53 protein-coding genes and 1 rRNA gene (1 of these 54 cut by a window edge) are annotated in these 55,504 nt (G+C 71.4%); 37 read left to right on the forward strand and 17 right to left on the reverse strand.

Annotated features, from left to right (window positions below; genetic code table 11):
* The 9 genes from rrf to ACIP2X_RS30960 form a co-directional block, all read left to right on the forward strand.
* Positions 1-92 (forward strand): 5S ribosomal RNA (rrf, locus tag ACIP2X_RS30920); the annotation flags it as partial.
* Between the two features lie 59 nt (positions 93-151).
* Positions 152-814 (forward strand): HAD family hydrolase, encoded by a 663-nt coding sequence (locus ACIP2X_RS30925; RefSeq protein ID WP_401679266.1) that lies wholly within the window; start codon positions 152-154, stop codon positions 812-814.
* 60 nt (positions 815-874) lie between these two features.
* On the forward strand, positions 875-2,098 hold the full coding sequence (locus tag ACIP2X_RS30930) for an MFS transporter (RefSeq protein ID WP_401679269.1): 1,224 nt from the start codon (positions 875-877) through the stop codon (positions 2,096-2,098).
* Positions 2,049-3,224 carry an acetoin utilization protein AcuC gene (locus ACIP2X_RS30935; protein ID WP_401679272.1) on the forward strand — a complete coding sequence of 392 codons (1,176 nt, stop codon included), beginning with the start codon at positions 2,049-2,051 and terminating at the stop codon, positions 3,222-3,224. The genes ACIP2X_RS30930 and ACIP2X_RS30935 overlap by 50 nt, the downstream gene beginning before the upstream one ends.
* An 85-nt stretch (positions 3,225-3,309) precedes the next feature.
* Positions 3,310-4,137: a phosphatase gene (locus ACIP2X_RS30940; protein WP_401679275.1), complete on the forward strand. Its 828-nt coding sequence runs from the start codon at positions 3,310-3,312 to the stop codon at positions 4,135-4,137.
* Between the two features lie 134 nt (positions 4,138-4,271).
* Complete coding sequence (locus tag ACIP2X_RS30945; protein WP_189702413.1) at positions 4,272-4,487, forward strand: helix-turn-helix domain-containing protein; 216 nt, start codon at positions 4,272-4,274, stop codon at positions 4,485-4,487.
* Positions 4,488-4,641: 154 nt separating this feature from the next.
* A complete protein-coding gene (locus ACIP2X_RS30950) occupies positions 4,642-4,740 on the forward strand; it encodes a 30S ribosomal protein bS22 (protein WP_003948845.1) in 99 nt (32 codons plus the stop codon).
* Positions 4,741-5,020: 280 nt separating this feature from the next.
* Positions 5,021-6,082, forward strand: a complete 1,062-nt coding sequence (locus ACIP2X_RS30955; RefSeq protein ID WP_401679279.1) for an NAD-dependent epimerase/dehydratase family protein — start codon at positions 5,021-5,023, stop codon at positions 6,080-6,082.
* 14 nt (positions 6,083-6,096) lie between these two features.
* Positions 6,097-7,185 (forward strand): lysophospholipid acyltransferase family protein, encoded by a 1,089-nt coding sequence (locus tag ACIP2X_RS30960; RefSeq protein ID WP_401679281.1) that lies wholly within the window; start codon positions 6,097-6,099, stop codon positions 7,183-7,185.
* A gap of 96 nt (positions 7,186-7,281) precedes the next feature.
* On the opposite strand, the gene ACIP2X_RS30965 is transcribed toward ACIP2X_RS30960, so the two are convergent.
* The 3 genes from ACIP2X_RS30965 to ACIP2X_RS30975 all read right to left on the reverse strand — a co-directional run bounded on the left by ACIP2X_RS30965 (position 7,282) and on the right by ACIP2X_RS30975 (position 10,879).
* Positions 7,282-8,514 carry a DUF5667 domain-containing protein gene (locus ACIP2X_RS30965; RefSeq protein ID WP_401679284.1) on the reverse strand — a complete coding sequence of 411 codons (1,233 nt, stop codon included), beginning with the start codon at positions 8,512-8,514 and terminating at the stop codon, positions 7,282-7,284.
* Between the two features lie 246 nt (positions 8,515-8,760).
* On the reverse strand, positions 8,761-9,531 hold the full coding sequence (locus tag ACIP2X_RS30970; protein WP_401679287.1) for an ECF subfamily RNA polymerase sigma factor, BldN family: 771 nt from the start codon (positions 9,529-9,531) through the stop codon (positions 8,761-8,763).
* A 427-nt stretch (positions 9,532-9,958) separates the two neighbouring features.
* Positions 9,959-10,879, reverse strand: coding sequence for an HAD family hydrolase (locus ACIP2X_RS30975; RefSeq protein WP_401679290.1), 921 nt, complete (start codon positions 10,877-10,879; stop codon positions 9,959-9,961).
* Between the two features lie 106 nt (positions 10,880-10,985).
* Here ACIP2X_RS30975 and ACIP2X_RS30980 point away from each other — a divergent pair, with 106 nt between their 5' ends.
* The 6 genes from ACIP2X_RS30980 (at position 10,986) to hemB (ending at position 17,989) form a co-directional block, all read left to right on the forward strand.
* Positions 10,986-11,294, forward strand: a complete 309-nt coding sequence (locus tag ACIP2X_RS30980) for a glutaredoxin family protein (protein ID WP_401679293.1) — start codon at positions 10,986-10,988, stop codon at positions 11,292-11,294.
* Between the two features lie 290 nt (positions 11,295-11,584).
* Positions 11,585-12,352 (forward strand): redox-sensing transcriptional repressor Rex, encoded by a 768-nt coding sequence (locus tag ACIP2X_RS30985; protein WP_401679296.1) that lies wholly within the window; start codon positions 11,585-11,587, stop codon positions 12,350-12,352.
* Positions 12,349-14,076 carry a glutamyl-tRNA reductase gene (locus ACIP2X_RS30990; protein ID WP_401679299.1) on the forward strand — a complete coding sequence of 576 codons (1,728 nt, stop codon included), beginning with the start codon at positions 12,349-12,351 and terminating at the stop codon, positions 14,074-14,076. Before ACIP2X_RS30985 ends, ACIP2X_RS30990 begins: the two co-directional genes overlap by 4 nt.
* On the forward strand, positions 14,073-15,032 hold the full coding sequence (gene hemC, locus ACIP2X_RS30995) for a hydroxymethylbilane synthase (RefSeq protein WP_401679302.1): 960 nt from the start codon (positions 14,073-14,075) through the stop codon (positions 15,030-15,032). The genes ACIP2X_RS30990 and hemC overlap by 4 nt, the downstream gene beginning before the upstream one ends.
* Positions 15,029-16,732, forward strand: a complete 1,704-nt coding sequence (locus ACIP2X_RS31000; protein ID WP_401679305.1) for a uroporphyrinogen-III synthase — start codon at positions 15,029-15,031, stop codon at positions 16,730-16,732. Before hemC ends, ACIP2X_RS31000 begins: the two co-directional genes overlap by 4 nt.
* A gap of 258 nt (positions 16,733-16,990) precedes the next feature.
* Complete coding sequence (gene hemB / locus ACIP2X_RS31005) at positions 16,991-17,989, forward strand: porphobilinogen synthase (protein WP_401679308.1); 999 nt, start codon at positions 16,991-16,993, stop codon at positions 17,987-17,989.
* On the opposite strand, the gene ACIP2X_RS31010 is transcribed toward hemB, so the two are convergent.
* A complete protein-coding gene (locus ACIP2X_RS31010) occupies positions 17,986-18,663 on the reverse strand; it encodes a DUF4232 domain-containing protein (protein WP_401679311.1) in 678 nt (225 codons plus the stop codon). The two genes, hemB and ACIP2X_RS31010, sit on opposite strands and share 4 nt — an antisense overlap.
* A gap of 213 nt (positions 18,664-18,876) precedes the next feature.
* On the opposite strand from ACIP2X_RS31010, the gene ACIP2X_RS31015 reads away from it, so the two are divergent.
* On the forward strand, positions 18,877-20,115 hold the full coding sequence (locus ACIP2X_RS31015) for a helix-turn-helix domain-containing protein (protein WP_401679314.1): 1,239 nt from the start codon (positions 18,877-18,879) through the stop codon (positions 20,113-20,115).
* Positions 20,116-20,134: 19 nt separating this feature from the next.
* Here the strand turns inward: ACIP2X_RS31015 and ACIP2X_RS31020 are convergent, their stop codons facing one another.
* From ACIP2X_RS31020 to argS, 4 genes are all read right to left on the reverse strand, one after another.
* A complete protein-coding gene (locus ACIP2X_RS31020; RefSeq protein ID WP_401679316.1) occupies positions 20,135-21,610 on the reverse strand; it encodes a glutamate--cysteine ligase in 1,476 nt (491 codons plus the stop codon).
* A gap of 62 nt (positions 21,611-21,672) precedes the next feature.
* Positions 21,673-21,927 carry an EF-hand domain-containing protein gene (locus ACIP2X_RS31025; RefSeq protein WP_401679319.1) on the reverse strand — a complete coding sequence of 85 codons (255 nt, stop codon included), beginning with the start codon at positions 21,925-21,927 and terminating at the stop codon, positions 21,673-21,675.
* Positions 21,928-21,958: 31 nt separating this feature from the next.
* Complete coding sequence (locus tag ACIP2X_RS31030; protein WP_401679322.1) at positions 21,959-22,708, reverse strand: DUF4253 domain-containing protein; 750 nt, start codon at positions 22,706-22,708, stop codon at positions 21,959-21,961.
* 209 nt (positions 22,709-22,917) lie between these two features.
* Positions 22,918-24,687 (reverse strand): arginine--tRNA ligase, encoded by a 1,770-nt coding sequence (gene argS / locus ACIP2X_RS31035; RefSeq protein ID WP_401679324.1) that lies wholly within the window; start codon positions 24,685-24,687, stop codon positions 22,918-22,920.
* A gap of 195 nt (positions 24,688-24,882) precedes the next feature.
* Here argS and lysS point away from each other — a divergent pair, with 195 nt between their 5' ends.
* Positions 24,883-26,625 carry a lysine--tRNA ligase gene (gene lysS, locus ACIP2X_RS31040; protein ID WP_401679327.1) on the forward strand — a complete coding sequence of 581 codons (1,743 nt, stop codon included), beginning with the start codon at positions 24,883-24,885 and terminating at the stop codon, positions 26,623-26,625.
* A gap of 81 nt (positions 26,626-26,706) precedes the next feature.
* Here lysS and ACIP2X_RS31045 read toward each other — a convergent pair whose 3' ends face one another.
* The 3 genes from ACIP2X_RS31045 to ACIP2X_RS31055 all read right to left on the reverse strand — a co-directional run bounded on the left by ACIP2X_RS31045 (position 26,707) and on the right by ACIP2X_RS31055 (position 30,052).
* A complete protein-coding gene (locus tag ACIP2X_RS31045; protein ID WP_401679330.1) occupies positions 26,707-28,014 on the reverse strand; it encodes a DUF2637 domain-containing protein in 1,308 nt (435 codons plus the stop codon).
* A 166-nt stretch (positions 28,015-28,180) separates the two neighbouring features.
* Positions 28,181-29,053 carry a DUF3558 family protein gene (locus ACIP2X_RS31050; RefSeq protein ID WP_401679333.1) on the reverse strand — a complete coding sequence of 291 codons (873 nt, stop codon included), beginning with the start codon at positions 29,051-29,053 and terminating at the stop codon, positions 28,181-28,183.
* Positions 29,054-29,161: 108 nt separating this feature from the next.
* On the reverse strand, positions 29,162-30,052 hold the full coding sequence (locus ACIP2X_RS31055; protein ID WP_401679336.1) for a DUF3558 domain-containing protein: 891 nt from the start codon (positions 30,050-30,052) through the stop codon (positions 29,162-29,164).
* A gap of 168 nt (positions 30,053-30,220) precedes the next feature.
* Here ACIP2X_RS31055 and ACIP2X_RS31060 point away from each other — a divergent pair, with 168 nt between their 5' ends.
* Complete coding sequence (locus ACIP2X_RS31060; protein WP_401679339.1) at positions 30,221-31,414, forward strand: RtcB family protein; 1,194 nt, start codon at positions 30,221-30,223, stop codon at positions 31,412-31,414.
* A gap of 7 nt (positions 31,415-31,421) precedes the next feature.
* On the opposite strand, the gene ACIP2X_RS31065 is transcribed toward ACIP2X_RS31060, so the two are convergent.
* The 3 genes from ACIP2X_RS31065 to ACIP2X_RS31075 form a co-directional block, all read right to left on the reverse strand.
* Complete coding sequence (locus ACIP2X_RS31065) at positions 31,422-32,180, reverse strand: SDR family NAD(P)-dependent oxidoreductase (RefSeq protein ID WP_401679342.1); 759 nt, start codon at positions 32,178-32,180, stop codon at positions 31,422-31,424.
* 296 nt (positions 32,181-32,476) lie between these two features.
* Positions 32,477-32,812, reverse strand: a complete 336-nt coding sequence (locus tag ACIP2X_RS31070; protein WP_401679345.1) for a YnfA family protein — start codon at positions 32,810-32,812, stop codon at positions 32,477-32,479.
* A gap of 37 nt (positions 32,813-32,849) precedes the next feature.
* Complete coding sequence (locus tag ACIP2X_RS31075) at positions 32,850-33,686, reverse strand: DUF6597 domain-containing transcriptional factor (protein ID WP_401679347.1); 837 nt, start codon at positions 33,684-33,686, stop codon at positions 32,850-32,852.
* 62 nt (positions 33,687-33,748) lie between these two features.
* Between ACIP2X_RS31075 and ACIP2X_RS31080 the strand changes: the two genes are divergently transcribed.
* The 5 genes from ACIP2X_RS31080 (at position 33,749) to ACIP2X_RS31100 (ending at position 38,607) form a co-directional block, all read left to right on the forward strand.
* Complete coding sequence (locus tag ACIP2X_RS31080; RefSeq protein WP_401679350.1) at positions 33,749-34,369, forward strand: TIGR03086 family metal-binding protein; 621 nt, start codon at positions 33,749-33,751, stop codon at positions 34,367-34,369.
* 91 nt (positions 34,370-34,460) lie between these two features.
* Positions 34,461-35,570: an LLM class flavin-dependent oxidoreductase gene (locus tag ACIP2X_RS31085; RefSeq protein WP_401679353.1), complete on the forward strand. Its 1,110-nt coding sequence runs from the start codon at positions 34,461-34,463 to the stop codon at positions 35,568-35,570.
* On the forward strand, positions 35,567-36,208 hold the full coding sequence (locus ACIP2X_RS31090; RefSeq protein ID WP_401679356.1) for an FMN reductase: 642 nt from the start codon (positions 35,567-35,569) through the stop codon (positions 36,206-36,208). Before ACIP2X_RS31085 ends, ACIP2X_RS31090 begins: the two co-directional genes overlap by 4 nt.
* Positions 36,209-36,342: 134 nt before the next feature.
* The gene (locus tag ACIP2X_RS31095; RefSeq protein ID WP_401679359.1) at positions 36,343-37,056 is read left to right on the forward strand and encodes a response regulator transcription factor; all 714 of its coding nucleotides are present in this window, start codon (positions 36,343-36,345) and stop codon (positions 37,054-37,056) included.
* 183 nt (positions 37,057-37,239) lie between these two features.
* Positions 37,240-38,607 carry an ATP-binding protein gene (locus ACIP2X_RS31100; protein ID WP_401680217.1) on the forward strand — a complete coding sequence of 456 codons (1,368 nt, stop codon included), beginning with the start codon at positions 37,240-37,242 and terminating at the stop codon, positions 38,605-38,607.
* A gap of 37 nt (positions 38,608-38,644) precedes the next feature.
* Here ACIP2X_RS31100 and ACIP2X_RS31105 read toward each other — a convergent pair whose 3' ends face one another.
* Complete coding sequence (locus ACIP2X_RS31105; protein ID WP_401679362.1) at positions 38,645-39,295, reverse strand: hypothetical protein; 651 nt, start codon at positions 39,293-39,295, stop codon at positions 38,645-38,647.
* Positions 39,296-39,698: 403 nt separating this feature from the next.
* On the opposite strand from ACIP2X_RS31105, the gene ACIP2X_RS31110 reads away from it, so the two are divergent.
* From ACIP2X_RS31110 to ACIP2X_RS31125, 4 genes are all read left to right on the forward strand, one after another.
* Complete coding sequence (locus tag ACIP2X_RS31110; RefSeq protein WP_401679365.1) at positions 39,699-39,989, forward strand: hypothetical protein; 291 nt, start codon at positions 39,699-39,701, stop codon at positions 39,987-39,989.
* 77 nt (positions 39,990-40,066) lie between these two features.
* The gene (locus tag ACIP2X_RS31115) at positions 40,067-42,619 is read left to right on the forward strand and encodes a trypsin-like serine protease (protein ID WP_401679368.1); all 2,553 of its coding nucleotides are present in this window, start codon (positions 40,067-40,069) and stop codon (positions 42,617-42,619) included.
* A gap of 98 nt (positions 42,620-42,717) precedes the next feature.
* Positions 42,718-43,776, forward strand: coding sequence for a permease (locus tag ACIP2X_RS31120; protein ID WP_401679371.1), 1,059 nt, complete (start codon positions 42,718-42,720; stop codon positions 43,774-43,776).
* Positions 43,773-44,546, forward strand: a complete 774-nt coding sequence (locus ACIP2X_RS31125; protein ID WP_401679374.1) for a TIGR03943 family putative permease subunit — start codon at positions 43,773-43,775, stop codon at positions 44,544-44,546. The genes ACIP2X_RS31120 and ACIP2X_RS31125 overlap by 4 nt, the downstream gene beginning before the upstream one ends.
* Positions 44,547-44,555: 9 nt before the next feature.
* Here ACIP2X_RS31125 and ACIP2X_RS31130 read toward each other — a convergent pair whose 3' ends face one another.
* Complete coding sequence (locus tag ACIP2X_RS31130) at positions 44,556-45,170, reverse strand: hypothetical protein (RefSeq protein WP_401679377.1); 615 nt, start codon at positions 45,168-45,170, stop codon at positions 44,556-44,558.
* 281 nt (positions 45,171-45,451) lie between these two features.
* On the opposite strand from ACIP2X_RS31130, the gene hemL reads away from it, so the two are divergent.
* The 10 genes from hemL to ACIP2X_RS31180 all read left to right on the forward strand — a co-directional run bounded on the left by hemL (position 45,452) and on the right by ACIP2X_RS31180 (position 55,219).
* Positions 45,452-46,768 carry a glutamate-1-semialdehyde 2,1-aminomutase gene (gene hemL / locus ACIP2X_RS31135; RefSeq protein ID WP_401679380.1) on the forward strand — a complete coding sequence of 439 codons (1,317 nt, stop codon included), beginning with the start codon at positions 45,452-45,454 and terminating at the stop codon, positions 46,766-46,768.
* The gene (locus ACIP2X_RS31140) at positions 46,765-47,445 is read left to right on the forward strand and encodes a histidine phosphatase family protein (protein ID WP_401679383.1); all 681 of its coding nucleotides are present in this window, start codon (positions 46,765-46,767) and stop codon (positions 47,443-47,445) included. Before hemL ends, ACIP2X_RS31140 begins: the two co-directional genes overlap by 4 nt.
* Before the next feature lie 119 nt (positions 47,446-47,564).
* Positions 47,565-48,869 (forward strand): hypothetical protein, encoded by a 1,305-nt coding sequence (locus ACIP2X_RS31145; RefSeq protein WP_401679386.1) that lies wholly within the window; start codon positions 47,565-47,567, stop codon positions 48,867-48,869.
* 66 nt (positions 48,870-48,935) lie between these two features.
* Positions 48,936-49,541: a TlpA family protein disulfide reductase gene (locus tag ACIP2X_RS31150; protein WP_401679389.1), complete on the forward strand. Its 606-nt coding sequence runs from the start codon at positions 48,936-48,938 to the stop codon at positions 49,539-49,541.
* Between the two features lies 1 nt (position 49,542).
* Entirely contained in the window at positions 49,543-50,313 is a 771-nt protein-coding gene (locus ACIP2X_RS31155) for a cytochrome c biogenesis CcdA family protein (protein WP_401679392.1), read from the forward strand.
* Positions 50,314-50,316: 3 nt separating this feature from the next.
* Complete coding sequence (locus tag ACIP2X_RS31160) at positions 50,317-52,089, forward strand: cytochrome c biogenesis protein ResB (protein WP_401679395.1); 1,773 nt, start codon at positions 50,317-50,319, stop codon at positions 52,087-52,089.
* A complete protein-coding gene (gene ccsB, locus ACIP2X_RS31165; RefSeq protein ID WP_401679398.1) occupies positions 52,086-53,195 on the forward strand; it encodes a c-type cytochrome biogenesis protein CcsB in 1,110 nt (369 codons plus the stop codon). Before ACIP2X_RS31160 ends, ccsB begins: the two co-directional genes overlap by 4 nt.
* An 82-nt stretch (positions 53,196-53,277) precedes the next feature.
* The gene (locus ACIP2X_RS31170; protein WP_401680220.1) at positions 53,278-53,883 is read left to right on the forward strand and encodes an RNA polymerase sigma factor; all 606 of its coding nucleotides are present in this window, start codon (positions 53,278-53,280) and stop codon (positions 53,881-53,883) included.
* Positions 53,880-54,779, forward strand: a complete 900-nt coding sequence (locus tag ACIP2X_RS31175) for a CU044_5270 family protein (protein WP_401679400.1) — start codon at positions 53,880-53,882, stop codon at positions 54,777-54,779. Before ACIP2X_RS31170 ends, ACIP2X_RS31175 begins: the two co-directional genes overlap by 4 nt.
* Before the next feature lie 38 nt (positions 54,780-54,817).
* Complete coding sequence (locus ACIP2X_RS31180; protein WP_401679403.1) at positions 54,818-55,219, forward strand: SRPBCC domain-containing protein; 402 nt, start codon at positions 54,818-54,820, stop codon at positions 55,217-55,219.
* 20 nt (positions 55,220-55,239) lie between these two features.
* Here ACIP2X_RS31180 and ACIP2X_RS31185 read toward each other — a convergent pair whose 3' ends face one another.
* A protein-coding gene (locus ACIP2X_RS31185) for an isopenicillin N synthase family dioxygenase (RefSeq protein WP_401679406.1) crosses the window boundary here: on the reverse strand, positions 55,240-55,504 show its 3' portion. It continues 710 nt past the right edge of the window; only the last 265 of its 975 coding nucleotides appear in the window; its start codon lies off the right edge, out of view; the stop codon is at positions 55,240-55,242.

Here is a 55,504-nt window from a genome sequence, read left to right on the forward strand (position 1 = left end):
CGCCCGGTTACATTCCGAACCCGGAAGCTAAGCCTTTCAGCGCCGATGGTACTGCAGGGGGGACCCTGTGGGAGAGTAGGACGCCGCCGAACAATTTTTGGGAAAGCCCCGCATCTTCGGATGCGGGGCTTTCTGCGTTTAGGGTTCAGTTATGCGCTATGACTTGGTGATCTTCGACAACGACGGCGTGCTCGTCGACAGTGAGCCGCTCTCCAACCGGCTGCTCGCCGCGTACCTCACCGAGCTCGGGCATCCGACCTCCTACGAGGACTCCCTGCGTGACTACATGGGCGCGGCCATGCACCGCGTCCACGACATGATCGCGGAGCGGACCGGACAGCGGTTGCCGCGGGACTTCGACGACGTCTTTCACGGTCGGGTCTTCGCCGCGTTCGAGCGGGAGTTGAAGGCGGTGCCCGGCGCGGTGGACGTCCTCGGGAAGCTGGCCGCGGAGGGTGTGCCGTACTGCGTGGCCTCGTCGGGGAGTCATGAGCGGATTCGGGTGGGGCATCGGGCGGCCGGGCTGGAGCGGTGGTTCGACGAGGGGCGGATCTTCAGTTCCGAGGATGTCGGGCGGGGGAAGCCGGCGCCCGATCTGTTCCTGCACGCGGCCGAGCGGATGGGGGTCCCGCCCGAGCGGTGCGTGGTCGTCGAGGACAGTCGGCTGGGGGTGCAGGCGGCGGTCGCGGCCGGGATGGACGTCTACGGGTTCACGGCCATGACGCCGGCGGCCAGACTGAGTGGGGCCACTGGACTCTTCGGTGACATGGGGGAGTTGCCTGAGCTGCTCATCCGACGTGCAGGGGGAAGCTGAGGGAAATTCATCTTTGGCTGGATATACCCAGCGGTACGCCGGGGCCCTACGCTCGCCGCCATGACTCGTGAGCTGCGGCGCGGTAGAGCCTCGTTGGCGTTCGGCTTCTTCGCCCAGGGCGTCGCCTTTGCTCTGCTGGTGACGCGTATCCCGGCGATCCAGGACCGGTACGGGGTCTCCGACGCGTTGCTGCCGGCGTTCCTGGCCGCGGTGCCCGTGCTGGCGGGGGTCGGGAGCGTGGCGACCGAGCGGCTGGTGAAGCGGGTGCCGCCCAGCTCGGTGTTGCGGTGGTCCCAGCCCGTGGTGCTGCTGGCGCTGCTCGGCGTGGGCGCCGGGGAGCGGATGGTGGAGCTGGCGGTGGCGCTCGCCGCGTTCGGCCTGGCCGTGGGGGCTCTGGATGCCTCGATGAACATGCTCGGGGTGAGCCTGCAACTGTCGTACGGGCGCAGCATCATGCTCGGGTTCCACGCCGCGTACAGCCTCGGGGGGATCGTGGGGGCCTCGCTGGCGTGGGTGGGGGCGCACGAAGAGCTGGCGCTGGTGGTGTCGTATCTGCCGGCGGTGGGGGTGCTGCTGCCGGCCGCGTTGCTGGGGAGCCGGTGGTACGTCGACGGCGGTCGCGGCAAGGCGGTTGGGGGGGAGGGCGCGGGTTCCGGCGAGGCGGGGGGTGTCGTCTTCCGGGCGTTGCTGCCGTTGTGCCTGGTGATGACCTTCGCCTACATCGGGGACGCGACCGTCTCCAACTGGAGCGCGAAGTACTTGCAGGACGTGCTGGGGAGCTCGGAGCAGATGGCGACGGTTCCGTACAACGTCTACATGGTCACCACGCTGGTGGGGCGGGCCCTGGGGGACTTCGGGGTGCGGCGGTTCGGTGCCGTCGGGGTGGTCCGGGGTGGGGCGGTGGTCGCCGCGGCGGGGTTCGCGGTGGTGGCGGGGGCTCCCGGGGCGTGGGTCGGGATGGTCGGGTTCACGTTGCTGGGGCTGGGGTTGTGCGTGCTGGTTCCGCAGACGTTCGCGGCGGGCGGCAGGTTGTTCCCGGGGGCTTCGGACGCGGCCGTGGCGCGGCTCAATGTCTTCAACTATGTGGGGTTTTTGATCGGTTCGCCGTTGGTGGGGGCGTTGGGGGACGCCTGGAGCTACCGGGGGGCGATGCTCGTACCGATGGTGTTGGTGCTGGTGACACTCGTGTACGCCCGGTCGTTCGCCGCTCAACCGGACCGATACGGTGGCGGGCATGAGCGGCCGCGCACAGCTGATGTGGGACGAGGCAGTAACGGGCTATGACTTCGGGCCGGACCATCCGATGGATCCGGTCCGGCTGTCGCTGACCCGGAGACTGGTCGAGGCGTTCGGGCTCGATCGCCGGATCGAGGTCGTCGCGGCGAAGGCGGCGGGGGAGTCGACGTTGCGGCTGGTCCACCGCGAGGACTACGTCGCGGCGGTGAAGGCGGCGTCGGAGGATCCGCGGTCGGCCGACCAGTCGTACGGGCTGGGGACCCTGGACGATCCGGCGTTCGCCGGGATGCACGAGGTGTCGGCGCTCATCGCCGGGCAGTCGGTGGGCGCGGCGGAGGCGGTGTGGCGGGGGGACGCCCTGCACGCGGTGAACTTCGCGGGCGGACTGCACCACGCGATGCCGGCGGCGGCGTCGGGGTTCTGCATCTACAACGACGCCTCGCTGGCCATCGCCCGGCTGCTGGAGCTGGGGGCGGAACGGGTCGTCTACGTGGACGTCGACGTGCATCACGGGGACGGGGTGCAGGCCGCGTTCTGGGAGGATCCGCGGGTCCTGACGATCTCGCTGCACGAGCATCCCCGGACCCTGTTTCCGCAGACCGGATGGCCGGAGGAGACGGGAGCGGACGGGGCCGCGGCGGGGACGGCGGTGAACGTGGCGTTGCCGGCCGGGACGGGGGACGCCGGGTGGCTGCGGGCCTTCCACGCGGTGGTGCCGGAGCTGGTCGCGCAGTTCCGGCCGCAGGTGCTGGTGACGCAGCACGGGGCCGATACGCATTTCGAGGATCCGCTGGCGCATCTCGCGGTGTCGCTGGACGCTCAGCGGGCCGTCCAGGTCGCCTGCCATGAGCTGGCGCACGAGTACGCCGAGGGGCGCTGGGTGGCCCTGGGCGGGGGTGGCTACGCGGTGGTGGACGTGGTGCCCCGGTCCTGGACCCATCTGGTGGCGATCGCCGCCGGGCGGGAGGTGGCGCCCGAGACGGTGGTTCCCGAGGAGTGGCGGCAGGAGGTCTTCGCCCGCACCCGGCAGTTGGCGCCGGGGCGGATGACCGACGGGCGGTGGCCCGTGGAGTGGGGGGACTGGGAGGCCGGGTACGACCCTGCCGATCGCCTGGACCAGGCCGTGCTGGCCACGCGGCGGGCGGTTTTCCCGTTGCGCGGGTTGCTGGCGTAGGAACGGTGTGGCGCCGTTACTCCGACCGAGCCCCGTATCCCCGTTCCGGCCCCCGGCCGCCACTTCCATCGGCCACCATCCTCCCATGCCGACCCCCACGATCCCCCGGTCCGATCTCCGCGCGTACCTTCTCGCCGTTCGGCTGGCCGGGGCCGTGGCGACCTCCCGGGAAGTGAGCCTGCGGAGCTACCGGGGATTCGCGGCGCGCGATCCCCGGTTGTTGATCGGGATCGATCCTGAATGGGCCTGGACCGAGCGGGATTTGATCGGACTGATGGCGCAGAGGTGTGGGGTATCCGCTGATCCTCGGTGCGTTTCCGGCCAGGATGTGATTGACCCGGAACTGACCCTCGCCGCTCTGGAGGCGTTCTCCGATCGGCTCGCCGCCGTCGCGCAGCGTGGTGCTCCCGTGTTGTTCGGGACCGGTCATCCGCACCGATTGCTCGGTTTCTACGGCGCTCTCGCGGACGCGATGTCGGCGGCGGGATGTGCCGTCCTCACTCCCGCGAAGGGTCGCTCTGTCGACATAACGACTAGGTTCGGCGTACGCACGCACCGCCTCGATTACGTACGGGGCGTCGCGATGGTGCGGGCACCCGGCGCGCCCGGTCCCGGTTGTGCGACCGGCGCACACACCCATTCCCCCCTGCCGGTTCGTACCGTTCTGGGTGCCGTCGCCGAGGCCGGCGGGACCCTTCCCGAGCTGGTCGTCGGGGACCACGGATGGGTCTGCGGCGCAGGTCAGCTGGGGTTCGAGGCCATCGGCCTGGCCGATACGGACGACCCGGCCCCGTTCGTCGGCGAGGCCGAAGGGCGCGTGGCCGTCGTCGTGCCGGTCGATGACGCTGTGCGGTCCGATTACTACCGGCCGCTTACCCGCTACGTACTCAATCGGGCGTGTCTGTCACAGTAGGCCGCCGATAGGTGCACCTCTTCCCCACTCGCATCACCCGCCCCTAGTCTGGGGAGTGAGCACGCAGCGACGAAGAGTCACCGGAAGGGGAAGCCGGTGGCCGTCGAGTCGAGTGCGGAAGGTTCAGGTGTGTCATGGCTGCAGCTGGAGATCAGAGGCCTCTGAGTGAGGTTCAGTTCCTTACCGTGGCGGAGGTCGCCGCGGTGATGCGAGTGTCGAAGATGACCGTGTACCGCTTGGTGCACAGCGGTCATCTGCCCGCGATCAGGGTGGGGCGGTCCTTCCGCGTCCCCGAGAACGCGGTTCACGAGTACCTCCGCGACAGCTATGTGGGGGTGGAAACCGCCTGACGACGACTCGGGGAGATCGGCTCAGGGCACTTTCCGATCTCCCCGAGCACCTCGATTACGACCTCAGCGCTCGGGCGGGTAGGCTAGCCCCTCGTAGGTCGTGTGGGCCCATGGCGCCCAAACACCGAGTGATGAGAAGTGAGCGAGGGTAGTCGTGGGCTCTGTTATCAAGAAGCGGCGCAAGCGGATGGCCAAGAAGAAGCACCGCAAGCTGCTCAAGCGCACGCGCGTTCAGCGTCGTAACAAGAAGTAGCCGCTGAGAAAGCAACACCAGCGGTAGATCGACGCACCGCAACGCCGCGAAAGCGTGGCTGTGGCCCCCCACCCCGTCCGGTGGGGGGCCACACGCATGTCCCGGGCGAACGAGCCCCGCGCGTAGGCCCGCCCGGCGGGCGCGAGAGCCTGTTCGTACGACGGTGATTTCCCGTCACGTGGTGCAGTGGGCGGTCATCACAGCGCAACAACCAACCGCTAGGTTGGCCGCAGACGGGGAACTCGACAGCGGTACGAGGGCTGGAAGGAAGGCGCGGATCGTGGGCAAGGTCGTGCTCGTGACCGGAGTGGCCCGTCAGCTGGGGGGCCGGTTCGTACGACGGATCCAGCGGGACCCCGAAGTGGAGCGGGTCGTCGCCGTGGACGCGGTACCGCCCGAGCACCATCTGGGCGGCGCGGACTTCATCCGGGCCGACATCCGCCAGCCCACCATCGCGCGCGTGCTGGCCGAGACCGCCGCCGACACGGTCGTCCACATGGACGTCACCGCGACCGCCCTGGGCAGCGGCAACCGGGCCACGGTCAAGGAGACCAACGTCATCGGCACCATGCAGCTGCTCGGCGCGTGCCAGAAGTCCCCGACCGTACGGCGGCTGGTGGTGAAGTCCAGCACCAACGTCTACGGCTCCGCGCCCCGCGACCCGGCCGTCTTCAGCGAGACGACCCCGCCCAAGTCGCTGCCCAGCGGCGGCTTCGCCAAGGACACGGTGGAGGTCGAGGGGTACGTGCGCGGGTTCGCGCGCCGCCGGCCGGACGTCGCGGTGTGCGTGCTGCGGCTCGCCAACATCCTCGGCCCCGGCGCGGAATCGCCGCTCGCCTCGTACTTCTCGCTGCCCGTCCTGCCGACCGTCCTCGGCTACGACCCCCGGCTGCAGTTCGTGCACGAGGACGACGTGATCGAGGTGCTGCGGATCGCCTCGCACGAGCCGCGCCGCGGCACCCTCAACAGCGGCACGTTCAACATCGCCGGCGACGGCGTCCTGCTGCTCTCCCAGTGCTCCCGGCGGCTCGGCCGCCCCACGATGCCGCTGCTGCTGCCCGCCGTCACGTGGGCCGGCTCTCTGGTGCGTACCCTGGGCATGACGGACTTCTCACCGGAGCAGATCCGACTGCTGACCCATGGCCGGGTGGTGGACACGACCCAGATGCGCGAGACGCTGGGATTCCAGCCCAAGTACACCACTGCGGAAACGTTTGCGGACTTCGCGGGCAGCCGCGGGCCCGGACTCCTGCCGCCCGAGGCCCTCGCGGGGGCCGTCGACCGGATCGCCGCGCTGCCCGTCGCGGGCGGCGGTCGGCCCACGACTCAGAGCGCCAACTGAGGAGCGCATCAACGATGGCGGACGCCAAGGTCATTCCGTTCGACGACGACCGGTCCCGTGGGAGCGCCGTGCAGCGGCCGCCGCGACGTGGCCGGAGCGGGGGCAGCCGGCGGCCCGGCGGGGAGTCCGCACGGGTCCGTGAGACGGGCGAGGTGGGCGAGGTCCAGCCCCTGCCCGGCGTGGCACCCGCGCGGGACGATGTCCCCGTGCCCCACGAGGAACAGCGCCCGGACGAGCCGGGCGAGCAGCGGTCCGCGGACGAGGGAGGCCTCGAGCGGCGCGTCGCCGCCGGTCTGGCCTTCCTGCGCCGCCGTCTGACCGGCGACTACGAGGTCGACGACTTCGGCTACGACGCCGAACTGACCGACCAGGTCCTGATGTCGCTGCTGCGCCCGGTGTACGAGAAGTACTTCCGGGTCGAGGTGAAGGGCATCGAGAACATCCCGTCCGAGGGCGGCGCCCTGATCGTCGCCAACCACTCCGGCACGGTTCCGCTGGACGGCCTGATGATGCAGGTCGCCGTGCACGACCATCATCCGGCCGGCCGCCATCTGCGGCTGCTCGCCGCCGACCTGGTCTTCGTCCTCCCCGTCGTCAACGAACTCGCCCGCAAGCTGGGTCACACCCTGGCCTGCGCGGAGGACGCCGAGCGGCTCCTCGGGCAGGGCGAGCTCGTCGGCGTGATGCCGGAGGGCTTCAAGGGCATCGGCAAGCCGTTCGGCGAGCGCTACAAGCTCCAGCGGTTCGGCCGGGGCGGCTTCGTCTCGACCGCGCTGCGCCAGGGCACCCCGATCGTCCCGTGCTCGATCGTGGGCGCGGAGGAGATCTACCCGATGCTCGGCAATGCCAAGACCCTCGCGCGGCTCCTGGGCTTCCCGTACTTCCCGCTGACGCCCACCTTCCCGTGGCTGGGCCCGCTCGGCGCGATCCCCCTGCCCACCAAGTGGACGATCCAGTTCGGCGAGCCGATCCCCACGGACGGCTATCCGCCGGAGGCGGCCGAGGACCCGATGCTGATGTTCAACCTGACCGACCAGGTCAGGGAACAGATCCAGCACACCCTGTACAAGCTGCTGGTACAGCGCCGCTCGGTCTTCTTCTGACTTCTTCTGACTTCTCCGACTTCTTCCGGCCGTTCTGACCGTACGACGAAGGGGCGCCCCTCAGGAGGGGCGCCCCTTCGTCGTACGACGCGGAGATTACTCGGCGTCCTCGGCGTCGAGGCCGAGCCCGGGCAGCAGGCCCGGGAGCAACGGCGGCACCGTGACGTCGGGCGCGGTCGTCGGCGGCCTGGTCTGCGACGGGGAGGCGCTGCCGGCGTCCTTCGGCGGGTCGAGCAGCCCGCCGGTGTTGCCACCGAGCAGTCCGTCGGACTCCTCATCGGTCTCGGCGGACCGGCTGGGGCCCTCGCTGCCGGTGTCGCCGGCGTCCGTGGAGCCGCTGCCGCTGCTGGGTGGTGTCGAGCCGCGCCCGGACTCGGTGGCACCCGTGGCGGGCCCGCTGCCGGGGCCGCGCCTCTTGCTGTCCTCGCTGCTGCCCCCCTGGACAGGGGGCTGCGGCAGCAGGGACTGCAGCGGGGCGACTTCCTGGTCTATGGCGTCGAAGACCGACGACACCTGCTCACTGACGTCCCCGAGCTGCACCGGAAGCCGCTCGCGCAGGGCGCCCCACGCGTCCCGATGCGAGTCGGAGAACGCGGAGAGGGCCTGGATGGGGCCCAGCGACTCCGGGTCGCGCTCGTACGCCGCGGTGAGCAGCCGGTGGCCCTCGGAGGCGTCGTGCGTCATCCCGGACAGGGCGCGGCGGATCTCACCGAGCGACTCGTGGTCGAGAGGTCCGCTGCGGCCGCGCTCCATCAGGCGGCGGGCCTCGCTCAGCCGGGTGGAGGCGTGGTCGAGGTACACCTGCCCGCGTTCGTCCTCGCCGTCGGCCAGGCCGAGCTTGAAGTCCTCGATGCCGCGCTTCAGCCCGTACAGCGAGTCCCCGGGCAGGGCCTCGCCGCTGGCGGCGGCGACTCCGCCGAAGGCGCCGGCGGCGACGCCCACGCTGAGGCCCCCGGCCGTGAGGCCCTTGGCCAGGCGGGTACGTGGACGGAACTTGCCCAGCGGAGTGGCCCTGTGGGCCCCGCGGCCCCGCACGGTGCGCTGCTCGGGCAGCGCGGGATCGGAGATCCCGCCGCCCTGGAGCATCGCTTCGAACTGAGCCACCAGTTGCGCCCGCTGGACCACCTTGACCTCGGGATCCAGCTCCGGCTTCGGCAATGCGCCAAGACCGACCGTGAGGGCCAACAATCGGCCCTGTTCGGTCGGTTGTTCCGTAGCAGCCGGGGCCGATTCCTCGGACTGCTCGGCCGCCGTGCCCCGATCGGACTGCTCCTCCAGGGCCTGGGCGAAGGCGTTCGCCCGCCGGTGCGCCGATACGTTCGCGATCACTGGCGGCACCTCCTCTCGTCATGACGGTCGACTCCCCAGGGGGTCCTGAGGGTTGCACGCCCCGGCCACAACCACACGATCGAGGGATCGGAGTCGGCCAGGGAGTGACCACAGGGAGCCTGCATCCCGCACAACGAGCGGCGCGGCACTTGGGTTACGGACGGAGGAGGAACGGGCGGCGAAGTCAACAGTCTTTCACCGAGGGTGAGTTGGGGATCGCGGAGCGTGTGCGTTCGGTGGTGGGGCTCAGCGGGCGTCTTCGGGGAGCAGGCGGGCGAGGGTGCGCACGGCGCGGTACTGCAGCGTCTTGATGGCGCCCTCGTTCTTGCCCATCACGCGGGCCGTCTCGGCGACCGACAGACCCTGGAGGAAGCGGAGCGTCACGCACTCCTGCTGCTGAGGGTTGAGTCGGCGCACCGCGTCCAGCAGTGCGGCGTTGGAGAGGGACTCCAGTACCGAGTCCTCGGGCGAGCGTTCGACCTCGTTGGCGTCGAGCATCTCGCCGGTGGTCACTTCCAGCCGGAACCGACTGGACTTGAAGTGGTCGGCGACCAGATTCCGCGCGATCGTGACCAGCCAGGCGCCGAAGTCACGGCCCTGCCAGGTGAACGTGCCGATCCTGCGCAGGGCGCGCAGAAAGGTCTCGCTCGTCAGGTCCTCGGCGGTCGCCTTGCCGCCCACCCGGTAGTAGATGTAGCGGTACACGGTGTCGCTGTATTGGTCGTAGAGCCGGCCGAACGCGTCGGCCTCGCCGGCCTGGGCGCGCTCCACGAGGTCCATCATCCGGGCGCTGTCGCTGTCGGCGGCCGGACGCCGTGCGGTGGCCGCACCGGCGGCGCGGCCTCGTCTGCCGACCGCGGCGCTGCCGTCGGCCAGTGCGTAGCACGGGCCGACCGGCGCGGCGGTGGTGAATGCGGGGACGGCGTACGCGGTGGGGACGAAGCCGCGCAACAGGTCCAGGACCGTTGCGCGCAGCGTAGCCAGGCCCGAGGCGTCAACCCCGACGTGTGGGTACACGGGACTCCCAGAGGCAGAGCTTCCATCACGTGCAGTGCGGGACCTTTCACTCGTCGTAGCGACGAGAGGGGTACCGGATTGCGTCTGAGGAGAATAACGCTTCGTACAGGCACTGCTACGCCCAGTTGCTCAAATCATCGATTACGTCGCTTCTGTAACCGATTGACGGCTGATCAAGTGCCGGAGAGTGACCGCTTGTTGATCGAATGGGCTCAACTTCGGGGTCGGTACGGGGCGTGTTGTGGCCGGGTGCAGGATGGAGGACTGGGTGTGGCGTCGCGTGGGTACAGGGACTGGATTGCCCGGCGTTTCGAATGTGCCCGCCGTTGCTCCTGTGGCCGCCTCGTCCCGCCTGGCGGCGCGACGAGGCGCCGCCCGTGCCCGCTCAGGTGCGACGGGTACGTCGGTGAGGGGCGATCCGGGTCCGCTAGCGCCGGCGGCGGTGCAGGGCGATCGCCGCGGCGGTGCCGCCCGCGACGGCGCCCACCCCGGCGGCGGCCGGGATGCCGACCTTCGCCGCCTTGCGCCCGGTGCGGTAGTCCCGCAGCCGCCAGTCCTTCTCCCGGGCGTGCTTGCGCAGCTTGCTGTCGGGATTGATGGCGTAGGGGTGCCCCACCAGGGAGAGCATCGGGATGTCGTTGTGGGAGTCGCTGTACGCCGCGCAGCGCGTCAGGTCCAGTTCCTCCGCCGCGGCCAGTGCCCGCACCGCCTCGGCCTTGGCCGGGCCGTGCAGCGGCTCGCCGACGAGCTTGCCCGTGTAGACGCCGCTCACGGACTCCGCCACGGTTCCGAGCGCTCCCGTCAGTCCCAGGCGGCGCGCGATGACCTGCGCGATCTCCACCGGGGCGGCCGTCACCAGCCACACCTTCTGCCCGGCGTCCAGATGTGCCTGCGCCAGCGCCCGGGTCCCCGGCCAGATCCGCACGGCCATGTACTCGTCGTAGATCTCCTCGCCGATCGACTGGAGCTCGGCGACCCGATGCCCCTTCACGATCGACAGGGCCGACTCGCGCACGTCCTGCATGTGGTCCGGGTCCTCGAACCCGGCCAGCCGGAACCACGCCTGCTGCCACGCGAACTTCGCGAGGTCGCGGGTCTCGAAGAACTTCCGCTTGTACAGCCCGCGCCCGTAGTGGAACAGCGCGGCACCCTGCATCACGGTGTTGTCGAGGTCGAAGAAGGCGGCGGCCCGGTCGTCGCCGTGCACGGGGAACACCGGCTCGCCACCGCCGGCGACGACGGAGGTGTCCTGTGTCTTGCGCGCGGCTTCCGCCGCGGCCTCGCCTGCCAACACGCTCCGCGCCGTGGCGGAGCGCCTACGGGGAGTGAGCCATCCGAGAGCGGCCATGGCGTGAGCATAGCCATTTTGTTCGGAGGTTCCGGAGTCGAGAGGTTGGGACACCGTGAACTCTCCGCGTCCGGGCCGTTAAACAACGACCCCGCGTGGCGCGACAATGGCGGGCATGAGCCCGATTTTCCGCCGCAAGCCCGCCACCTCGGGCGAAGCACCCGCCGCCGCGCGCCGGGAGCGCCTGGTGACCCTCGTCCGCAAGCCCGGCTGCCATCTGTGTGATGACGCACAGATCGTGATCGAGAAGGTCTGTGCCGACCTCGGTGTGTCGTGGGAGCGGAAGGACATCACGCAGGACGAGGAACTCCACGACAAGTACTGGGAACAGATCCCCGTCGTCCTGGTGGACGGCGAGCAGCACACGTTCTGGCGCGTGGACGAGGACCGCCTCCGCAAGGCGCTCGCGGGGTGACCGGCGAGTAGCCCCTCGACTGACTCCCGAGTAGCCGACGGCGGGACCGGGTGCCCGGTCTGCCTTAGGATCGATGGCGACCTGGTCTCGGGGGCGGGAACTTTTCAGGAGAGTGTTCGCTTGTGGCCCCCCTCTCGCCCCCTCACGGAGCGCGCGTGACCCCGGTCACGTTGGCCGGGCAAATCGGACACCATCTTTGTGCACGCGTTCACAAAGACATAGCCTGCATTCGACGGGGCGGTCCGGGGACGTATGACCGCCCGAAGCCCCGCTCTACCCGCAGGAGCACCGTGGCAACTGGCCGAACTCACCGACCGGCGACCCGTAGCCGAGGGATTCCCGAGGCCACCGTCGCCCGTCTTCCGCTGTACCTACGAGCCCTCACCGCACTGTCGGAGCGCTCGGTACCCACGGTCTCGTCCGAGGAACTGGCGGCCGCGGCCGGGGTCAACTCCGCGAAGCTCCGTAAGGACTTCTCCTACCTCGGCTCGTACGGCACCCGTGGTGTCGGGTACGACGTCGAGTATCTCGTCTACCAGATCTCCCGTGAACTCGGCCTCACCCAGGACTGGCCGGTCGTGATCGTCGGTATCGGCAACCTGGGCGCCGCCCTCGCCAACTACGGCGGGTTCGCCTCCCGTGGGTTCCGGGTCGCCGCCCTCATCGACGCCGACCCCGCGCTCACCGGACGCGCCGTCGCCGGGATCCCGGTCCAGCACACCGACGACCTGGAAAAGATCATCCAGGACAACGGCGTGTCGATCGGCGTGATCGCGACCCCCGCGGGCGCCGCCCAGCAGGTGTGCGAGCGGCTCGTCGCCGCCGGCGTCACCTCCATCCTGAACTTCGCGCCGACCGTGCTGTCGGTGCCGGACGGCGTCGACGTACGCAAGGTGGACCTCTCCATCGAGCTGCAGATCCTCGCCTTCCACGAGCAGCGCAAGGCCGGCGAGGAGGCCGCGGCGGCGTCCGACGCCGCTGTTCCGGCCGCCGTCGCGCGCAAGCAGTCCGCCGACAAGGGACCCGACGGGGACGTACCCGCCGTGATGCCGGCATGAGTCTGCTCGTCGTCGGACTGAGTCACCGCAGTGCTCCGGTGAGCGTGCTGGAGCGGGCCGCGCTGACCACGGACGCCCAGGCCAAGCTGGTGCAGGACACGGTCGCCGCCGAACCGGCCACCGAGGCCTCGGTGCTCGCCACCTGCAACCGGATCGAGCTGTACGCCGACGTGGACAAGTTCCACGCCGGTGTCGCCGAGCTGTCCACCCTGCTCGCCCAGCACAGCGGGGTCGGCCTGGACGAGCTCACTCCGTACCTGTACGTGCACTACGAGGACCGGGCCGTCCACCACCTGTTCTCGGTGGCGTGCGGGCTGGACTCGATGGTCGTCGGCGAGGGGCAGATCCTCGGCCAGATCAAGGACTCGCTGGCCCGCGCGCAGGACCTGCACACCGCCGGACGGCTGCTGAACGACCTGTTCCAGCAGGCGCTGCGGGTCGGCAAGCGCGCCCACACCGAGACCGGCATCGACCGGGCCGGGCAGTCCCTGGTCACCTTCGGCCTGGAGCAGCTGACCTCCGGCGCGCCCGTGGAGAAGTGGGCGCGGGGCAAGCGGGCACTGGTGATCGGCGCCGGATCGATGTCCTCGCTGGCCGCGGCGACGCTGGCGCGGGCCGGGGTCGGCGAGGTCGTCGTCGCGAACCGCACCCTCGACCGGGCCGAGCGGCTCGCGCAGATCCTGAACCAGGCCGACGACACGGACGTGGTGGCCCGGGCGGTACCGATGGACGCGGTGCGGGACGAGCTGACACGTGCCGACATCGCGGTCTCCTGCACCGGCGCCACCGGACTGGTGCTGCAGGCGGAGGAGATCGCGGCCGCCGTCGAGGGCCGCACCGGCCGCCCCGCGCACGTCGAAGAGCGTGCGCAGGGCGCCGCCGGGTCCCCCGCGACGCCGCGGACGGACGTATCGCAGACGCCGCTGCCGCCCGCCTCGGTGGGCACCGACGAGAACTGCCCCCTCGACCTGACCGCGCCCGGCTTCTCCGTGATGGGGGAGGCCGCTGTGGCCGGCATGGACGCGGCGACGCTGGAGCAGCACGCCGCGTGGGCCGCCGGCAGCGCCGTCGAGCGGCGGGAGGCGGCGCGCCGCAGCCCCGAGGTGACGCCCGAGCTGATCACCGCGCTGGCCGCGACCGTGGCCACCGCCGGACGGATCCCCGAGCGCCGCAAGCCCGAGCCGGTCGCCGAGGTGCCGCGCCCCGAGCCGGCCCTCTTCCTGCTCGACCTCGCGATGCCGCGGGACATCGACGCGGCCGTGCACCGGCTGGCCGGCGTGCGGCTCGTCGACATCGAGTCGCTGGCCGAGGCGTCCGCGGACGCCCCGATGGCGGCCGACGTCGACCAGGTCCGCCACATCGTCTCCGACGAGGTGGCGGCGTTCGGGGCCGCCCTGCGGGCCGCGCACATCACGCCGACCGTGGTCGCGCTGCGGACGATGGCCGCCGACGTCGTGGCCGGTGAGATCGCCCGGCTGGACGGGCGCCTGCCCGGCCTGGACGACAAGCAGCGCGGCGAGATCCGGCAGGCCGTGCACCGGGTCGTCGACAAGCTGCTGCACGCGCCGACCGTACGGGTGAAGCAACTCGCCGCCGAGCCCGGCGGTGCCGGGTACGCGGACGCGCTGCGGACCCTGTTCGACCTCGACCCCGAGACGGTGGCCTCCGTCTCCCGCGCCGAGGAAAGCATGGAGAAGACCGAACAGAACCGAGGGCCGGCATGACGGAGAAGGCACTGAGGCTGGGGACGAGGCGGAGCAAGCTCGCCATGGCCCAGTCCGGGCAGGTGGCGGAAGCCGTGAGCCAGGTGACCGGACGGCCTGTCGAGCTCGTCGAGATCACCACGTACGGCGACGTCTCGCGCGAGCACCTCGCGCAGATCGGCGGCACGGGTGTCTTCGTGACCGCGCTGCGCGACGCGCTGCTGCGCGGCGACGTCGACTTCGCCGTGCACTCGCTGAAGGACCTGCCGACCACGCAGCCCGAGGACCTGGCGCTGGCCGCCGTCCCGCTGCGTGAGGACCCGCGGGACGTGATCGTCGCCCGGGACGCGCTGAAGTTCACCGACCTGCCGCGCGGGGCCCGCATCGGTACCGGTTCGCCGCGCCGGATGGCGCAGCTGAACGCGTTCGCGCGCGGGCACGGCCTGGACATCGAGACGGTGCCGATCCGCGGCAACGTCGACACCCGGATCGGGTACGTCCACAAGGGCGAGCTCGACGCCGTCGTCCTGGCCGCCGCCGGACTGCAGCGGATCGGCCGGATCGACGAGGTGACCGACTTCCTGTCGGTCGACACGGTTCTGCCCGCCCCCGGCCAGGGGGCCCTGGCGATCGAGTGCGCCGCGGACAACGCGGACCTGATCGCCGTGCTCGGTGAGCTCGACGACCCGTTCACCCGGGTCGCCGTGACCGCCGAGCGGTCCCTGCTCGCCGCCCTGGAGGCCGGTTGCAGCGCCCCCGTGGGCGCGCTCGCCGACCTGCTGGCCGACGGGCAGATTGTCAAGGAAATGCGCCTGCGGGGCGTCGTCGGCACGACCGACGGCTCCCGTACGGTGCAGCTGTCCACCACCGGTCCCGTGCCCGATACGCACGACCGGGCAGTGGCACTCGGCCGCGAACTCGCCGCCGAGATGCTCGCCCAGGGCGCGGCCGGTCTTATGGGGGAGCGAGCACAGTGAGCCCCACCACCCTTCCCGCCGCCGGTCCGGAACACGGGCACGTCACCTTTCTCGGTGCCGGACCCGGGGATCCGGGACTGCTGACTCTGCGCGCCGTCGAGGCGCTGGCGCGTGCGGACGTACTGGTCGCCGAGCACGAGGTGCTCGACGTGGTGCGTACGCACGCCCGGCCGGGCGTCACCGTCGTGAACACGGAGCCGGGTCCTTCGTCGGACCTCAATCCGGGCTCAGGCACGCCTCAGCTGACGGTTGTTGACGGTACGTCAGCAACCGTCGTCCCCGCGGTGCGGGATGCCGCACATCTTGTCATGGAGGCCGCGCGGGGCGGCAGGCGGGTCGTCCGTGCGGTGTCCGGGGACCCGGGACTTGATACGTACGCCGCCGAGGAAATGCTCGCCTGCGCCGCGGCGGGTGTTCCGTTCGAGGTCGTGCCCGGTGTCGCGGCCGCGGTCGGGGTGCCGGCGTACGCCGGTGTGCCGTTGCGGGACGCGCAGGGGGCGGACGTCCGGTTCGTCGACGCCCGGACGGCGTCGGACCGGTGCTGGACCGAGGTCGGGGCGTCGGACGGGACCGTGGTCGTGTCGACCACGCTCGACTCCGTGGCGGCCGCCGCCGGTGAGCTGGTGTCGGCGGGGCGCAAGCCGGATACGCCGATGACCGTGACGGTCGCGGGGACCACGACGCGGCAGCGGACGTGGAGCGCGACGCTCGGGACGATCGCGCAGACGCTGAAGCAGGCGAAGGTGCTGCCCTCGCCGGAGGGCGGGCGGCCCGTGATAGCCGTGGTCGGGGAGCGTTCCGCCGCGGCTCAGCGTGAGCAGTTGTCGTGGTTCGAGTCCAAGCCGCTGTTCGGCTGGAAGGTGCTCGTGCCGCGTACCAAGGAGCAGGCGGCCTCGCTCTCCGACCAGCTGCGGTCGTACGGGGCCGTGCCGCACGAGGTGCCGACGATCGCCGTCGAGCCGCCGCGGACGCCTCAGCAGATGGAGCGGGCGGTCAAGGGGCTGGTGACCGGGCGGTACGAGTGGATCGCCTTCACCTCGGTGAACGCGGTCAAGGCCGTGCGGGAGAAGTTCGAGGAGTACGGGCTCGACGCCCGGGCCTTCGCGGGGATCAAGGTCGCCGCGGTGGGGGAGCAGACGGCGAAGGCGCTCGTCGCGTTCGGTGTGAAGCCGGATCTGGTGCCGAGCGGGGAGCAGTCGGCGGCGGGGTTGCTGGAGGACTGGCCGCCGTACGACCCCGTCTTCGACCCGATCGACCGGGTCTTCCTGCCGCGGGCCGACATCGCCACGGAGACGCTGGTCGCCGGGCTGATCGAGCTCGGGTGGGAGGTCGACGACGTCACGGCGTACCGGACCGTGCGGGCGTCGCCGCCGCCGGCGGAGACGCGGGAGGCGATCAAGGGGGGTGGGTTCGACGCCGTGCTCTTCACGTCGTCGAGCACGGTGCGGAACCTGGTGGGTATCGCCGGGAAGCCGCACAACGTGACCGTGATCGCCTGTATTGGTCCCGCCACGGCCAAGACCGCCGAGGAGCACGGGCTTCGGGTGGACGTCATGGCTCCGGAGCCGTCCGTGCACAAGCTGGCGGAGGCGCTGGCCGACTTCGGGATGCGGCGGCGGGCCGCGGCGCTGGAGGCGGGGGATCCGGTGACTCGGCCCAGTGAGCGGAGGCCGGGGGCTCGGCGCCGGCGTACGACCTAGGGCTCAGTGTGGTGGTGTTCGGGCGCGTCGCCGTTGGGGTGGCGCGCCCGTGGCATGCCTGCGGCGCCTGTGCTCGTCCGGTGGGGGGTTGCCGGCGCGCGGGGGGTGCTCGTCTCGTCGGGGGCGGGTCGGGGGGTGTCCGTCCTCGGAACGGCGCGGAATCGGTCACTCCCGCCGTGCGCGGGTGCGGCTTCAACGGGCTTTGCGCCGACGTAGCGTCGGCAAATGCCCGGTGTGGGCGGGCGTAGCGTAGAGCGCATGACGACGTACGGTTCCTTTCCCGGTGCGCGGCCGCGGCGGCTGCGGACCACTCCCGTCATGCGGCGCATGGTCGCCGAGACCCGGTTGCATCCGGCCGACTTCATCCTGCCCGCGTTCGTGCGGGAGGGCGTGAGCGAACCGGTGGCCATCGCCTCCATGCCCGGGGTCGTGCAGCACACCCGGGACAGCCTGAAGAAGGCCGCTGCCGAGGCCGTGGCTGCCGGGATCTCCGGGATCATGCTGTTCGGGGTGCCGGAGGACGCGAAGAAGGACGCGGTCGGGACGCCGGGGACGGATCCCGACGGGATTCTCCAGGTGGCTCTGCGCGATGTGCGGGCCGAGGTGGGGGACGAGCTGCTCGTCATGTCCGATCTGTGTCTCGACGAGACCACCGATCACGGGCACTGCGGTGTGCTGGACGAGTTCGGGCGCGTGGACAACGACGCCACCCTGGAGCGGTACGCCGAGATGGCCCGGGTCCAGGCCGACGCCGGGGCCCATGTGGTGGGCCCGAGCGGGATGATGGACGGGCAGATCGGGGTCGTCCGGGACGCGCTGGACCAGATCGGGCGCGAGGACGTGGCCGTGCTGGCGTACACCGCCAAGTACGCCTCCGCGTTCTACGGGCCGTTCCGGGAGGCCGTCGCCTCGTCGTTGCAGGGGGACCGGAAGACGTATCAGCAGGATCCCGCCAACGTCCGGGAGTCGATGCGCGAGCTCGCTCTCGATCTGGAGGAGGGGGCCGACATGGTGATGGTGAAGCCTGCCGGGCCCTATCTGGACGTGCTGGCGCGGGTCGCGGACGCGGTGGACGTGCCGGTCGCCGCGTATCAGATCTCCGGTGAGTACGCGATGGTCGAGGCCGCCGCCGAGAAGGGCTGGATCGACCGGGACCGGGCGATCCTGGAGACGCTGACCGGTATCAAGCGGGCCGGGGCGCGGAACATCCTCACCTACTGGGCCACCGAGGTGGCCCAGAAGCTGAGCCGGGACTAGGAGAGAGCGTCCTCCTGTGTGGACTGCCAGTAGGTGACCCGCAGGGAGCTGTCGTAGTAGACGCCCTCGGCCGGCAGGGCGGGCGTCGCGGAGGCGCCGCCGGAGCTGTTCGGGGTCCTGCCCTGGAAGGCGATCGTGAGGCGCTCGGCGGTGGTGCCGCCGTCGCCGCTGCCGTCTGCGGCCGACAGGAGGACTCCGGCGTAGCCGGACGCTCCGGGGGCCAGGGTCGGGACGGCCTGCGGCTTGGTGCCCGCGATCGGCTGGGGGACCCACTGCATCTCGTCGAAGCGGAGCACCGGGTAGTACATCAGCGTGCACGGCTTCGAGCCGGTGTTGGTGACCGTCAGCAGCATGTGGTTCAGCGGGCGCGGGACCGGCTGGGCGGTGACCTCGGTGTTGGCGCCGTTGCAGATGGCCATGCGCGGGGCGGACGCCTGGGAGGTGTGCGTGGAGTCGCTCGTGCGGCGGGGCTGCTGCGGGGCCGCCTCGGCGTCCTGTGCCGGGTCCGAGGACGGGTGCGCGGTGGCGGGCGCCGGTGTGGTGGACGTCGGGGTCGGCCGGGGGGCGCTGCCCTCGTCCCGGGTGCCCGTGCCGTTGTCGCATGCCGTGAGGGCGAGGGTCGTCAGGGCGATACCGGTGGCGGCGAGCAGGCGGGTGCGGCGGAAGGTGCGCATGGCTGGTTCCTTGTCCGTGTGAGCTGGTCTACGGCCGCCGCTCGACCGTCTGCCGGGAGCGGCGTGCTTGGATGACCAGAGCTTGGGTCGTGATCCGTCCCGGCCGCCACAGCCGGCGGGCGATCAGGGACGGTGGAACGGCCGCAAGGGGTCTGACCTGGTGGAACGGCCGTTGCCTGGAACGCGGGAACGGGATACGGGGGTGGCGGGACGGTGTCGGAAGGCACGGCTGCGGGCGAGTTCGCGGAGCTTCTGCGGGGGTTGAAGGACCGTTCGGGGCTGAGTTACGGAGTGCTCGCCAAGCGGCTCCACGTGAGCACGTCGACGCTGCACCGGTACTGCAACGGGGAGGCCGTTCCGGCGGACTACGCGCCCGTGGAGCGGCTGGCCCGGGTGTGCAAGGCCTCGCCCGAGGAACTGGTCGAACTGCACCGGCGGTGGGTGCTGGCCGATGCGCGGCGGGGGCGGCAGGGGAGCGGGGTCGCGGGGGCGGTCGCTCCTGAGGCGCCCGACGAGGACGGTGCCGAGGTGCGTGATCGGGGCGCGGGCGGGGTGACGCGTCGGCCGCGGCGGCGTGCCGTGCTGCTCGGCGCCGCCGCGGTCGCCGCCGTGCTCGGTGCCGTCGTGCTCGCCGTGACCGTGTCCTCCGGCGGGGGCTCGGGCGACGGGGGGCGGCCCGGTCCCGTGGGGGCCGCCGCGCCGCACGACGTCTCCGAGCCGCCTGCCAGGTCGTCGCCGACCACGTCCGCGTCCGCGTCGGCGTCCGCCTCGCCCGACGCCGAGCCCGCGGCGCCCACCTCTCCCGCTCCGGGCTCGTCGGGGCCGAGTACCGGCGCGCAGGAGGCGGACGCCGAGCCGCCGCTGAACGTGACGGTACGGCCGTACACCTGGGAGGACCCCTGCTCGCAGCATTATCTGATCGATCGGCCGGCCGGGGAGGTCGGGCCGCCGCCGGTGGAGCAGGACGCGCCCGCCTGGGTGTCGGCGTACGGCGCGGTCTCCGCGGGGGAGCAGCTGGTGACGCTGACCGTGCAGGGCAGCGGGGCGCGGACGGTGGTGCTGGACGGGATGAAGGTCCGGGTGGTCGGCAAGGACACGCCGCTCGCCTGGAACGACTACACGATGGGCGTGGGCTGCGGTGGTGACGTGCCGACGCGGCCGTTCACCGTCGCCCTCGACGGGGCGCGGCCCGAGGTGGTGGCCGGGGCCGGGCAGCGGGACTTCCCGCTCAAGGTGAGCGAGTCGGACCCGGAGGTGCTGCGGGTGACGGCCGACGCCTCGGCGTACGACGTGCGCTGGTATCTGGAGCTGACCTGGACCAGCGGGGACCGGCACGGCACGCTGGTCGTCGACGACGGGGGCAGGCCGTTCCGTACGAGCGGCAACAACGGGCGCCCGGGATTCCAGTTCCCGCCGGGGGCCGAGAAGTGGGATCCGGCCGTGACCGGCTAGGGCTTGTCGCGACGTGGCGTCAGTCGACCGGCCAGGTGTGGGCCGGGGCGTTGAGGTGCATGTAGTCGATGTAGAGCTGCGTCATCCGGCGCAGAGCCTCGTGCCGGCCGGAGGCGGCGGACGCCACCTGGTGGAACATCTCCTTCTGCCAGAGGGCGCCGTTGCGGGCGGTGACGCACCGCTGCTCGATGATGCCGAGCAGGGGCTCGCGCCAGGCGTCGTCCATGCCGGAGAGCTCCAGACCCCGGTGGGCGAGGGGGAGCAGCCGCCGCAGGACGAGTTCGGACACCGGGACCTCGCCCATCCCGGGCCAGTACAGCCGGGCGTCGATGCCGTGGCGGGCCGCGGTGTGCAGGTTCTCCTCGGCCGCCGCGAAGGACATCCGGGACCACACGGGCCTCTCCTCCTCCACCAGGGCGCGGGTCAGGCCGTAGTAGAAGGCGCCGTTGGCGAGGGTGTCCGCGACGGTCGGGCCGGCGGGCAGCACCCGGTTCTCCACCCGCACGTGGGGCTTGTCGTGGGCGATGGCGTAGACGGGACGGTTCCAGCGGTAGACGGTGCCGTTGTGCAGGGTGAGTTCGCCGAGCTCGGGGATGTCGCCCTGCTCCAGCGTCTCCAGGGGGTCCTGGTCGTCGCACAGGGGCAGCAGGGCGGGGAAGTAGCGCAGGTTCTCCTCGAAGAGGTCGAAGACGCTGTTGATCCACCGCTCGCCGAACCACACCCGGGGGCGCACCCCCTGCACCTTGATCTCCTGCGGACGCGTATCGGTCGCCTGTTCGAACAGGGGGATACGGGTCTCGTGCCACAGCTCCTTGCCGAACAGGAACGGTGCGTTGGCCGCCAGCGCGACCTGGATCCCGGAGACGGCCTGCGCGGCGTTCCAGTAGGCGGGGAACTCCTCCGGCGAGACCTGGAGGTGGAACTGGGTGCTCGTGCACGCGGCTTCCGGCGTGATCGTGTCGGCGTACGTCCGCAGCCGGTCGACGCCGTCCACCTCGATGCGCAGGTCCTCGCCGCGGGCCGCGAAGACCTGGTCGTTGAGCAGCCGGTAGCGGGGGTTCTCCGAGAGCGCGCGCTCACCGACGTGCTCCTGCTGGAGGGTGGGCAGGATGCCGATCATGATCAGATGCGCGCCGACCGACCTGGCGCGTTCGTCGGCGTGGTTGAGCGCGGCACGGACCTCGGACTCCCAGGAGTCCGGGCCGCCCTCGGTCAGCCGGCGGGGCGGGACGTTGATCTCCAGATTGAACCGACCCAGCTCCGTGGACCACGCCGGGTCCGCGATCGCCTCCAGTACGTCGCTGTTGCGCATCGCCGGCTCGGCGTCGTCGTCCACCAGATTCAGCTCGATCTCCAGACCGACCTGTGGACGCTCCGACTCGAACCGTGCCTCGCGCAGCATCGACGCGAAGGCCTCGAGGCACTGCTGCACCTTGATCCGGTACCGGCGGCGGTCCTCACGGGTGAAGACGACCGCCGGGACGTCACGTCCCATCGGGCCTCCCGAGTTCCCTCGGTCACCTGCTGACTCCAGCGTCGCACCAGGGACGACAGATGTCAGCGCCAGCCGAATCGGCGGTCCACGACCGTGGAGAACTCCTCCAGGGTGAGGACGGCGTCGCCGTTCTGGTCCGCCGCGTCGAACAGCGCGGAGGAGGCGTCGGCGTCCTGCACGCCCCAGAACGGCAGCAGGCCCGAGGCGGCCAGCGTCGGGCCCTTGGTGCGCAGGGCGGTGATGACCTCCTCGCGGGTCAGGATGCCGTTCCCGTCCAGGTCGAGTGCCTCGAACAGCTTTCTGGCCTTGTCGCTCATCGTGTCGCCCCGTTCTCGTGCCGGATGTGGGTCAGTCCCACCAGAAGGACCAGATTTCCCGGCCGACGAGTTGCTCGGCGTAGGCGTCCGATGTGGGGAAGCCGGACTGGTCGACGTTGTCCGGGCAGAAGGCGTAGTGCTCGGCCGCCACCGCCCGCGCCGCGTCGGCGGTGGTGGGCGGCGTCGCGACGGAGACGATCAGCTGGTCGAAGGTGAGCGCGACGACGCGGACGCCGAAGCGGTCCTCCCAGGAGCGGAGCACCGCGCAGAGGCGGGCGACGTCCCCCTCGTGGTTGACGGGGCCCGACCAGCCGATGGCCGCCGCGATGTCCGCGCTGCGGCGCGCCGGGACCAGGGCGAGGCGGGGTTCCTTGAGCCAGGTCCCGTCCGTCAGGAGGTGCGCGGCGAGCTCCGCGGCCACCGCGTCGGGGTCGGCGTCGGTGGCTTCGGGCACGGACGCGAGGCCCGGCCAGTCGTCGTCCGCCAGGTCCTCCCAGTACTCGGCCAGCACCTCCTCCGGGTCGTGATCCCCGGGGTACGAGGTCTCGCCGGGCATCAGCTCCCAGCCCTCGGGACCGCCCTGGGAGCCGAAGTCCAGGAGCAGCGGGACGAGCCCCGCCGCGCGGGCCTCGCCCAGCGCCGCCCAGCCGGCCGGGGTCGCGGCCGTGTCCGCGTGCCAGAGGAGGGTGCCGATCACCTTGCCGGGCGGCAGGCCGAGACCGAGGGTACGGCCGGTGGGGTCGGCGGCGAGCTTCGGCAGGGCGTTGGGGAGGGTGGCCATCGGTCAGCGGGCCGCTCGGGGCGACGTGAACCACGCAAGCGCTCGGGTGCTCATTGCTCTCCTGGCGGCGATCCGGGAGGGGGCCCACGGAATCCGGAGTGGTCAGGGACTGGTCTGCGCCCGCAGCATCGCACAGGTGTGCGCCCTGGCGCCGCGTGTTCGGAGCGAACGACGGCGGCACCAGGGGTGCCGCCGTCGCAGGACCGGTCTCAGAGGCGCTCGGGCGTCCTGATGCCCAGGAGGGCCATGCCCTGGTGGAGGGTCCGGGCCGTGAGGTCGCAGAGGAACAGGCGGTTCTCGGCGACGTCCTTCGGAGGCTCCGGCTTGATCACCGGGCACTTGTCGTAGAACGACGTGAACAGCGACGCCAGTTGGTAGAGGTACGCCGTCATCTTGTGCGGGGCGTACTCCGTGGCCGACTCCGCCACCGCCTCCGCGAACGCGTCCAGGTGCAGGCCCAGGGCGCGCTCCGCCTCGTGGAGGCCGAGTTCCGGATGGGGCTGCGGACGGGTCTCGCCGGCCTTGCGCAGGATCGACTGGATACGGGCGTACGCGTACTGGAGGTAGACCGAGGTGTCGCCGTTCAGCGAGACCATCTGGTCCAGGTCGAACTTGTAGTCGCGGCTGGCGGAGGTCGACAGGTCGGCGTACTTCACCGCGCCGATGCCCACCTGGGCGCCGCGCTCGGCGATCTCCTCCTCGGAGAGCTGGTGCTGGGTGTCCTTCTCCCGCACCACCGCCGTGGCGCGGTCGATCGCCTCGTCCAGCAGGTCGACCAGGCGGACCGTCTCGCCCTCACGGGTCTTGAAGGGCTTGCCGTCCTTGCCGAGGACCGTGCCGAAGGCCAGCTGGTACGCCTTGACGTCCTCGTCGTTCAGCCAGCCGGCCTTGCGGGCCGTCTCGAAGACCATCTTGAAGTGCAGGGACTGCCGGGCGTCCACGACGTACAGCAGGCTGTTCGCCTTCAGGTTGAAGACGCGGTCGCGGATCGCGGAGAGGTCGGTCGCCGCGTAGCCGTAGCCGCCGTCCGACTTCTGCACGATCAGCGGGACCGGCTGGCCGTCCGGGCCCTTGATGTCGTCGAAGAAGACGCACAGGGCGCCCTCGGAGCGGACCGCGACGCCCGACTCCTCCAGCAGGCGGCAGGTCTCCGCGAGCATGTCGTTGTAGCCGGACTCGCCGACGATGTCCGGGTCGCGGACCTCCATGTCCAGCTTCTCGAAGACCGAGAAGAAGTAGATCTTCGACTCGTCGACGAACTTCTGCCACATGGCGAGCGTGTGCGGGTCTCCGGCCTGGAGGTCGACGACCCGGCGGCGCGCCCGCGTCTTGAACTCCTCGTCGGAGTCGAAGAGCCTGCGGGCGGACTTGTAGAGGCGGTCGAGATTGGACATCGCCTCCTCGCCGCTCACCTCGGAGGCCTCGTGGTCCAGCTCGTGCGGGTGCTCGTCGAGGTACTGGATGAGCATGCCGAACTGGGTGCCCCAGTCGCCGATGTGGTGCCTGCGGACGACGTTCTCGCCGGTGAACTCCAGGAGCTGGACGACCGCGTCACCGATCACCGCGGAGCGCAGGTGCCCGACGTGCATCTCCTTGGCCACGTTCGGCTGGGCGTAGTCGATGACCGTCGTACCGGGCGTGTCCGCGTAGGGGACGCCGAGGCGCTCCGTGTCCGCGTACCGCGCGGCCAGGATCCGCGTGATCGCCCTGTCGGCGATCGTGATGTTGAGGAAGCCGGGCCCGGACACCTCGATGTCTGCGATGACGTCGCCGGTGGTGATCCCTGCGACCACCTGGCCGGCCAGCTCGCGCGGGTTGGCCTTGGCCTTCTTGGCGAGCGCCAGGATCCCGTTGGCCTGGAAGTCGGCCCTGTCGCTGCGTCGGAGCAGGGGATCCGCGACCGCCTCCGGCAGGGCGGCGGTCAGAGCGGAGGCGAGCTGCTGTTCGACGGAGGCGCTGAGGGACGTGACCGAGGCCATGGAGTGGGTGCCGTTCTCCTCGTGGGTTCAGATAGACACGGTCAGTATCCCATGGGGGGTGAAGCGGTTTTCCGGCCGCGGAGCGGTGCGGGCCGATCGCGCGGTTCCCCGCGCCCCTTGAGGGGCGGCCGCGCCACCTAGACTGGGTGCGCAGCCGCTTGACCGTAGCGGCTTGCCCGACGCAGAAAGAAGGACGTGCCGATCGTGGCTCAGAGCACCGAGACCACCGACTGGGTCTCTCGTTTCGCGGACGAGGTCATCGAGGAGTCGGAGCGTCGGGCCCCGGGCAAACCCGTCGTCGTCGCGTCCGGGCTCTCGCCCTCCGGCCCCATCCACCTGGGGAACCTGCGGGAGGTCATGACCCCGCACCTGGTGGCCGACGAGATCCGGCGGCGGGGGCTGGAGGTCCGGCACCTCATCTCGTGGGACGACTACGACCGGTACCGGAAGGTGCCCGCCGGTGTCCCCGGCGTCGACGAGTCCTGGCACGAGCACATCGGCAAGCCGCTGACCTCCGTGCCGGCGCCCGCCGGCTCCTCGCACGCGAACTGGGCCGAGCACTTCAAGGCGGCCATGGTCGAGGCGCTGGGCGAGCTGGGCGTCGCGTTCGACGGCATCAGCCAGACCGAGCAGTACACCTCCGGGGTGTACCGCGAGCAGATCCTGCACGCCATGCGGCACCGCGGTGACATCGACGCCGTGCTGGCGCAGTACCGGACCAAGGCCAAGGGCGGGAAGAAGCCCCAGCAGAAGCCCGCCGACGAGGCCGAGATCGAGGCCGCGGAGGGGTCCGGGGCGGCCGGCGAGGACGACGGCAGCTCCGGCACGGCCGGGTACTTCCCGTACAAGCCCTACTGCGGCAACTGCGAGAAGGACCTCACCACCGTCACCTCCTACGACGACAACACCACCGAGCTGACGTACGCCTGCACGGCCTGCGGTTTCTCCGAGACCGTCCGGCTGAACGAGTTCAACCGCGGCAAGCTGGTCTGGAAGGTCGACTGGCCGATGCGGTGGGCCTTCGAGGGCGTGATCTTCGAGCCCAGCGGGGTCGACCACTCCTCCCCCGGCTCCAGCTTCCAGGTGGGCGGCCAGATCGTCGGGATCTTCGGCGGCAAGCAGCCGATCGGCCCCATGTACGCCTTCGTCGGGATCTCCGGGATGGCGAAGATGTCGTCCTCCCGGGGCGGGGTGCCCACCCCGGCGGACGCGCTGAAGATCATGGAGCCGCAGCTGCTGCGCTGGCTGTACGCCCGGCGCAGGCCCAACCAGTCCTTCAAGATCGCCTTCGACCAGGAGATCCAGCGGCTCTACGACGAGTGGGACAAGCTCGACGCCAAGGTCGCCGAGGGCGGCGCGCTGCCGGCCGATGTCGCCGCGCACTCCCGCGCGGTGCGCACCGCCGCCGGTGAGCTGCCCGCGACGCCGCGGCCGATGCCGTACCGGACCCTCGCATCCGTCGCCGACATCACCGCCGGGCACGCCGACCAGGCGCTGCGCATCCTCAGCGAGCTGGAGCCCGACAAGCCGCTCGGCTCGCTCGACGAGGTGCGGCCGCGGTACGACAAGGCCGAGGCGTGGATCAACACGCAGGTCCCCGCCGACCAGCGGACCATCGTGCGCGAGGAGCCCGACGCCGAGCTGCTGAAGTCGCTCGACGAGCCCTCCCGCCAGTCGGTACGGCTGTTGCTCGACGGACTGGCGGAGCACTGGTCGCTGGACGGGCTGACCCACCTGGTCTACGGGGTGCCCAAGGTCCAGGCCGGGTTCTCCGCCGACGCCACGCCGAAGGAGCTCCCGGCGGAGATCAAGGCCGCCCAGCGGACGTTCTTCGCGCTCCTCTACCACCTGCTGGTGGGCCGGGACACCGGGCCGCGGCTGCCCACGCTGCTGCTGGCGGTGGGCCAGGAGCGGGTGCGGCACCTGCTCGGCGAGTAACGGCGCATCGCACGACGAGGGGGCGCCCGGTGAGAACCGGGCGCCCCCTCTCGTATGCGTGTCAGGCGATTCGTACGCGTGTCAGGCGATGTGGTCTTCCTGCAGCTCCGCGGTGTGGCGGTTGGTGAAGCGGTTGACCATGCGCTCGGCCTCACGCTGCGGGAGCGTGGTGCCGTAGGTGGCCTCCACGTCGTCCCGGAACTGGCCGGAGGTCGGGTAGCTGCCGTCGATCGACTTCTTGAAGACCAGGTAGTAGTCCTCCTCGGTCAGGTCGGGAGGCGGGGTGCCGCCCCCCTCGCCCAGTTCGCGGGTGCGACCCGGGCCGACCGGGATCGGGAAGGTGCCGGTGTCCTCGGGGGACGGCTCGGTGGCCGGCGGGGGCTCCTCGAAGTGCTGCTGGTACTGCTCGGCCCGCTGCTGCTCCTCGTACCACTGGGCGTACGCGGCCTCCGGGTCGTACGTGGGGTCGTAGCCGCCGTGGTACTCGATCGTCTGGGGATCGCGGGCCTGGAGCCAGGGGTTCTGGTCCGGCGCGGCCACGAGGTCCGGCTGCTCCGCGTGCGGGTGGCCCTCGCCCTCGGGACGCCGACCGCCGGCGGGCGCCACCTCGGCCGGCCCGGCGGCACGACCGGCCGCTGCCTCGGCGTCGTGGGCCGCGTCCGCCGCCTCGGCCGTCGGGCCCGCCGCCGTCAGCTGCCGAACCGGCGCCGGGGGTATGAGGGCCGGCTCGATGCCCGCCGCCGCCAGGCCCGCCGGGGCCGTGTCGGCGAGAGGGACGCCGTACTTGGCCAGGCGCAGCGGCATCAGGGCCTCCACCGGGGCCTTGCGGCGCCAGGCGCGGCCGTAGCGGGAGCGCAGGCGGGCCTGGTAGACGAGGCGCTCCTGCTCCAGCTTGATCACCTGGTCGTAGGAGCGGAGCTCCCACAGCTTCATCCGGCGCCAGAGCAGGAAGGTCGGCACCGGGGAGAGCACCCAGCGGGTGAGGCGGACGCCCTCCATGTGCTTGTCGGCCGTGATGTCCGCGATCCGGCCGATGGCGTGCCGGGCCGCCTCCACCGAGACCACGAACAGGATCGGGATGACGCCGTGCATGCCGACGCCCAGCGGGTCCGGCCAGGCCGCCGCGCCGTTGAAGGCGATCGTCGCCGCCGTCAGCAGCCAGGCCGTCTGGCGCAGCAGCGGGAAGGGGATGCGGATCCAGGTGAGGAGCAGGTCCAGGGCCAGCAGGACGCAGATACCCGCGTCGATGCCGATGGGGAAGACGTAACTGAAGTCCCCGAAGCCCTTCTTCAGGGCGAGGGTGCGTACGGCTGCGTACGACCCCGCGAAACCGATGCCCGCGATGATCACGGCACCGAAGACGACCACGCCGATGAGAACGCGGTGCATCCGTGTCAGCTGTAGTGGCGCGGCCACCCGTATTCCCCTCCCACTGCGTGTTGTTGCGCGCCCAACAGGGTGGCACATGCGTCCGGGGAACGGGTGGCCGGACCGTGTACGTCAGCCCATCCGTGACTCTTCCGGTGGCTGCCGGTGATCCTCCGGACCTTCCGGATCAGCTCTTCTTCGCCGCAGATGTGGCCGAAGTGCCGCTCTTCGAGGGCGACTTGGATGACGACGCGGCCGACTTGGACGGGGACTCGGACGGCGACTTGGGGCTGTCCGGGGCCTTTGAGGCGTCCGTCCCGTTCGCCTTCGTGACCGCGGCCACCGCCTCCTTGGCCGCCTTCTGCGCCGCCTTCATCAGATCACCGGCAACGGGCGTCTTCTCGCCGGCCAGGCCCGCGCCGTTGTAGTCGACGGTGACGACGACGTTCTCGACGCGCGCCACCACCGTCTGCTGCTTGAAGGCGCCTTCCTTCTTCTTCAGGTCGTAGCGCACGGCCGCGGCCTCGTCGCCGGTGCCCTCGACCTGCTCGGTCTTCGTGTTCCTGGCGCCCTCGACCGACCGGGCGTCGACGACCTGCTTGTCGTAGTACTCCCGCGCCCGCTGCTCGCCCGCGCCGCGTGCGGCGTCGGACTCGAAGCGCAGCAGCGAGACGTTCAGCCAGCGGAACTGGGAGCCCTTGACGCCGTTGTTGTCGAGACTGTCCCAGGAGCAGCCGGCCCGGACCGACACATCGTCCGAATTGCCTTCCTTGCCGGACTTGCCCGCCTCCGGGACGAGATCCTCCAGCGTCTTCTTCGTCAGCACCGAGCAGGGCTCGGGCAGCTTCCCGTACGCCGCCGCCTCCACGGTGGGCGAGGGACTCGCGGAGGCGCCCGCCGGGCTCTCGGACGCCTGCTTGGCGTCGCCTCCGGAGCCGGAGTCCGAGGAGCAGCCGGCGGCGATCAGCATCACGGGGACGGCCGCCGCGCCGACGAGGGCGCGGGAAACGCGGCGGGGTCGCTGCTGGGGCTGGTCGGCTCGCTGTGCTCGTCGCTGCATGGTTCCTTCACTCGTGACGCTCGGGTAACGGGTCCGAGGGGTCACGGTACGCGGTGAGGAAAGTGTGCGGACTCGGTTCGGTCGCTTCACGCGGGGCGCGAAGAAGCGCTACTCGGCGAGCGAGTCGGCCAGCTGCGCCGCCAGTTTCCGGGCCCTGTCCTGCATTTCCTTGCTGTCCGGGGCGACTCCGACGGTCGCCGGCTGCTCCTCGTACGCGATGGTCACGATGACGTTCGACGTGCGGAACGCCACAGTCACCGTGCGCTGCTTGGCCGTCGAACCGGAGCTGCTGAGCTCGTCGTCGAGGAAGGCCTCGTCGGCGAGGTCGTCGAGGACGCGGGGCTGGAGGGCGGTCGGGGTGGCGGTCGGGCTCGACGTGCCTCCCGGGGTTCCGGAGGCAGTGCCCGAGGGGGTGCCGGACGGGGTGCCCGACGGGGCGCCGGCGGCGCTCGGGGCGCCGCTCCCGGAAGGGGTGCCCGTCCCCGACGGCGACTGCGTGCCCGAAGGGGACTGCGTGCCCGTGGGGGAGAGCGTCTCCGTCGCCGTGGGCTCGGGCAGGTCCGCCGCCTCGCGGCCGGCCGCGAACAGCTCCCGCGCCTGGTCGTCGTCGCTGACCGCGTTGTCGTACGACACCACCCGCTCGAAGTCGACGAAGAGATGGTTCGTCGCCGAGGCGGACTCGACCTTCCAACGACAGCCGACCTTGCGGTCGTTGTCGTAGGTGAGGGTGGGCTCGCCCTCGTAGGCCTGCTCGCGCTGCTCCTCGTCGGCGAGTTCCCGGATGCCGGGGAGGAGGGAGTCGAGGGTGTCCGCGCGGAGCGCGCCGCAGGGTTCGGGGAGGTTGCGGTAACGGCCGGGCTCGGCGGCCGCCGTCGCCGCGCCCGCGTTGTCGGAGTTGGAGCTGTCCGTGGTGTCGCCGCCGTCGGAACCGCCGGTGCAGCCGGCCAGCAGGGCCGCGAGGACCGCGGCGACGCCGGTTACGTACGCCTTCCGCTGCACGGTCAGGCTCCTCTCGCTGGTTAATCGCTTGCCGTCGCCGGTCTCCCCCTGGAGACAATGTGTATCGCACGCACTGCCGTGAACGCCGGTCCGTTGTCCTTTACGTCGACCTTGGCGCCGGTTTTGCGTTTCATGGCTTTTCAAATCTTCCGGGGGAATGAGGGCGATATGTCGTACGTCGAGATGCCGGGCGCGAAGGTACCCATCCGTCTGTGGACCGACCCCGCCACGGTCGAGGAGGGGGCGCTCCAGCAGCTGCGGAACGTGGCGACCCTGCCCTGGATCGAGGGGCTCGCGGTCATGCCGGACGTGCACTACGGCAAAGGCGCGACGGTCGGCTCGGTGATCGCGATGCGCGGCGCCGTCTGCCCGGCCGCGGTCGGCGTCGACATCGGCTGCGGGATGTCGGCGGTGCGGACCTCCCTGACGGCGGGCGACCTGCCCGGGGACCTGTCGCGGCTGCGGTCGAAGATCGAGGCGGCGATCCCGGTGGGCCGGGGCATGCACGACAGCCCCGTCGACCCGGGACGCTTCCACGGGCTCGCCACCGGCGGGTGGGACGACTTCTGGGGGCGCTTCGGGGGTGTGGCCGAGGCGGTGAAGTTCCGCGAGGAGCGGGCCGTCAAGCAGATGGGGACGCTGGGTGGAGGAAACCACTTTGTCGAAGTCTGCGTGGATTCGACCGGTTCGGTGTGGCTGATGCTGCACTCCGGTTCGCGCAACATCGGCAAGGAACTCGCCGAGCACCACATCGGCGTCGCGCAGCAGCTCCCGCACAACCAGGGCCTGGTCGACCGCGACCTCGCCGTCTTCGTCGCGGACACCCCGCAGATGGCGGCGTACCGCAACGACCTGTTCTGGGCGCAGGAGTACGCCAAGTACAACCGCACGCTCATGATGGCGCTCCTGAAGGACGTGGTCCGCAAGGAGTTCAAGAAGGCGAGGCCGACGTTCGAGCGGGAGATCTCCTGCCACCACAACTACGTGGCGGAGGAGCGGTACGAGGGCATGGACCTGCTCGTGACCCGCAAGGGCGCGATCCGTGCCGGGTCCGGGGAGTACGGGATCATCCCGGGCTCGATGGGCACGGGCTCGTACATCGTGAAGGGCCTCGGCAACGACAAGTCCTTCAACTCGGCCTCGCACGGTGCCGGCCGGCGGATGAGCCGCAGCGCCGCCAAGCGGCGCTTCTCCACCAAGGACCTGGAGGAGCAGACGCGGGGCGTGGAGTGCCGCAAGGACTCCGGCGTGGTGGACGAGATCCCCGGTGCCTACAAGCCGATCGAGCAGGTCATCGACCAGCAGCGGGACCTGGTGGAGGTCGTCGCCAAGCTGAAGCAGGTCGTCTGCGTGAAGGGCTGAGCCGGGCTCAGCTCTCCCGGTACAGCTTGGTGTTGGAGGCCTGGGAGCGGGGGCGGACGACCAGGAGGTCGATGTTGACGTGGCTGGGGCGGGTGACCGCCCAGCCGATGGTGTCGGCCACGTCGTCGGCGGTCAGGGGGTCGGGGACGCCCTCGTAGACCTTGGCCGCGCGCTCCTCGTCGCCGCCGAAGCGGGTCAGGGCGAACTCCTCGGTCCTGACCAGGCCGGGGGCGACCTCGATGACCCGGACGGGCTCGCCGAGGATCTCCAGGCGGAGGGTCTCGGCGAGTACGTGGGCGCCGTGCTTGGCGGCGACGTAGCCGGCGCCGCCCTCGTAGGTGCCGTGGCCGGCGGTCGAGGAGACGACGACCACGGTGCCGTCGCCGCTCGCGATCAGCTGGGGGAGCAGGGCCTGGGTGAGGTTGAGGGTGCCGAGGACGTTCGTCTCGTACATCTGCCGCCAGTCCGCCGGGTCGCCGGTGGCCACCGGGTCCAGGCCCAGTGCTCCGCCCGCGTTGTTGACCAGCACGGCGATCGTCTTGAAGGCGGTCGCGAACTCGTCGACCGCCGCGCGGTCCGTGACGTCCAGGGCGTATGCGGTGGCCTTGCCGCCGGTCGCGACGATCTCCTCGGCCAGCGCTTCGATGCGGGGCTTGCGGCGGGCGGTGAGGACGACCCGGTAGCCCTCGCTCGCCAGTCTGCGGGCGGTTGCGGCGCCGATTCCGCTGCTCGCGCCGGTGACCACTGCGATGCGGGACGGGGCCATGGGGGGTCTCCTCGGCGGGGTGGGTGTGGTGCGGGTGGTTCGTTGTTCGGGGTCAAGGATATGGGTCGTGGGGGGTTGCGGATGGGGGTGGCTGCGGGTGGTGGGGGTGTTCGCGCAGTTCCCCGCGCCCCTGGGGGGTGGGGGGTTCCGGATGGGGGGTGGCTGCGGGTGGTGGGGGGTGTTCGCGCAGTTCCCCGCGCCCCTGGGGCCGCTCCCGGCGTCCCTGGGGCCGCTCCCCGCGCCCCTGGCCGCACCCCGTGCCCCTGGGCAGGTCCCCGCGTCCCTGGGGGTGGGGGTCAGGTTTCTCGGGGGGTCCACATGATTACTGCCATGCCGGTGAGGCAGATCAGGGCGCCGGTGATGTCCCAGCGGTCGGGGCGGTAGCCGTCCGCGACCATGCCCCAGGCGATCGAACCGGCGACGAAGATGCCGCCGTACGCGGCGAGGATGCGGCCGAAGTGGGCGTCCGGCTGGAAGGTGGCGACGAAGCCGTAGGCGCCGAGGGCGAGGACGCCGCCCGTGATCCAGAGCCAGCCGCGCTGTTCGCGCCAGCCCTGCCAGACCAGCCAGGCGCCGCCGATCTCGAAGAGGGCGGCGACGAGGAAGAGGGCGGCGGAGCGCAGCACGAGCATGGGGGCAGCCTCGCACGCCGGGACGGGGTGACGAGCTTCAAGGCGCCGGCGCCCTCGCCGTCCGCGCGCTCGCCGCGTACGCCGTCGGTGTCGTGCCCACCGTGCTGGTGAAGTCCCGTACCAGGTGCGCCTGGTCGGCGTAGCCGAGGTCGGCGGCGAGGCCGGCCCAGTCGACGTCGTGCCGGGTGCCGGCGAGTTCCAGGGCCTCGTGGATGCGGTAGCGGAGGATGACCCACTTCGGGCCCACTCCGACGTGTCCCGAGAAGAGCCGTTGCAGCGCGCGTACGGACATGCCGTGCGCGCGGGCGAAGTCCTGGACCCGGCGCACGGTGCGGTCGGCGCGGATGGCCTCGACGAGGTCCATGGCGAGGTCGGCCTGGGGGTCCGGTTCCGGGGTGAGGGCGAGGAGGAAGGTGTCGAGGGCGGCCCGCCGGCCCTCGTCATGCGGAGACGACAGGATCGAGGCGGCGGTGCCGGGACCGGCGGCCGCGAAGACCTCCTCGGCGGTCAGTGTGCGGCCGGTCCAGCGGGACGCCGGTGCGCCGGGCGCGTAGGGGCGGAAGCCGCCGGGGCGGTACTTCACTCCGCAGACCCGTCCCCGTCCGGTCAGCTTCCTGGTGTAGAGGCCGCGCGGGATGCCCGTCACCTCGCCGTAGGGCGGCCCCTCGGCCTCGTCCCACTGGAAGGTGAGGTTCACCGAGGGGTGCGGCACGACGCGTGAGGCGTAGGGCTCGGGCAGGTCCCAGTCGATGAACCAGTAGGTCTCGACGTACCGGCGCAGCGGCTCGGCCGGCCGGTGGCGGCGGAACCGGACGCGGGTCAGCAGCCCGGCCGGGTCGACGATCCCTCGGGTGTCGCGGCGGGGTGCGGCCATGGCGGGATGGTACGTCGCGTTTGTTCAAGCGGGGCGGGTCCCGGCGTCCCTACGGTCGGGGCATGGAGACGAACAGCGGGAACGCGGGCGGGTACGGCATCGACGCTCTCTTGGGCATGGCGCGGGAGCGGGCCGTGCCGGTGGTGCGGGCGCTGCCCGACGCCGCGCTCGCCGCTCCGACGCCCTGTGCCGACTACGACGTGAAGGCCCTGGTCAACCACCTCTTCCAGGTGGTCGTGGAGTTCCAGAAGCTGGCCGCCAAGGGGACGGCGGACTTCTCCGGCACGCCGGACCGGGTCGGCGAGGGGCCGGACTGGCGGGAGCGGTTCGCGGACGAGGCCGACGCGCTCGTGGCGGCCTGGGCGGCGCCGGGCGCGCTGGAGGGCACGGCGGGGGCATGGCAGATGCCCGCTCGGCTGGTCGGCTCGATGGCGCTGCTCGATCTGACCGTGCACGGGTGGGACCTGGCCAGGGCCGTGGGCGCCCGCCCCGCCGGGGACGGGGAGGCCGCGCCGGCGGTGGTGGCGCAGCTCACCCGTACCGTCGCCGAGGTGGCGCCGACCGCTCGGGCGACGGGGGTGTTCGGGGACCCGGTGCCGGTGGCCGACGACGCTCCGGCGTTCGAGCGGCTGCTCGGGCAGACCGGGCGGGATCCGCGGTGGGCGTCTCCCAGGGGCTGGTAGGGGGTGCGTGGAGATGGGAGGGAATAGGGGGTCACGGGTGGGAGTTCTCCAGGTATAGTTGAACCGTCAACAACTTGGAGGATGAGCGACCATGCAGTTCGGGATCTTCAGCGTCGGGGACGTCACCCCGGACCCCACCACGGGCCGTACGCCGACCGAGCGCGAGCGGATCAAGGCAATGGTCGCCATCGCGCTGAAGGCCGAGGAGGTCGGCCTCGACGTCTTCGCGACCGGCGAGCACCACAACCCGCCCTTCGTGCCCTCGTCGCCGACGACCATGCTCGGCTACATCGCGGCGCGCACCGAGCGGCTGATCCTCTCCACCTCGACCACGCTGATCACCACGAACGACCCGGTGAAGATCGCCGAGGACTTCGCGATGCTCCAGCACCTGGCCGACGGGCGGATGGACCTGATGATGGGGCGCGGCAACACCGGCCCGGTCTACCCCTGGTTCGGGCAGGACATCCGGCAGGGCATCAACCTCGCCATCGAGAACTACGCCCTGCTGCACCGGCTGTGGCGCGAGGACGTGGTGAACTGGAAGGGCAAGTTCCGCTCGCCGTTGCAGGGGTTCACGTCGACTCCGCGACCGCTGGACGGAGTGCCACCCTTCGTGTGGCACGGGTCGATCCGGTCCCCCGAGATCGCCGAGCAGGCCGCCTACTACGGCGACGGCTTCTTCCACAACAACATCTTCTGGCCGGCCGATCACACCAAGCAGATGGTCGAGCTGTACCGGACCCGGTACGCCCACTACGGGCACGGCACGCCCGAGCAGGCGATCGTCGGGCTCGGCGGGCAGGTGTTCATGCGGAAGAACTCGCAGGACGCGGTGCGTGAGTTCCGTCCGTACTTCGACAACGCGCCGGTCTACGGGCACGGGCCCTCGCTGGAGGACTTCACCGAGCAGACCCCGCTGACCGTGGGCTCGCCGCAGCAGGTGATCGAGAAGACGCTGAGCTTCCGCGAGTACGCCGGTGACTACCAGCGCCAGCTGTTCCTGATGGACCACGCCGGTCTGCCCCTGAAGACCGTGCTGGAGCAGCTCGACATGCTGGGCGAGGAGGTCGTGCCGGTGCTGCGCGAGGAGTTCGCCAAGGGGCGGCCGGCGGACGTGCCGGACGCGCCGGTGCACGCCTCGCTGCTCAAGGCCAAGGAAGGTGCCGGGAAGGCCGAGGAAGGGGTGAGTGCGGCATGAAGCTCGTCGTCGTCTCGGCGGGGCTGAGTGTCCCGTCGTCCACCCGGCTGCTGGCCGACCGGCTGGCCGTGGCCGCGCAGCGGCAGGCGCCGGCCGAAGCGCCGGCCGAGGTGCGGGTCGTGGAGTTGCGTGAGCTCGCCGTCGACATCGCGCACAACTTCACGGGCGGGTTCGCCGGCCGGGAACTGTCCGCCGCGCTCGACGCGGTCACGGAGGCGGACGGGCTGATCGTGGTCACGCCGGTGTTCGCGGCCTCGTACAGCGGGCTGTTCAAGTCGTTCTTCGACGTGATCGACCCCGAGGCGCTGGCGGGCAAGCCGGTGCTGATCGCGGCGACCGGCGGTACGGCACGCCACTCGCTGGTGCTGGAGCACGCCCTGCGCCCGCTCTTCGCCTATCTGAAGGCGGTCGTCGTCCCGACCGGCGTGTACGCCGCCTCGGAGGACTGGGGTGCCGAAGGGCTGGACGAGCGCGTGGAGCGGGCGGCGGGCGAACTGGTCCGGCTGATGACCGGGCTGTCGCTGGGCAGGCCGGCCCGCGCGGAGGTCTCCTCGGGCACGTCGGCGGCCGCCGTGTTCGACGGGGCCGAGGTGGTCCCGTTCGAGCAGCAGCTCGCCGCGCTGCGGCCGGCCGGGTAGGCGTGGCCGACGAGGGCGGTCGGGGTGCCGCCGGGGGCGTTTCGGCTGTTCCGGGCGGGTGAGAGGCCAGTAAGAGATCGAGGGCCGCTCGCCCGCCCGGTCGTGGCAGCGGCCCGCTTTGCCACACTGGACGGGTGCCCCAGACAGTGCTGCTCGCCGAGGACGACCGTGCCATCCGCAACGCCCTGGAACGGGCCCTGACCCTGGAGGGCTACCGGGTCACCGCGGTCGCCGACGGCGTCGAGGCGCTGGCGCAGGCCCATCGCACGCCCCCGGACGTGCTGGTGCTGGACGTGATGATGCCGGGGATCGACGGTCTCCAGGTCTGCCGGGTGCTGCGCGCCGAGGGGGACCGGACGCCGATCCTGATGCTGACGGCGCTCGTGGAGACGGCCGACCGGATCGCGGGGCTGGACGCGGGCGCCGACGACTACGTCGTGAAGCCCTTCGACGTCGAGGAGGTCTTCGCGCGGTTGCGCGCCCTGCTGCGGCGCACTGCGGGCGGGGCCGTCGCCGTCGAGGCGCCGGAGCGGGTGCCGCTGCCCGCGCGGTACCTGGAGGCGGCCGGGCTGCGGATGGATCCGCAGGCGCGACGGGCCTGGCGCGGCGAGCGGGAGCTGGAGCTGACGCGCACGGAGTTCGAGCTGCTGGAGCTGCTGGTGCGCAACGAGGGCATCGTGCTCGACCACTCCACGATCTACGACCGGATCTGGGGCTACGACTTCGGGCCGGGATCGAAGAACCTCGCCGTGTACGTCGGCTATCTGCGCCGGAAACTGGACGAGCCGGGGGCGCCACAGCTGATCCACACCGTGCGCGGGGTGGGTTACGTGCTGCGGGAGGACTGAGTGGGCCGCCTGCGGGGGGCGGGGGCGACGGTCAGGGGCCGGCTGCGTGCCGGGACGGGACACGGGACCGGGGCCGGTGCCGAGGCCGGGCCCGGCTCCCCGGCGGGCGGGCGGTGGCGAGGCCGCACGGCGGGCGGGGCGGCCGGGGCGACCGGCTCGGCGGGGCGGTGGCGACCGCGGCTCGTGTCGCTGCGGACGACCTTCGCCGTGTCCTTCGCAGCCGTGACCGCGGTCGTCACCGTGCTCGTCGGCATCCTGTCCTACGGCGCCGCCGCGCGGCTGGTCCGGGTCGACCAGCAGTCGGTGTTCGACGAGGTCGTGCAGGATCTGCGGGGCGAGGTGAGCGAGCGCCGGATGACCCCGGAGGACTTCTCGTCCGCGCCGGGACACGACTTCGTCCGGCCCGCCCGTACGGATGTGCAGGTCCTCGGACCGGACGGCCGTGTCGTCGACCCGGGCAGTCCCGGGCTGCCGGTCACCGTCGCCGACCGGGGCGTCGCGGGCGCGGTGCGGGCCGGGACGCTCGCCCAGCACAAGGACGTCGACGTCGGGGACGACGTCTACCGGGTCGCGACCGTCTCGCTGGGCGGCGGCCGGGGCGCGGTGCAGGTGGCGCAGGAGTTCAGCGACACCGAGGACCTGCTGCGCGCGCTCCAGCAGCGGACGCTGCTGCTGATGGCGGCGGTGGTGGTCGGGGCGGGCCTGTTCGGCTGGTGGCTGGCGCGGCGGATCACCCGGCGGCTGGTCATCCTGACGTCGGCGGCGGAGGCGGTGGCCCGCACCCGGCGGCTCGGCATCGACGTGCCCGTGACCGGCAGCGACGAGGTGGGGCGGCTCGGCCGGGCCTTCGACCGCATGCTGGGCCGGCTGGCCCAGTCCGAGGAGGACCAGCGGCGGCTCGTCCAGGACGCCGGGCACGAACTGCGCACGCCGCTGACCTCCCTGCGGACGAACATCTCCCTGCTGCGCCGCATCGACGAGCTGCCGCCCGGGACGCGCGAGGAACTGGTCGCCGACCTGGCCCAGGAGGCGCGCGAACTGACCGACCTCGTCAATGAGTTGGTGGACCTGGCCGCGGGGCAGTCGGACGCCGAGCCGCCGCAGCGGGTCGATGTCGCCGCCCTCGCGGAGGATGTCGCGGGCCTCGCGCGCCGGCGCAGCGGACGCCGGATCGAGGTCCGCGCGAGCGGCGACACGACGACGCAGGGGCGGCCGGGGATGCTGACCCGGGCGCTGTCGAACCTGGTGGAGAACGCGGCGAAGTTCGACGCCGGCGGCACCGCCCCCATCGAGATCGTGGTCTCCGGCCCGGCACGGCAGGGGACGATCCGGGTGGAGGTGCACGACCGGGGGCCCGGCGTCGCCGACTGCGACCTGGACCGCGTCTTCGACCGCTTCTACCGGGCCGCGGACGCCCGGTCCCTGCCGGGATCGGGGCTGGGCCTGTCGATCGTGCGGGAGGTGGCACTCGCGCACGGGGGCGCGCCGTTCGCCTGGCGGCGGGAGGGGGGCGGGGCGGTGATCGGGTTCACGGTGGGGGGCGGCGCTTGACGAACGTGTTCGGTGCAGTCCTGACGGTGTCCGTCCGTCATTCGGTCGCGTCGAGCGGGAAGTCCCGGTCCAGGACAGCTCGCACCGCCCTGATCTCCCGCCTCCAGTCAGCGCTCTTCAGGGTCGCGGGATCCCATGCGACCACCGGGTCGCCCCCCGCCACGCAGTAGCCGTGGATCTGGTCCGCGATGTCCTCGGTGAAGAGGTGGTCGAAGTGGTGGTCGAAGTGGAAACTGCCCTCGGTCGCGGCCTTCGCCGCGGCGTCGGCGTCCTGGCCCGCGGCTTCGGCAAAGACACCGGCGTTGCAGGCGGAGGTGTTGGCCTCGACGGGGTAGCCGTAGGCGACGCTCGCGGAGTGCTGGGCGCGTTCCGCGGAGCGGGCCGCCGACTGGGCGTCCCGCCGCGCCGCAGTGGCCGCCTCCCTGGCTGTCCGCGCGGACCGCGCGGCACATTCGGCGGACGATGCCGCCCCGTCGGCGGACGCGTCGGCCTGCTGGGCGTATTCGTCGGCCTGGTCGGACGACGCCTTGGCCTTGTTCGCCCACTCGACGGCCTTGGCGGCGTCCTTGCGGGCTTCCGCGGCGACCTTCTGGGCGTCGGCGGCGTTCTTTGTGGGCGAGCGACGCCGACTTGTGGGCGGCCAGCAGCAGGGCGTTGATCCCGGCGACGTGGGCGGCGGCGTCGGCATCCCGCTGACGCGCCTTGTGGAGCCCGATCTCCAGGAAGGGGCGCAGCCCGGACGGTGGACCGGACGGCACGGCCTGCGCCGCGGCCTTGACTGACCCTCAGTGGCGGCCAGGTCCCATGCGGTCGAATTGATCCTCATCGGCTCGTCACGACTTTCACAATCGACACCTGGCCAACTCCAGTTTCCTTTCCGATACCTGAAGGGAAATTCCGTTTTCATCGATTGTTCACCTTGGGGATCAGCGGTTTTCGGGGCTGAAGTGTGTGGCTCGGATCACTGTTGTTTGCGGTGTGTGCGGGTGTCAGGATTGCGGGCCGGTCCGGCCAACTGATCGTCAACGCGGCTTGTGGTGCAGGCCAGTTGCATGACCCGCAATGTCATGAACTCAAGGCGAGGGACATTTATGAGAGTGCTTTCCCGGATGGTGGCCGCCGGTTCCGCCCACACGATGGGAGCCCCCGGCGAATCGGAGACCGTCCCGGTGCACGCCGTGGCCTGTGAAGCCCCGGGACACGCGGTGGAGGATTTCGCGTATCCGGGGGCCGACAAAATCCAGCAGGAGCGGGGATTCGTCCTCGAACGCGGTGACGGACACATCGTCCTCGCCGACTGCGGTCCGGCCGGACTGCTGGAGGTGCCCGCGGTCCACGCCATCAAGGGCAACAGCTACCAGACCGTGGTCACCGCCAAGTAGCCCCGCGACCGCCCCACTTCACGAAACCGGCGCTCCCGAGCCGCCCGGTCCCGCGACCCCGCCTCAAGGAAACGGACATGCCCAGACCTCGTAGCATCCGCCTCTCCACGCTGGCCGCGTTCACCGCGGCTCTGACGACGGCCCCGATGGCGGTGTTCGCCGCCCCGGCCCAGGCCGTGTCCGGCGCGGCCGCGGCGGACAACGCCCACGCCTTCACCGCCCGCCTGGACATCGGGGACGGTCAACGCGCCTGCTCCGGCGCGCTGGTGTACTCGCAGTGGGTGCTCACCGCCGCCAGCTGCTTCGCCGAGAACCCGGCCGTGAGCCTCGACGTGCCGGCGGGCGCGCCCGCGCTGCCGACGACCGCCACCATCGGCCGCACCGACCTGACCACCACGACCGGGCAGGTGCGCGACGTCGTCCAGCTCGTTCCGCACCCGGACCAGGACCTCGTACTCGCGAAGCTCGCCACCCCGGTCACGGGCATCACCCCCGTCGCTCTCAGCGCCACCGCGCCCGCAGCAGGGGAGGAGCTGCGGGTCGCCGGATACGGCCGCACCAGGACCGAGTGGGCTCCGCTGCGCCTGCACACCGGCACCTTCACGGTGGACTCGGTGAGCGCCGCCGAGGTCGGCATCACCGGCAAGGACGGCGCCGCCGTCTGCAAGGGCGACACCGGCGGCCCCGCCTTCCGCGAGTCCGGCGGAACGGTGCAGCTGGTCGGCATCAACAGCCGTTCCTGGCAGGGCGGTTGCTTCGGCACCGACGAGACCGAGACCAGTACCGGCGCGATCGGCATCCGCATCGACAAGGCGCGCAACTGGATCAACGCCAACGTCGGCCCGTCCTGCACCTCCACCGGCGCCCTCTACTCCGTCACCACGGCCGGCAGCCTCCTGCGCCGCAACGTGGGCGACCCCGCCGACGGCACGGCCACCGTCCCCGAGGCCTCCACCATCGACTCCGGCTGGAACCAGTACCCCCGCGTCCTGGCCGGCCCGAGCGCCAGCTTCTACGGCATCAAGGACGACGGCCTCCACTTCAGCCACCGCGTCGGTTCCACGGGCGTGTGGGACGTGCACCACCGCAAGATCAGCACCGGGTTCACCACGTACCGCCTGCCCGAGAACCGCAACGAGATCAGCGTCGACCGCGGCGGCCACATCTGGCACGTCGACGGCGGCGGCGACCTGCGGTGGGTCCAGTACACCAGCGCCACCGACAGCTGGAATCCGGCCGGCAACAAGAAGATCGACTCCGGCTGGGGCCGCTACAGCCACATCGTCGCCACCGACGACGGAGTGCTGTACGGGATCGACTCGGCGACCGGTCATCTGCTGCGTTCGCGCTACGACTTCGAGAGCGAGCGCTGGCTCCAGCGCCACACCACGGTCAGCTGGGCCGACTGGCGGGACTCGAAGAGCATCACGTCCTTCGGCGGCGACGTGCTCGTGCGGGTCAAGGCCAACGGCGAGGTGCGCCACTACCGCTACCACGAGCCGTCCGGGGACTTCGACGGGGTCTACAACCTCCTGATCGGTTCCGGCACGCACTGGGCCGGCTACACCAGCGTGAGCGGTGCCCCGGACGCCTGCGGTCTGCGGGCCGACCCCACGCCGGAGTCCCCCGTGATCGACGCGGACCGCACCGGACCCGCCGACGTCCTGCAGACGTCCACCGGTGCGATCGAGTACGCCTACACCGACAGCCAGGGCCGCCTCGTCCACGGCCGGCAGGCCGACCCGGCCGACTTCGCCTCCGTCCGGTGGACGACGGGCCCGGCCACCGAGTCGTTCTCCGGCACGCCGCAGCTCGCCGAGCAGCCCGACGGGGCGGTGGCACTGACCGTCCAGAACGTCAACAGCCAGACCTGGTGGCGCCGCCACGGCGCGGACAGCTCGTCCTGGGGCAACTGGGTCGACCTGGCCGGCGCGATGAAGGGGCACCCGGTCACCGCCAAGCGGCCCGACGGCGTGCTGGTGCAGTTCGCCGTCGACGCCGACGGCAGGCCCTGGTACCGCGCCCAGCAGCGGCCCAACGTGGACTTCATGGGCTGGATCAGGCTCGACGGCGAAGGCTTCGCCGGACCGCTGACGGCCGTCACCGTCCGCGACGGCATCCAGCTCTTCGGTACCGACGGCACCGGACAGCTGCGCACCGCGACGGTCAAGGACGGCGTGGCCGGTACCTGGACCGACCTCGGTGACCAGAAGATCGGCCACACGCCCGCGGTGGTCGTGTACCCCGGCTACCGGCTCGGTGTCTTTGCCCGGTCCACCGGCGGCAAGATCGTCGGCATGGTGCAGGCGGGGGAAGGGGCCGATTTCCCCACCACCTGGACCCAGGTCGGCGACCTCACCGCGACCGGCGCCCCGTCCGCCGTCATCGACCCCGTCACCGGCTTCACCGAGGTCGTCGCACGCGGAACGGACGGAACGATCCACACCAGCCGCGAGACCGTCCAGGGTTCCTTCGGCACGTGGAGCGCCTGGCAGCAGGCCGGCACCGAGCGGTCGGCCACCGACCCGACGGCCTTCACCTACACCGCGGGCACGGGCTCCGCCTGGGCCTACGTCTTCCGTACCGACGCCGACGAGGCCCGCATCCGGCAGGGTCCGTCCGCCGGCTAGTCCGGCCGGTACGGCCCCCCCGCCGCACGACACCGGGCGGCGGGGGGCCGTACGCCGCCCGCTATCGTCGCTGCGATCAGCCGACGCGCGGAGTCTTGATGCAGAAGACGGAACACCTCGCCCCGCACAGGGAAGTGGCGGGTGCACAGGACGGGGAAAGGGAGGCCGGCGGTGCGCGGCGCGGTGCCGTGGCCGCCTCCTCCTGGCCGCGGCACTGGCCGCTTCTCCTGCTGGCCGCCGCGCTGCTGCCCGGTGCGTTGCTCGTCGCCGCCGGACGGTGGGGGGACGAGCCCGCCGTCCAGGCGTGGCGGACGGTGTGCCTGGCCGTCACCGTGCAGGCGTTGCCGTTCCTGCTGCTCGGTACGGCGCTGTCGGGCGCGATCAACGCGTTCGTGCCGGCGCGGGTGTTCCAGCGGCTGCTGCCCAGGCGGCCGGCGCTGGCCGTGCCCGTCGCGGGGGCCGCCGGTGTCGTCCTGCCCGGCTGCGAGTGCGCCTCGGTGCCGGTCGCGAACAGCCTGATCGGCCGCGGCGTCACCCCGGCCGCCGCCTTCGCGTTCCTGCTGTCCGCGCCCGCCGTCAACCCGATCGTGCTGACCGCCACGGCGGTCGCGTTCCCCGGCAGCCCGGAGATGGTGCTGGCCCGACTGCTCGCCTCGCTCGTCACGGCGATGGTGATGGGCTGGCTGTGGCTGGCGCTGGGCAGGACGGAATGGCTGAAACCGGCCGTCCGGCACACGGGTCACCACGCGGGGCACAGCCGCTGGAGCGAGTTCCGGCGCGGCTTCCAGCACGACTTCCTGCACGCGGGCGGCTTCCTCGTCGTAGGGGCCATGGCGGCGGCCACCTTCAACGTGGCGGTCCCGCGCTCCGTGCTGGAGACCTTCTCCGGCTCGCCGTGGCTGTCCGTGCTCTTCCTGGCCGCGCTCGCCATCCTGCTCGCGGTCTGCTCGGAGGCCGACGCGTTCGTCGCGGCCTCGCTCACCGGCTTCTCCCCGGTCGCGCGGCTCACCTTCATGGTCGTGGGGCCCATGGTCGACGTGAAGCTGATCGCCCTCCAGGCGGGCACGTTCGGACGGGCCTTCGCGTTCCGCTTCTCCGCCGCCACGGCGGTTGTGGCGATCCTGTCCAGCGCACTGATCGGAGCGGTACTCCTGTGAAGCGCCCCCTCCAGATCACCCTGCTCGCCCTGAGCGGCGCGGGCGTCCTGCACGCCTCCCTCCTCACCGACCTCTACCTGCGCTACGTCAAGGAGGGCATGAGGCCGCTGCTGATCGCGTCGGGGGCGCTGCTGCTGGCGCTGGCGGCCGCGGAGGCGTGGTGGGGCAGGCAGGGAGACGGCGGCCCCGGTGCTCACGACCCCGAAGGCCACGGAGGCGAAGGCGGCGAAGGCGACGACGGGCACCCCGCTCACCACGACCACTCCGGCACGCCCAAGGTCGCCTGGCTGCTGCTGCTCCCCGCCCTGAGCCTGCTCTTCTACGCCCCGCCGGCCCTCGGCGCCTTCACCGCGTCCCGCGAGGCACCCAAGGCGATAGCGCAGGAGGACCACTTCGACCCGCTGCCGGCGACCTCGCCGCTGCCGATGACCCTGACCGACTTCACGCAGCGCGTGCAGCAGGACCGTGAGCAGGCGATCAAGGGACGCACCGTCCAGCTGACGGGTTTCGTCACGCCGGCCCGGGACGGCTGGTACCTGACCCGGCTGATGCTGAGCTGCTGCGCGGCGGACGCCCAGTCGCTGCGGGTGCGCGTGCACGGCGTCCCGGCCCCGCCGGCCGACCAGTGGGTGACCCTGACCGGGACCTGGCACCCCTCCGGCACCCTCGGCACCAGGTCGGCCGAGGCCGCGCTGGACGCCCGGACGGTCGAGCGGATCGCCAAGCCGACGAACGGTTACACGGACGCGCTGCCCCTCACGGCGCCCTGAGGTCCCGCCTCAGGGCCAGACCAGGCAGTAGGGCTGATGCCCCGCCTCGTGCAGCCGCTTCGAGAAGTCCTGCCACTCGTGGAGCAGTTGGTACACGTTGAACGCGTCCCGCGGGCCGCCCCGGTCCGGGACCGTCGACCAGATGAAGGCCGCCGCGCCCACCGCCTCCTCGCCGATGCCCCGCAGGGGGTCGACGACGGTCATCGGGAGCTTGACCACGGCGTAGTCGGGGTGCAGCACGACCAGTTCGAGCGGGGGGACCTTGTGCAGGGGGACGCCTTCGATGCCGGTGAGCACCATCGCGGCCATCGTCTCCGGCTTGATCTTGGTGAACATGCCGTTCATGCCGAGCTCGTCGCCGCCGAGTTCCTCGGGGCGCATCGAGATCGGGACGCGGGCCGCCGTGGCACCGTCCGGCGCGCCGAAGTACTTGTACGTCACCCCCACCCGACCACCATTCCTGCTCCCGGCCCGCAGTCGGTCGATCCGCTCGGACTCACTCGGCACACCCTGTGTCTGACGGGCTTCGGTCGATTCCTCCGCCTCGCGCCGGTGCTTTCCCCGCCGGGCGCGTCGAGGACCCAGGTCATCGGTCCCCTCGCCCAGTCCACCACCGCGATGCATATCTCCACCCGACTGCTTTTCTAGGACGCGGGGCCCCCGCCGCGCAACCCGATCATCGTGTCAGTGACCTCCCCCACGGCCGCGCGCCGAAACGTGCGGTGAAACACCTGTCCGCAGGATCTTCGCAGCCCCTGATCGCCGTGCCCCGCAGGAGCTGTGTGTATCAGGTCTCAGTTTCGCAGACGGACGGGGTGCAGGAGGATCGATCACGAGGTGCCGCGTCCTACCCTGAGTAGGTCAGTGGCAACCGGAAGTCCGAGAAGTCGGAGAAGTCGCACGTCATGAGCGAACAGCCCTATTCATACGAAGCGCCTGTCTCGCAGGCTCTATTCGACCGTGCGGCCGCCGTCACGCCCGGCGGCGTCAACTCCCCGGTGCGTGCCTTCCGCGCCGTCGGCGGTACGCCCCGCTTCATGGTGTCCGGCAGCGGGCCCTATCTGACGGACGCCGACGGACGCGAGTACGTCGACCTGGTCTGCTCCTGGGGCCCCATGATCCTCGGACATTCCCACCCCGAGGTGATCGCCGCCGTCCAGGAGGCGGTCGCGCGCGGCACGTCCTTCGGGACGCCCGGCGAGGGCGAGGTGGCACTGGCCGAGGAGATCGTCGGGCGGGTCGGGCCGGTCGAGCAGGTGCGGCTGGTCTCCAGCGGCACCGAGGCGACCATGTCCGCGATCCGCCTCGCCCGCGGGTTCACCGGGCGGTCCAAGGTGATCAAGTTCGCCGGGTGCTACCACGGGCACGTCGACGCCCTGCTCGCCGCCGCGGGCAGCGGTCTGGCGACCTTCGCGCTGCCGGACACCCCGGGCGTCACCGGTGCCCAGGCCGGCGACACCATCGTCCTGCCGTACAACGACCTGGAGGCCGTGCACGCCGCCTTCCACGCCCACCCCGGCGAGATCGCGTGCGTGATCACCGAGGCGTCGCCCGGCAACATGGGCGTCGTGCCGCCGGCGCCGGGGTTCAACCAGGGCCTGAAGGACGCGTGTGCGCAGAACGGGGCGCTCTTCGTCTCCGACGAGGTGATGACCGGCTTCCGGACCAGCCGCTCCGGATGGTTCGGCGTCGACGGTGTGGTGCCCGACCTGATGACCTTCGGCAAGGTGATGGGCGGTGGCTTCCCCGCCGCCGCGTTCGGCGGACGGGCGGACGTCATGGCGCACCTCGCCCCGGCCGGCCCCGTCTACCAGGCCGGCACCCTGTCCGGGAACCCGGTGGCCACCGCCGCCGGCCTCGCGCAGCTGCGGCTCCTGGACGACGCGGCGTACACCAAGGTCGACGAGGTGTCGCGGCAGATCCAGGCGCTGGTCGGCGAGGCGCTCGCGAAGGAGGGCGTCGCGCACACCGTGCAGAGCGCCTCCAACATGTTCTCGGTGTTCTTCACCGACCGCGCCGTGCGCGACTACGAGGACGCCAAGGCGCAGGCGTCGTACCGGTTCACCGCGTTCTTCCACGCCATGCTGGCGGGCGGCGTCTATCTGCCGCCCTCCGCCTTCGAGTCCTGGTTCGTCTCCACCGCGCACGACGAGCGCGCGGTGCAGCGCATCGCCGACGCCCTCCCGGCGGCGGCCCGCGCGGCGGCGGAGGCCACCGCATGAGCGCGCGGGACATCACCGTCGTCCATGTGATGCGGCACGGCGAGGTCGCCAACCCGGACGGGGTCCTGTACGGGCGGCTGCCCGGGTACCACCTGTCGGAGCTGGGGCGGCAGATGGCCGACCGGGTCGCCGAGCACCTCTCCACCCGTGACGTCACCCACGTCGTCGCCTCGCCGCTGGAGCGGGCGCAGGAGACGGCGACGCCGATCGCCAAGGCGCACGGGCTGGATCTGGCGACCGACCACCGGCTGATCGAGGCGGACAACGTCTTCCAGGGCAAGACCTTCGGTGTGGGCGACGGCGCGCTGCGCAGCCCCGGGAACTGGAAGCACCTGGTCAACCCGTTCCGGCCGTCCTGGGGCGAGCCGTACGTCGAGCAGGTCATCCGGATGATGGGCGCCCTGGACGCGGCGAAGGACGCGGCGCGGGGGCACGAGGCGGTGCTGGTGAGCCATCAGCTGCCGATCTGGATCCTGCGCTCGTACGTCGAGAAGCGCCGTCTGTGGCACGACCCGCGCCGCAGGCAGTGCACGCTCGCGTCGCTGACGTCCTTCACCTACGAGGGGGACCGGATCGTCTCCGTCGGCTACAGCGAGCCGGCGCGTGATCTCGTCCCGCCGCACCTGCTCGCCGGTGCGAAGCCGGTGAAGGGCAAGGACAAGGCTTTTGGGGCGTAGACGTCGTCTGTGACGAATTCGTCGTGGTCATACCGAATCGTTGACCGATAAGGGGAACCTCCCTGTGCGCCGCGCTGTCTGACTGGGTGACACCAGCGAGCGCAACGGACGGGGATGGCATGCCTCACATCAGTCGACGGGGAGCGATGGGAATCGGCGCCGGGGCCGCCGCCGCCCTGGGGCTGGCCGGATGCGGAACCCTCACCTCCTCGGACGGTTCCGGCCACCCCGGCGGTTCCGGTCGGACCCCGCACGGCGGTCCGACCGGCGGCAGCCCCAGCCCCGGCCCCAGGCCCACCGCCCGTCCCATCGGTGACGGATCGACCTCCTTCACCGGCAAGCAGCCGATGCAGCCGGACCGGCCCGTGCCACTGGAGCCCGGTCAGACCCCGCCGCAGTTCGTGGTCTTCTCCTGGGACGGCGCCGGCGAGGTGGGCAACGGCCTCTTCCCGCGCTTTCTGGACCTCGCCAAGGAGCACGAGGCGCACATGACCTTCTTCCTCTCGGGGCTGTATCTGCTGCCCGAGTCGAAGAAGCGGCTCTACGACCCGCCGAACAACCCGCGGGGCGCCTCCGACATCGGCTATCTCACGGACGCGCACATCAAGGACACGCTGGCGGGCGTCCGCCGGGCGTGGCTGGAGGGCCACGAGATAGGCACCCACTTCAACGGCCACTTCTGTGCCGGTTCCGGCTCGGTCGGCAACTGGACGCCGCAGCAGTGGCGCAGCGAGATCGACCAGGCCAAGTCGTTCGTGAAGGAGTGGCGGACCAACTCGGGCTGGACCGATCTGCCGTCGCTGCCCTTCGACTACGACAAGGAGCTCGTCGGCGGCCGCACGCCCTGTCTGCTCGGCCAGGACAGCCTGCTGACCACGGCCCGTGAGCTGGGCTGGCGCTACGACGCCTCCTCGCCGGGCGGCCGGCAGGTCTGGCCGCAGAAAAAACAGGGCATATGGGACCTTCCGCTCCAGCAGATACCGTTCCCCGGGCGCTCCTTCGAGGTCCTCTCGATGGACTACAACATGCTCGCCAACCAGTCGGTGAACTCCACCAACGCCCCCGCGTACAACTACCCGGGCTGGCGCGAGCAGTCCGCGCAGGCCTACATCCAGGGCTTCAAGCGGGCATACGAGACAAATCGCGCGCCCTTCTTCGTCGGCAACCACTTCGAGCAGTGGAACGGCGGCATATACATGGACGCCGTCGAGGAGGCCCTGAAGTACATCGCGGGGGAGAGGGAGAAGGGCGGCGACGTACGGCTGGTCTCCTTCCGGCAGTTCGTGGACTGGCTGGACGTGCAGCGGCCGGAGGTCCTCGGCCAGCTGCGCACCCTGGACGTGGGACAGGCCCCCGCCGGCGGCTGGAAGGGCTTCGCCGAGGCGCCCCCGACCGGCACCGCGGGGTCGGGGAACGCCGCCTGACAGGCGGGTGTCCGCCCCCGAGGGGGGTGCGCAAGATCCCCAGAACGGGCATGCGAAACTTTTCACATGAGTGCCGCCCGTCGCGCCCGTAGCCGTACCGCCCTGCTCGCCACCTCCGGCGCCGCCGTCGCCGCGCTGCTGCTGTCCGCGTGCGGCTCCGGCGGTACGTCCGGGGGCGGCGGCGAGACGAACTTCGTCGCGGGCTCCGACGGCATCGACACCGCCGGCAAGGGCGACCGGGCCGCGGCGCCCGACCTGTCCGGCAAGACCATCGACGGCGGGCAGCTCGACGTCGCCGACTACAAGGGCAAGGTCGTCGTCCTGAACGTGTGGGGCTCGTGGTGCGCCCCGTGCCGGGCCGAGGCCAAGAACCTCGAAGCGGTCTACCAGGACACCAAGGACCAGGGCGTCCAGTTCGTCGGCATCAACACGCGTGACACCAGCACGGGTCCGGCGCTCGCCTTCGAGAAGGAGTTCGGCGTCACCTACCCGAGCCTGTACGACCCGACGGGCAGACTGATGCTCCGGTTCGAGAAGGGCACGCTCAACCCGCAGGCCATCCCGTCCACGCTCGTCATCGACCGGGACGGCAAGGTCGCCGCGCGCACCCTCCAGCCGCTGAGCGAGGAGAAGGTGCGCGAGATGCTCGACCCGGTCCTCGCGGAGAAGTGACGTGGGGGCAGTGACCGAGCTCGCCGCGACCGGGCTCAACGACACCGTGCGGGGCGGCGCGCTGCTGCTCGCCCTGCCGGTCGCGCTCCTCGGCGGCCTCGTCTCCTTCTTCTCCCCGTGCGTCCTGCCGCTCGTCCCCGGCTATCTCTCCTACGTGACCGGGGTCACCGGCACCGACCTCGCCGAGGCCCGGCGCGGGCGGATGGTCGTCGGCGCCTCGCTGTTCGTGCTCGGCTTCACCGCCGTCTTCGTCTCCGGCGGCGCGCTGTTCGGCTACTTCGGCTCGACCCTGCTGGAGTACCAGGCCACGCTGACCAAGGTGCTCGGGGTGCTCATGGTCGCGATGGGCGTCTTCTTCATGGGGCTGATGCCCTGGCTGACGCAGCGGGAGTTCCGCTTCCACACCCGGCCCTCGACCGGGCTCGTCGGAGCCCCGGTGCTGGGCGCGCTGTTCGGCATCGGCTGGACTCCCTGCATCGGGCCGACCCTCGCCTCCGTGCTCGCGCTCTCCTCCAACCAGGCCAGCGCGGGACGCGGAGCCGTCCTCACCGTCGCCTACTGCCTCGGCCTCGGCGTCCCCTTCGTGCTCGCCGCGGTCGCCTTCCGCAAGGCCCTCGGTGCCTTCGGCTGGGTCAAGCGCCACTATGTGTGGGTGATGCGCATCGGCGGGATCATGATGATCGCGACCGGTGTGCTGCTGCTGACCGGGGCGTGGGACCGCCTGGTGCAGGACATGCAGACCTGGTCCAACGGCTTCACTGTGGGGATCTGATCGATGAGCAAGACCACGGCAAGGGCGACGAACGCCTCGGCGGACCAGGCCCGGGAACAGACCCCGGACCCGGGTCAGGACCAGGACCTCGGCGCGGCCGGCTCCCAGCTGTCCACCGCGCCCGCGGAGGACGCCCCGAACCTGCCCGCCCTCGGCGTCATCGGCTGGGCCCGCTGGTTCTGGCGGCAGCTCACCTCCATGCGGGTCGCGCTGCTGCTGCTCCTGCTGCTGTCGCTGGCCGCGATCCCCGGGTCGCTGATCCCGCAGAGCGGCGTCGACGCGACCCAGGTCGCCGACTTCCGCAAGCGGCACGAGACCCTCGCGCCGCTGTACGACACCCTCGGCCTCTTCCACGTCTACAGCTCGGTGTGGTTCTCCGCGATCTACATCCTGCTGTTCGTCTCCCTCATCGGGTGCATCGTGCCGCGCACCTGGCAGTTCGTCGGCCAGCTGCGCAGCCGGCCACCGGGCGCGCCCAGGCGCCTGACCCGGCTGCCCGCCTACACCACCTGGCGTACCGAGGCCGAGCCCGAGCAGGTCCGCGAGGCCGCGCTCACCCTGCTGAAGAAGCGCCGCTTCCGCGCCCACCTCGCCGGTGACGCGGTAGCCGCCGAGAAGGGCTATCTGCGGGAGGTCGGCAACCTCGCCTTCCACATCGCCCTGATCGTGATGCTGATCGCCTTCGCCTGGGGCCAGCTGTTCAAGTCCGAGGGCAACAAGCTGATCCTGGAGGGCGACGGCTTCGCCAACACCCTCACGCAGTACGACGACTTCAAGTCCGGCAACCTCTTCACCCCGGACGACCTGGACCCGTTCAGCTTCACCCTCAAGGACTTCCACGGCACCTACGAGGCCACCGGCCCCAACCGGGGCACCCCGCGCACCTTCGAGGCGAGCCTCGGCTACGGCGTCGGCGCCTACGGCAAGGAACGGCCGGTCACCGTCAAGGTCAACGAGCCGCTGGAGATCGACGGCTCCAAGGTCTACCTGGTCAGCCACGGCTATGCCCCGATCGTCACCGTCCGGGACGCCCGGGGGAACGTGGTGATGGACAAGGAGGCCGTGCCGCTGCTGCCGCTGGACGCCAACGTCACCTCCTCCGGCGCGCTCATGGTGCGGGACGGCTACCGCAACGCCAAGGGCGAGAAGGAACAGCTCGGCTTCAACGCCTTCTTCGTGCCGTCCTTCGCCGGCGAGGGCCACGGCACGATGCTCTCCCAGTTCCCGGCGCTGCTGAACCCGCGCCTGGCGCTGTCGGCGTACCACGGCGATCTCGGTGTCGACTCCGGGATCCCGCAGAGCGTCTACCAGCTGAACAAGAAGAACCTCGAGGAGTTCAAGGACTCCCAGGGCAAGCTGTTCAAGAAGCGGCTGGCGGTCGGCGAGACCATGACGCTGCCGAACGGGGCCGGCTCGGTCACGTTCGAGGGCGTCAAGGAGTGGGCCGGCTTCCAGGTCACCCAGCAGCCCGGCAGCGGCTGGGCCCTGACCGGCGCCGTGGCCGCCATCCTCGGTCTGGCGGCGTCCCTGTTCGTCCAGCGCCGTCGCGTGTGGGTGCGCGCGGTGCGGGGCGCCGACGGCGTCACCGTCGTCGAGATGGCAGGCCTCGGCCGCAGCGAGTCCGCCAAGCTTCCCGAGGAGCTCGGCGATCTCGCCGCGACGCTGTACGAGAAGGCGCCGAGCGCGCCGGACACCGACGAACACCCCGCAGATTCCCCCGACCCCGACCCCGACCCCGACCCCGATGCCGTACCTGCCGAAGGGGCTGAGAAGTGACTCTCGCCGCCGCGACCAACGAGAACCTCGCGGACCTCAGCAACACGCTGATCTACTCCGCGATGGCCGTCTACACCCTGGCCTTCTTCGCCTACATCGCCGAATGGATCTTCGGCAGCCGCAGCAAGGTCGGCCGTAGCGCCGCCGCGCTCACCGCTGCCGAGGGGACCGCCCAGGCTCCGGCCGTCACGGTGAGGAAGGCCGGCGGGACCGCGGTGATGGAGCGGCCGAAGGTCGTCGTCCGCGCCGCGGCCGGCACCCGTGACGTGCCCGACGGGCCCGGGGCGCACGGCGGTGACGAGCAGGGCGACCTCTACGGGCGTATCGCCGTGTCCCTCACCGTGCTCGCGTTCCTCATCGAGTTCGGCGGTGTCCTCGCACGGGCCCTGTCGGTGCAGCGGGCGCCGTGGGGCAACATGTACGAGTTCAACATCACCTTCTCCACCGTCGCCGTCGGCGTGTACCTCGCGCTGCTCGCGCTGCGGAAGAACATCCGCTGGCTCGGCCTGCCGCTGATCACGTCCGTCCTCCTCGATCTCGGCGTGGCCGTCACCGTCCTGTACACCGCCAGCGACCAGTTGGTCCCCGCGCTCCACTCGTACTGGCTGTACATCCACGTCTCGACCGCGATCCTGTGCGGTGCCGTCTTCTACGTCGGCGCGGTCTCCACGCTGCTGTACCTCTTCCGCGACTCCTACGAGAACAAGCTCGCCGGCGGCGGCACACCGGGCCGGTTCGCCAGTTCCGTGCTGGAGCGGCTGCCCGCCGCGTCCTCGCTCGACAAGTTCTCCTACCGGGTCAACGCCGCCGTCTTCCCGCTGTGGACGTTCACGATCATCGCGGGCGCGATCTGGGCGGGCGACGCGTGGGGCCGCTACTGGGGCTGGGACCCCAAGGAGACCTGGTCGTTCATCACCTGGGTCGCCTACGCGGGCTATCTGCACGCCCGCGCCACGGCCGGCTGGAAGGGCCGCAAGGCCGCGTACCTCGCGCTGGTCGCGTTCGGCTGCTGGCTGTTCAACTACTACGGCGTCAACATCTTCGTCTCCGGCAAGCACTCGTACGCCGACGTGGGGCTGGGCGCCCTGCGGTCCGTCGGGTTCTGAGCCCCCGCGGCACAGGAGAAGGCCGGTTCCCGTGACCCGCGTCACGGGAACCGGCCTTCGTCGTACGGACAGGCAAGTGGACGTGGAAGCACAACTGCGCCGACGCGTACGCGCCGGGGACCACCAGGCATTCGGTGAGCTCTTCGACGCCTACGCGCGCTCCGTCTACAACCACGCCTACCGGCTCACCGGCGACTGGGCGAGCGCCGAGGACATCGTCTCGCTGACCTTCCTGGACGCCTGGCGGCTGCGCGAGAAGGTCGACGACGAGGGCGGCTCCCTGCGGCCCTGGCTGCTCGGCATCGCCACCAACGTCGCCCGCAACACCCGCCGCGCCGCGCGAAGACACGCGGCCGCCGTCGCCCGGCTCCCCCGCGAGGAGGCGGAGCGTGACTTCGCCGACGAGGTCGCCGGGCGGATCGACGACGCCGCCCAGCTGGCCCTCGTACGCACCGCTCTTGCCCGGTTGCGGCGGGCCGAGCGGGAGGTGCTGGCGCTGTGCGTGTGGTCGGGGCTGGACTACCAGGCCGCCGCCGAGGCGCTGGGGGTGCCGGTGGGGACCGTACGGTCGCGGCTCTCACGGGCCAGGACAAAACTCGCGAAACATATGGAACCGCCGAGTGTGCGCGGACAGATGAGAGGTGACCGCAGCACCGCGGTCAAGCCCGTAGGGGAGGGAAACCTGTGAACGAGTTCTCCGAGAGAGACCTTCCGCCGGGCCGTCACCGACTCCTCAAGGAGCATCTGATGACCGAGATCCGGCAGTCCTCCGACGCCAGGCCCGCCCGGAGGCCTTGGCTGCGTCCCACGCTGGTGGCCGGAGCCGCCGCGGCGGTCACCGCGGTCGCGCTCACCTTCGCCGTGCCGGCCGGGTCCTCCGGGACGCCCGCCGCATCGAAGGAGGCGGTGGCCCTGCTGGAGGACATCGCGCTGGCGGCCGAGAAGTCCGAGGTGCCCGGCGGCATCCGCGACGACCAGTTCGTCTACGTCAAGAGCCGGGACGCGTACGCGGGTCACGTCGACGGACGGCGCGTGCCGCTCGGACCCGTCCACGACCGGGAGATCTGGCTGTCGGTCGACGGCACGCGCGCCGGGCTCCTGGAGGAGGACCGGCCGGGCCACGAGCGCCTGCCGCTGGAGCCCGAGGGCCCCGGCCACGAGCGGGCCACCAACTACCGCGCGCTGGCGAAGCTGCCGGCCGACGCGGACGCGATGCGGGACTGGCTGTACCGCACCGCCGGCGCGCAGGTCGACGAGGAGCGCCCCGACCGGGACCACGCCGCCTTCGTGCTCTTCGGCGACCTGATCCGGGAGTCGCTCATGCCGCCGGAGGTCGGCGCGGCGCTGTACCGGGCGGCCGCGACGATCCCCGGCGTCGAGGTGGTCCACGGAGTGAAGGACTCCCTGGGGCGCGCGGGCGTCGCGATCACCCGGTCCGGTGACGGTGAGCGCGAGGAGCTGATCTTCGACGAGAAGACCCTCGCCTTCCTCGGCGAGCGCGTGGTCGGCGCCGACGGCCTGGTGGACGGCACCAGCGCGGTCGTCGAGCGCACGGTCGTCGACGAGGCCGGGGAGCGGCCGTAACACGTGCGCGCCCCGGCGTGACGGGTCAGGCTGGTGTCATGACCGGTTCCATCGAGCAGGGCATCAGCCAGACCCACGGGAACACGCACATCCTGCACTTCCTGGTGCGGCTCCCCCGGTCCATGGAGCAGGTCTGGCCCGCGCTGGCCACGGCCGACGGGCTCGCGGCCTGGTTCACCCGGGCCGACGTGCTCGAACCGCACCTCGGCGGCGCGGTCACCTTGCGTGATGTCGGTTCGGGAGAGGTCACCGCCTGGGACGTCGACCGGGTCGCCGAGTACACGGTGGAGGGCGGCGGCCGTGTCCGGTTCCATCTGGAGCGGGACGGTGAGGGCAGCGCGCTGCGGTTCACCCATGAGTTCGAGGGGGAGCAGCAGTCGGAGCGCGGCTGGCGGCATCGCTTCGAACGTCTGATCGAGGTGCTGGCGGCGGGGCCGTAGCGGGATCCCCGTGGCACGGCTCACTCCACCGTGATCGAGTCCAGCTTCTCCCGCAGATACACGTGCGAGTCCACCGGCTCGTACGCGACCCGTCCCACCGGCGCCGGGACCGACTCCACCCGGGTGCCCGGCGTGCACTCGCCGAAGTAGACCAGCGACATCAGCTCCTCGGCGGGGGCGTCCGCGGGCGGCGGCAGGACGCGGTGGCGGCCGGAGCGCCAGCGGTCCCCGGTCCAACGCGCCATCAGGTCACCGATGTTGACGGTGAACGCCGCCGGGTCCCAG

It is taken from the genome of Streptomyces sp. NPDC089424, assembly GCF_044749345.1.
Taxonomy (GTDB): Bacteria; Actinomycetota; Actinomycetes; order Streptomycetales; family Streptomycetaceae; genus Streptomyces.

Excerpts from the sequence above, each read along its gene's own strand:
- ACIP2X_RS30925 (WP_401679266.1), top strand. The coding sequence starts at position 152 with ATGCGCTATGACTTGGTGATCTTCGACAACGACGGCGTGCTCGTCGAC.
- ACIP2X_RS30930 (WP_401679269.1), top strand. The coding sequence starts at position 875 with ATGACTCGTGAGCTGCGGCGCGGTAGAGCCTCGTTGGCGTTCGGCTTC.
- ACIP2X_RS30935 (WP_401679272.1), top strand. The coding sequence starts at position 2,049 with ATGAGCGGCCGCGCACAGCTGATGTGGGACGAGGCAGTAACGGGCTAT.
- ACIP2X_RS30940 (WP_401679275.1), top strand. The coding sequence starts at position 3,310 with ATGCCGACCCCCACGATCCCCCGGTCCGATCTCCGCGCGTACCTTCTC.
- ACIP2X_RS30945 (WP_189702413.1), top strand. The coding sequence starts at position 4,272 with ATGGCTGCAGCTGGAGATCAGAGGCCTCTGAGTGAGGTTCAGTTCCTT.
- ACIP2X_RS30960 (WP_401679281.1), top strand. The coding sequence starts at position 6,097 with ATGGCGGACGCCAAGGTCATTCCGTTCGACGACGACCGGTCCCGTGGG.
- ACIP2X_RS30975 (WP_401679290.1), bottom strand. The coding sequence starts at position 10,879 with ATGGCCGCTCTCGGATGGCTCACTCCCCGTAGGCGCTCCGCCACGGCG.
- ACIP2X_RS30980 (WP_401679293.1), top strand. The coding sequence starts at position 10,986 with ATGGCGGGCATGAGCCCGATTTTCCGCCGCAAGCCCGCCACCTCGGGC.
- ACIP2X_RS30990 (WP_401679299.1), top strand. The coding sequence starts at position 12,349 with ATGAGTCTGCTCGTCGTCGGACTGAGTCACCGCAGTGCTCCGGTGAGC.
- hemC (WP_401679302.1), top strand. The coding sequence starts at position 14,073 with ATGACGGAGAAGGCACTGAGGCTGGGGACGAGGCGGAGCAAGCTCGCC.
- hemB (WP_401679308.1), top strand. The coding sequence starts at position 16,991 with ATGACGACGTACGGTTCCTTTCCCGGTGCGCGGCCGCGGCGGCTGCGG.
- ACIP2X_RS31010 (WP_401679311.1), bottom strand. The coding sequence starts at position 18,663 with ATGCGCACCTTCCGCCGCACCCGCCTGCTCGCCGCCACCGGTATCGCC.
- ACIP2X_RS31020 (WP_401679316.1), bottom strand. The coding sequence starts at position 21,610 with ATGGGACGTGACGTCCCGGCGGTCGTCTTCACCCGTGAGGACCGCCGC.
- ACIP2X_RS31025 (WP_401679319.1), bottom strand. The coding sequence starts at position 21,927 with ATGAGCGACAAGGCCAGAAAGCTGTTCGAGGCACTCGACCTGGACGGG.
- ACIP2X_RS31030 (WP_401679322.1), bottom strand. The coding sequence starts at position 22,708 with ATGGCCACCCTCCCCAACGCCCTGCCGAAGCTCGCCGCCGACCCCACC.
- argS (WP_401679324.1), bottom strand. The coding sequence starts at position 24,687 with ATGGCCTCGGTCACGTCCCTCAGCGCCTCCGTCGAACAGCAGCTCGCC.
- ACIP2X_RS31045 (WP_401679330.1), bottom strand. The coding sequence starts at position 28,014 with ATGCACCGCGTTCTCATCGGCGTGGTCGTCTTCGGTGCCGTGATCATC.
- ACIP2X_RS31050 (WP_401679333.1), bottom strand. The coding sequence starts at position 29,053 with ATGCAGCGACGAGCACAGCGAGCCGACCAGCCCCAGCAGCGACCCCGC.
- ACIP2X_RS31060 (WP_401679339.1), top strand. The coding sequence starts at position 30,221 with ATGTCGTACGTCGAGATGCCGGGCGCGAAGGTACCCATCCGTCTGTGG.
- ACIP2X_RS31065 (WP_401679342.1), bottom strand. The coding sequence starts at position 32,180 with ATGGCCCCGTCCCGCATCGCAGTGGTCACCGGCGCGAGCAGCGGAATC.
- ACIP2X_RS31070 (WP_401679345.1), bottom strand. The coding sequence starts at position 32,812 with ATGCTCGTGCTGCGCTCCGCCGCCCTCTTCCTCGTCGCCGCCCTCTTC.
- ACIP2X_RS31075 (WP_401679347.1), bottom strand. The coding sequence starts at position 33,686 with ATGGCCGCACCCCGCCGCGACACCCGAGGGATCGTCGACCCGGCCGGG.
- ACIP2X_RS31080 (WP_401679350.1), top strand. The coding sequence starts at position 33,749 with ATGGAGACGAACAGCGGGAACGCGGGCGGGTACGGCATCGACGCTCTC.
- ACIP2X_RS31085 (WP_401679353.1), top strand. The coding sequence starts at position 34,461 with ATGCAGTTCGGGATCTTCAGCGTCGGGGACGTCACCCCGGACCCCACC.
- ACIP2X_RS31090 (WP_401679356.1), top strand. The coding sequence starts at position 35,567 with ATGAAGCTCGTCGTCGTCTCGGCGGGGCTGAGTGTCCCGTCGTCCACC.
- ACIP2X_RS31105 (WP_401679362.1), bottom strand. The coding sequence starts at position 39,295 with ATGCCGACGCCGCCGCCCACGTCGCCGGGATCAACGCCCTGCTGCTGG.
- ACIP2X_RS31110 (WP_401679365.1), top strand. The coding sequence starts at position 39,699 with ATGAGAGTGCTTTCCCGGATGGTGGCCGCCGGTTCCGCCCACACGATG.
- ACIP2X_RS31115 (WP_401679368.1), top strand. The coding sequence starts at position 40,067 with ATGCCCAGACCTCGTAGCATCCGCCTCTCCACGCTGGCCGCGTTCACC.
- ACIP2X_RS31120 (WP_401679371.1), top strand. The coding sequence starts at position 42,718 with ATGCAGAAGACGGAACACCTCGCCCCGCACAGGGAAGTGGCGGGTGCA.
- ACIP2X_RS31130 (WP_401679377.1), bottom strand. The coding sequence starts at position 45,170 with ATGCATCGCGGTGGTGGACTGGGCGAGGGGACCGATGACCTGGGTCCT.
- hemL (WP_401679380.1), top strand. The coding sequence starts at position 45,452 with ATGAGCGAACAGCCCTATTCATACGAAGCGCCTGTCTCGCAGGCTCTA.
- ACIP2X_RS31140 (WP_401679383.1), top strand. The coding sequence starts at position 46,765 with ATGAGCGCGCGGGACATCACCGTCGTCCATGTGATGCGGCACGGCGAG.
- ACIP2X_RS31145 (WP_401679386.1), top strand. The coding sequence starts at position 47,565 with ATGCCTCACATCAGTCGACGGGGAGCGATGGGAATCGGCGCCGGGGCC.
- ACIP2X_RS31150 (WP_401679389.1), top strand. The coding sequence starts at position 48,936 with ATGAGTGCCGCCCGTCGCGCCCGTAGCCGTACCGCCCTGCTCGCCACC.
- ACIP2X_RS31160 (WP_401679395.1), top strand. The coding sequence starts at position 50,317 with ATGAGCAAGACCACGGCAAGGGCGACGAACGCCTCGGCGGACCAGGCC.
- ACIP2X_RS31180 (WP_401679403.1), top strand. The coding sequence starts at position 54,818 with ATGACCGGTTCCATCGAGCAGGGCATCAGCCAGACCCACGGGAACACG.